The organism is Acinetobacter sp. S4400-12, from assembly GCF_024129495.1.
Taxonomy (GTDB): domain Bacteria; phylum Pseudomonadota; class Gammaproteobacteria; order Pseudomonadales; family Moraxellaceae; genus Acinetobacter; species Acinetobacter lwoffii_C.
Genome location: NZ_JAMXYB010000018.1, coordinates 1 through 51,238 on the forward strand (window position 1 = coordinate 1; position 51,238 = coordinate 51,238).

Sequence of the window (51,238 nt, forward strand, 5' to 3'; positions counted from 1 at the left end):
AGCCTTGTTTTATAACATTTTGTCTTGATAACCAATATGTTACAAATACAAGGCTTTTTTTTATACTCTTTTTTATATCGAACTCAGGTTACCTAGATCACAATATAAATGATAATGAGAATAAATATTATTTTCAAACTCTATAATTTCCAGCTATAATTTTCGTAATTTTGTATAAACCACTTTCATCTGACGCCCATGTTAAAAAAAATGTTTTTCCAAATCCACTGGTTTCTGGGGATTAGCGCTGGTTTGATCCTTTCCATCATGGGAGTCACTGGGGCTATTTATTCTTATGAGCAGCAAATCTTAAAATGGATAAATACTGACAGTTATGTGGTTCAGATACAAAATCAACCAAAACTAAGCCCGGCTGAGCTATATCTACGCTTCCAGCAAAACCAGCCTGAGGCCAAAATTAATAGCGTTACGGTGGCCAGCGATCCGGCTGCATCCAGCACAGTGAATATCGCCAAAGAAGGTGCACGACGCGGCCAGAATATTATGCTGAATCCCTACACGGCCGAAGCCCTGCCTGAGCTTAAAGGCCGTGAGTTCTTCCAGTTTGTTCAGCAGTTACACCGCTATTTAACATTGGGTCCATTCGGCAAGCAAATTACCGGTGCCTGTACCCTGATGCTCATCTTCTTCGTACTGTCCGGCCTGTATTTGCGTTGGCCCAAACGCCACTCAATTAAACAGTGGTTTCTGGTTAAGCCGAAGTTAAAAGGCCGAAATTTTATCTGGGATTTACATGCCGTAGTTGGAACTTGGGTAGTCATTTTCTACCTGCTGCTCGCATGCACCGGCCTGTACTGGTCGTATGACTGGTGGCGTAATGGCATGTTTAAAGTATTAGGAGTCGAGCGTCCTCAACCAACCATGCAGGCCAATGCCAATCAGGGTCGCAGTGGTAAAAATACTGAAAACACTCTGCCTCCAGAAACAACTGTGCAGATACTGGAGCAAAGCTGGATGGGTTTTAATACAGAATTCTCCGATAGATACTCGAGCGTGACGTTTACTCTTCCGAAAAAAGCCAATGGTAAAATAGAGTTGAGTTTCGTGGACCCGATCCCCCAGCATGAACGTGCGCGAAATACGGCAAGTTATCATTATTCTGATGCTAAGTTTTATGATGTCCAGCTCTATAAAGATAAAAAGTTAAATGAAAAAATCATGAGCAGTATGCTGCCCGTCCACCGGGGGAGCTTCTTTGGTCCGGTCTACCAGTTCTTAGTCATGCTGGCAGCTTTAACAATGCCTCTATTCTTCGTGACCGGCTGGATGCTGTATCTGAAACGCCGTAAACAGAAGAAACTGACGTTGGCTGCCCGTCAAAGTGCTAATGCCATTCCTTTAGATTCAAATACCACCCCCTGGCTGATTGCCTATGCTTCACAAACCGGTGTCTCCGAGCAGTTGGCCTGGCGTACCGCAACCGCCTTACAAGAAGCGCGTCAACCGGTTAAAGTTAAAACAGTACAGCAGTTAAGCCTGAGTGATCTGCAACAGGCTGAACAGGTGTTATTTGTTGCCAGCACCTATGGTACCGGCGAAGCACCGGATCTGGCTGCATCTTTTGAGAAAAAAATCCTGTCTGCAAAAACCGATCTCAGTCATCTCAGTTATGCAGTTCTGGCACTCGGCTCCCAGGAATATCCAGACACCTATTGCAGTTTTGGCCATCGTATTGATGCATGGCTGCAGCAGAATGCCGCCACACCATTATTCCCGACCATTGAAGTGGATAATGCCAATCATGAGCATATCCAGCAGTGGAATCAGGCACTGGCACAGGTCACGCAACTGGAATTACAAGCCATGCGCATTGACAAGACTTTTGATTCATGGACTTTGCATCAACGTGAGCTGCTCAATCCGGGCAGTCTGGGTGCGCCAGCCTTTAGTATTGAACTGACTCCTCAGCATGAAGCCATCTGGCAGGCAGGTGATATTGCCGAGATTCAGCCCGGCAATAGCCCTGAGCGGATTCAGGCCTTCCTTAATGAACATCAGATTGCAGCTGGTACACAGGTCCCATCTCTGCAACAAAGCATTGAACAGGCGCTTTGGGATCGTGACCTGACTCAAGCCAAGCCTTTTGACTCTCTGGAGCAGCTACTTGAGCAATTACCTGTTCTGCCTACCCGGGAATATTCGATTGCCAGCATTCCCAGCCAGCAGGTTTTACGCCTAGTGGTTCGTCAACAAAGCGATGCCCTAGGCCGCTTCGGTCTGGGATCAGGCTGGCTGACCGAGCATGCGCCGTTAGATACTTCAATTGCCTTACGTATCCGTAACAATGAATCCTTCCATCTGGTGGATGATAACCGTCCAATTATCTGTATTGGTAATGGTACTGGCATTGCCGGCCTACTCAGCCTGCTGAGCGCACGTAATCGTCAGGACTATACACAAAACTGGCTAATCTTCGGCGAGCGCCAGCGTGAACACGATTTCTTCTTTGCAGAAACGATTCAGGCATGGTTACAGATGGGCACACTGCAACGTCTGGATCTGGCCTTCTCTCGCGACCAGCCGGAAAAAGTCTATGTACATCATAAGCTGCGTGAACAGGCAGAAGAACTAAAAACCTGGATTGCTCAGGGTGCAGTGATTTATGTATGCGGTAGCATTAATGGCATGGCCAGTGATGTTGATCAAGCCTTGATCGAGATTCTCGGAGAAAGTAGTGTCGATCAATTACGCCAGGATGGTCGTTATCGTCGTGATGTGTATTAAAACGATATAAAATCAAAAAACCGGGCAAAGCTGTCCGGTTTTTTATTGCATACAGAGATGACAACTTAATCTGTTCTTAAACAATCAGGAAATAAAAATTTCCAGTCAACTTAAACACAGCCTGAGCTTGATCTTTACGGTGCTACTGCTCATGAACGGGGTCTGGACAGCCCCTCCCACTTTAAACAACTGTCCGGACAGCGCAGCAGCATATGTCCAGCCATATCCGGATAACTTGATGATTATCACGGGCGGACTCAGCTTTCAGGAAAAATATACCGAAGCTCAATGCATGGACCACTATCTGCGTACCACCTATCCACAGCTTCGCAATCAGATCATACCGGAAGACCGCAGCACCAGCACTGCACAGAATCTACTGTATTTACAAATAGTCTTAAAGCAGGATCTCAGACCCGACCGCCATTGTCACCAACGGTTTTCATACGCCACGCGCCCGTGCGATTGCCCGACATGAGGGCTATCAGCATGTCATCAACCTCAGTTCCACCATTCCCCTGTGTATTTGCTATCACTTCTGGTTAGGCGAATAGTTGGTGTTGATGAGTGGCTCTTCAATGGATATGAGGGTCTATTTAAAATAAATTCTAATGTAAACGGATCTGCCGCGGCAACGGCAGATCCAGATTTTTAAACAGTTCGGGTTTTTGTATATAGATCTGATAGAGATAATTTTTAATATCAAGCAGTAACTTTTCTGGCGCCACCAGAATATTTTGCCCTTCCGGAGTTAAATCCAGTGAAAGAATGGTCTTTTCCTGACGCAAAAAAGGAATGACTTTCTCAACAAAATCCTTGAGACTGATTTCCTGGACCTGATAATTGGCCCAGTTGTCTTTTATCAGCAGCCTGGCCAAACCCTTGCTTTGCCAGCTGGCAAAAGCCCGCTGTCCGGTCGGAGTCGCACAAAGTGCCCAGCCGTCTTGATAAAGTGCAAAAATGCCTGCATTGGCGACAATCGCTTCAATATACTGTTTATAGGCATATTTGGGATCGTAAGCAGAATTTTGGGTTTTTGAGGCGGCTTTGCGCTGATATGGATTTCTCATGGCCATGAAATCTTCAAATTATTATAGACTTTGGATTCTATGGAATAATCAGATTTTAGGCAAGAAAGATATGGTGGGCGCTGACGGGATCGAACCGCCGACATTCTGCTTGTAAGGCAGACGCTCTACCAACTGAGCTAAGCGCCCTGAGGAATAAAATAGCAGGGCTATTTTATGACGCAAGACCAACAAGTCTTGGTATGAATATCTTAAACTCAGGAATTTAAGCAGAATGATCTTAGGATGGCGCAGCGGACGGGGCTCGAACCCGCGACCCCCGGCGTGACAGGCCGGTATTCTAACCAACTGAACTACCGCTGCATCGCAAAAGAATCTGGTGGGCGCTGACGGGATCGAACCGCCGACATTCTGCTTGTAAGGCAGACGCTCTACCAACTGAGCTAAGCGCCCTGATAAAGAGTGTCAATCTTTAGTTTTATTAAATCTAAGCTCAGGGACCTAAATCTAATTTCTCTTGAGATGGCGCAGCGGACGGGGCTCGAACCCGCGACCCCCGGCGTGACAGGCCGGTATTCTAACCAACTGAACTACCGCTGCATCGCAAAAGAATCTGGTGGGCGCTGACGGGATCGAACCGCCGACATTCTGCTTGTAAGGCAGACGCTCTACCAACTGAGCTAAGCGCCCTCAAAAGGTCAATCATGTAAATGGCGCAGCGGACGGGGCTCGAACCCGCGACCCCCGGCGTGACAGGCCGGTATTCTAACCAACTGAACTACCGCTGCACTTACACAATGTCACTATTGCGGCAAACGAATATCAAGATCTTAAAGTGGCGCAGCGGACGGGGCTCGAACCCGCGACCCCCGGCGTGACAGGCCGGTATTCTAACCAACTGAACTACCGCTGCACTATAAGGTCTCAACGTGAAAGAAGCTTGGTGGGCGCTGACGGGATCGAACCGCCGACATTCTGCTTGTAAGGCAGACGCTCTACCAACTGAGCTAAGCGCCCTTTCTAAACGTCTTCATCGTTTGATGAGGTGCATTATAGAGAATCCTCACAGACTGTCAAACGCTTTTCTGACTGTTTTCCACTTTTTCAGTGTGAGTGATTAAAAAATAGGTTAATTGTTAAAAAAAACAATACTTTTTGTTTATTTTTTAAGTTTATAGCAAATTTCAAGTGCTTTCTGTGAGCAGCGATCTGCACTTTTTCAGCTCTTAAATGAAAATTTAGGCCAGCACTTACCGAAAACGTCAAGACTGCTGAAAGATTATACAGGGCCTCAAAACTCTTCAGGTGGTAATCCTGTAATTCAAACATTTTCAGTCTTTCTCTAGTTTTAATATTTTATGATCCAGTCCTGTTGCTAACTTTCCTTTCCCTATATTTCCTTCAGACCATCCAGCAGTGAATTTAACACTCAGGACTTATTCACCTGGTGAAAATAAGTGATATTTCATCTGATTTTATTCATTCATCTGTCTTACTTTTAAAGATTCAGGTTCAATCTCCAGCGGCTGTTCCGAAAGATAGACCAGTGCGTCTTCATTCACCAGACGAAACAGCTCTGCTATATCTGCATTGCGCATCCGGATACAGCCATGTGACCTCGGCGTACCCATTGGTTCTGAATCTGGTGTGCCATGAATATAGATATAACGCTGATAGGTATCGCAGCCTTCGCCCTGATTAAAGCCGGCTTCCAGACCACAAAGCCACAAAATACGGCTTAAAATCCAGTCCCGCTCAGGAAACTGGGCTGCCAGCTCAGCATCATAAATCTCACCCGTGGCCTGACGGGCAATAAATACACTGTTTAAAGGCATTTCCTGACCAAATTTTTCTACCACCTTATGCCAGCCACGCGGGGTCTTGCCACTATTTTCAGTTTCACCTATCCCGTTTTTTCCACTTGAAATCAGATAGCTTTTATTGAAGCGCGGCAAATGCAGTTTTTGCTGGGCTAAATCAATCAGAATTTCGGCCTGAGCCAGCTGTAACTTATTCATGACTTATCATTCTCGGTCTTTTTCTTGATTAAAGAAGATACGGAGGTAGCGATCTGCTCATGTTGCTGGCTCTCTGGCTGGGGTTCAGGACGGCGCCATAACCAAATAACCACAATCAGCAAGATGATATCAGTAAAGATTTTGACAGCGACAGGTGCTGGGGTCACCAGCATAATGATTCCACTGATCAGCATCATGATACTGGCCAACCATTTGGCCTTACGAGGCACCGTACCATTGGCTCGCCAGGCGCTAAGTGTAGGCCCATATTTTGGATGGTTAAGTAGCCATTCATCCATCTGTGGCCAACCTTTAGAAGCCGCCCAGGCAGCCAGAATTAAAAAGACTGTTGTTGGCATACCCGGCAAAAATGCACCGATAAAACCTAGGATCACAAACACCACCACTAGGCTTCGCCAAAACAACATTTTCATAAATCAGTCCCAACCCCGGAATTAGGGTAGTATAAAGTGTTTTTATCTGCTCTCCGTTATATTTCTGCACTTTCACAGGTCACGTGATGCCCTTTTCCCGTCTAAATCAAAATTTTGTAGAAACATGGCAATGCTATCAGCACCCTTTGGTACGACAACTGGCCTTCGCTGTCGGCAGCCCCAACATCCTGTCCGGACTCCCAGATGAGCTGACGATTGTGCATGGTTTTGAGCTACACAATAACCAGCACTGGCAGCAGCATCTACAGCACTATCATCCGCGCCTGAAATATCTAGATCAGCATCCACAAGAACTGGAAGATTTTGTCGGGCAACTGAAAAGCACCCGGCTCGGCCTGCGCTTTGAAATGCTGATCTGGTTCTGGTTATTGGATGATGCCTATCATCCTTACCAGCTTTTAGGACATAGTATTCAGAAAATTGACGGCGCCAAAACACTGGGTGAGCTGGATTTTTTAATGTTAAATAGCGATAGCGGTCTGGTTGAGCACTGGGAAATCGCCCTGAAATATTATCTGGCTGAGGCCGATTTCAGCCTGCCACACTGGTATGGCCTGAATCGCAGCGATACTTTAATCCGGAAAATGAAGCATTTTACCCAGAAACAGTTTCAGTTTACCGAGGCGCTTGGGCATCCTATCCAACAACGTTTTTGTGTGATTAAGGGCCAGCTTTATCTACCACTTCATCGTGCTGATCAGCCCCTGCCCGCATGGATAAATACTGGACGGCGTCTGGGTTTATGGGGACAGCAGATTCCCGATCCCAGCTCCGGTTTTTATCGTCTGCAACGACATGAATGGATTTATCCAAATGCTCAGCCGAGCAGTTTAAAGCCATATTGGTGGACAGATGGATTATATAAAAAAGCAGATCAAGAAGATTTTTATATGTACCGCAATCCCTTACTACTTCCTTTATCTACACATAAGTCACTATAAAACATTACATCTATTAACCGAAGCACTATGAAAACCTCATGTTTTTTAGAACATATATTTTCTAATCTAAGTTCCACATCATAATAATTTTATTATTGATTATATGGAGATGATGATGAAAAAAATTCTTGCTACTTCATTGCTAATGGCTTTTGTATTGACTGGTTGTAATACGTTCAAAGGTCTGGGAAAAGACGTTTCCAAAGCTGGAGATACTGTCACTAATACTGCGGAAAAAACGTCTGAAGAAATCCGTCACAATTAAGTTTTTTCAAGTACCAGGAAGCCCTATCTACGATAGGGTTTTTTTATATGGCATATTCACATTCCAGCTTATATTCCCCTATTATAGAAGCCATAAATTTACCCACTTAAGAATACCCTATGGACTCTTCTGCCACTCTAGACTTAAGCCTGCAACTGTTACGCCAGCCTTCTATTACCCCTCTGGATCATGACTGCCAGACGATCATGGCGGAACGTTTAAAGCAGATCGGCTTTCATATTGAAGCCATGCGCTTTGAAGATGTGGATAATATCTGGGCGCGTAAAGGAACAGAAGACCCAGTATTCTGCTTTGCTGGCCATACGGATGTGGTACCTACAGGAAATCTGGAAGCCTGGAACTCGGACCCATTTCAGCCAGAAATCCGTGATGGCAAGCTCTATGGTCGTGGCAGTGCAGATATGAAAACAGCGCTAGCTGCTATGGTGGTGGCCACTGAGCGTTTTGTAGCAAAATATCCAAATCATAAAGGCTCGATTGCCTATCTGATTACTTCAGATGAAGAAGGTCCCTCCATCAATGGTACGGTGAAAGTCATTGAAACGCTGGAGGCACGCAATGAAAAAATCACTTGGTGTCTGGTGGGCGAACCATCAAGCACACATCAACTCGGCGATATTATCAAAAATGGCCGTCGCGGTTCATTAAATGCCCATCTAACGGTTAAAGGCAAACAAGGCCATGTGGCTTATCCACAGCTTGCAGTGAATCCGATCCATACTGCCTCTCAAGCTATTGCAGAATTATGTAATACGGTCTGGGATCATGGCAATGCCTATTTCCCGGCTACTTCTTTCCAGATTTCCAATATCAATGCCGGTACGGGTGCAACCAATGTGGTACCGGGCAGCATGGAACTGCTGTTTAACTTCCGTTATTCCACCGAAGTGACTGCCGAAGAACTTAAGGCACGTACCTTTGAGATTCTGGACCGTCATGGGGTGGAGTATGACATTTCCTGGACATTGTCTGGCTTGCCATTTCTGACCCCGGTGGGCGAACTGGTAAATGCTGCCAAGAATGCCATTTTGAGTGTGAAAGGTCGTGAAGCCGAACTGTCTACCTCTGGTGGGACCTCGGACGGCCGCTTTATTGCCCCTACTGGAGCTCAGGTGCTGGAGCTTGGGGTACTGAACGCCACCATCCACCAGATCAATGAACATGTAGATATTGCCGATCTAGAGCCACTGGCTGAAATTTATGAGCAGATTCTGGTGAACTTACTGAGCCACTAAGCGCTAGATGAAGACATAAAAAAGGAACTCCGTAGAGTTCCTTTTTTATGTCTATATTCTTATAGACCGAGTGTAGCCTGAATATGTGCCATATTCGGGATATGGAATAACTGTTCTGCCATACGGACATACTGGAATACGGCAGGATCATGATCGGACTGCTCCGCATCCACCACTTCAGAAATACGTAAACGGATCGTTTTTGGCATTTCATTGCACATCAGGGCAAAACGCTGGTAGATTTCATCCCCTTCAATCACCAGGGCAACTCCCTGTTGCTGAGAAGGCTCATTCACCGCATAGACCGGCAGTTTGGCTTCATGCCACTCTACGGTTTTGACTTGGGTTGAACTATCCAGCGCTGACAAAACAATATTTTGCGGTAATAGCATCGGCGCTTTGCCGTGACAGTCAATAATATAAGCATCAATAAATCCGGTAGAGACCGTAATTAAATGCTGTAATTCCTGCTGACTAATCTGATCAGCCATCGTGCTGCTTAAGTTACTCTGACTCATCTATGACCCCTGTTGTACTGCAATGATTTCCTGAATATTCTCCAGCAACTCTGCTTCCTGGAACGGTTTACCCATATAGTGAGTAACCCCCAGACTGAACGCCCGTTCGCGATGTTTTTCACCGGTTCGCGATGTGATCATGATAATTGGCAGGTTACGGTGAATATCATGGTGACGAACTAGGTTGGTCACCTCGAAACCATCCATACGCGGCATCTCAATATCAAGCAGCATCAGATCCGGACGGATATTTTCAAGCTGCTCAATCGCATCGACACCATCTTTCGCCGTTACCACATCATAACCCTGACGCTCTAGCAGACGTGAAGTTACCTTACGCACTGTCACCGAATCATCCACAATCATCACCAGACGACGTGTATTTGAGTAGCGTGAACTATCACGATGATCTTGCAACTGTTTCAGACGCTGAGTGGTTTGAATCTGACGGGCAATATTCTGACCATCCAGAATCAGACAGACCTGACCATCACCAAGAATCGTTGCACCAGCCACTACGCCAATATTGGCAAACTGCTGACCCACTGGTTTCACGACAATCTGGGCACGTGAGCCGACCAGCTGATCAACCAGCAAGGCAATGGTCTGACCACTATTGCCTTTGATCAGCAGTACCGGAAGTGAATGACCGATATTGTTCAGACGTGGAATTGGCTGATTAGCAACAAATTCGGACAAAGAACGTAGCTTGTAATTTTCATTATCAATCTTGAAGTGGTCATCTTTACTATTAAAGTAAGTTTCCAGTGTTGACGGCGCAATACGGACAATACGGTCAATCTGGGCCAGTGGAATGGCATATTGCTGATCACCCACTTTCACCATCAGGGCATCGCTGACCGCCACTGTTGTAGGAACGCGAATGCTGAAGGTGGTTCCCTTGCCTAATTCGGATGTCACCGAGACATGACCGCCGAGCAGCTTGATCTGACTTTGTACGGCATCCAGCCCGACCCCACGACCGGAAATCTGGGTGACCGCTGTGGCAGTACTAAAGCCAGGATGGAAAATCAGCTGCAAGATTTCTTCCTGATCCAGCATCTGATCTTCTTTGATAAGACCCAGGCCAAGAGCCTTTTCCCGAATCTTTCCGGCATCAATGCCTTTACCGTCATCACTGAAGGAAACGATAACATCTGTTCCTTGGCGGCTAATATTTAATACAATAGCGCCCACTTCCGGCTTGTGCAGTGCAAGACGCTCAGCGCGATCTTCCAGACCATGGTCAATCGCATTACGCAGCATATGCTCAAATGGAGTCACCAGACGTTCCAGAATATTACGGTCCAATTCGCCTTCATTATTTTGTACGATTAATTCAGCAGGACGGCTCAAGCTGGTCGATGTCTGACGTACAATACGTTGCAAGCGCGGCAGCATGCGGTCAAATGGAACCAGACGGGTACGCATCAGGCTCTCCTGAATCTCGGCCTGAATCCGTGACTGTTGCAATAACAAGCCTTCAGTTTCCCTAATCTTGTCTGCCAGGGTACTTTTGAAATCCACCAAGTCAGATGCCGACTCCGCCAGAGATTTAGACAGCTGGTTCAAAGAAGAATATTGGTCCATTTCCAGTGGGTCAAAGTCTGCATAACGCGAGTTTTCTGAACCGTGTTTGGCAATAATCTGGGATTCCAGCTCACCTTCCATTCGGCGTAACTGATCAGCCAGACGCTTGATCGCAAGCTCCATCTCGTTCAGGGTATTGCCCAGCTGCCCCAAATCCATTTCGATACGGGAACGGTTAATCGCGTTCTCACCCGACAGGTCGATCATCTTCTCCACCAGATCGGCCGAGATACGGATCATCTCATTGCTGGTATCGCCCGTACCTGTATGCGCCCACTCACCCATCATCTGAGGTGGTTCAGTACCATCACCTTCTATAAATTCGAAACTAGGAACCGCAGCCAGATGTTCAGTTTTGGCCAGGTGTTCAGGCAATTGTGCCGTTACATCTACATACTGGATCTTTGCCAGACCGCTTTGAATCTGCTCAACATTGCTATAGTCGCGCTGGAAAATTGCCTGTTTTAGCCAGGCCAGCGTTTTTTGCAACAGGCCATCATACGCATTCGAGTTAAAATGATAGACTGCGAACTGCTCGAAAGTAGTTTCCAGCTCATAGGCAATGCTCGCAACCGTTTCATTGTCAATCATACGTGCGCCACCTTTAATACTGTGGGCGGCACGTTGTAATTGTAGTAACAAGCTACGGTCGCTACGCTGTTCAAACCATTGCTTCAGCAGTTTTTCTGCATTGTCGAGAACCTCTTCAGATTCTTCTAGGAAGCTTTCTTCAACGATAGATTTCAGCTCATCCTCTGCCGAAAGCTCGGCAGTAACTGCCACTACTTCAAGACCAGATTCTATTGCTGCCGGTTTTTCAGATATCAGCTCATCAGTGCTGTCATCAGCAGTTTCAACTATCAACTCATTTGCTAAATCACCCAGCGCATCAGCCTGCGCTGTATTCTTCAGCTCAACACTTGCTGGTACTCCCGTTTCAACAGGTGTCTCAACCGCCTGTCCTGCTGCCAGCGTCTGAATATTTTGCAGAATTGCAATTGCTTCAGGTGCCGGATAGTCAATGCCTTCATCACGCATCGCCTGGATACGGTCAGAAACGTTGTCCTGTACCAGACGAATCATCTGGATTAAGGCGGGAGTGACCTGAATTTGCTGGCGAATAATCCGCTCATAAATACTTTCCAGTTCATGCGCAATTGCACCAATATGTGACGCCATAATCATGTTTGCGCCCCCTTTCAAGGTATGCAAATGGCGCATCAGATTATTTAATGAAGCCGTGTCATTTTGTTTTTTGGTCCAGCTATTCAGGTCTTCATCAATACTGACCAACAATTCATCTGCTTCTTCCAGGAAAATATTCAGCAGGTCTTCATCAAAGTCACGCTGTGCCTCACTACTTTCAATCAGCTGACGGTCTGCGGCAATCCGCTGGCTTAATACAGCAAAATCCACACTCCCCGTAGTAGCAGCTTCAGCTAATGGCTCTGCTTGAGCGAACGTATTTTCTATCGGAGTTTCTGTACACTCATCCTTCAAGATTTCCAGATCCTGCTGTACAAATGCCGACAGTTCGCCCAGGGTCTTATGCACTTGTTCGCTTAAGATCACCCGCTGTCCCGCTGCCAGTGTATCGAACAGATGGATGAATTCCTGATGCGCCTGTGCAAACAGCTCATAAGCATAATTACTGCCGAGCAGTACCGGCTTTTCCAGTAAGGCATCATAGGCCAGTTTCAGATCAGCAGTAAACTCATGGATGCCAAGTGCTGCGCGATTATCGGTATGTGCAAGCAGTTCCGCTGCCTGCTGGCTTAAAGCCTGAATATATTCCGGATAATCCATCTGGGCACGTTTATCAAACTCAAACTCGGCATCCAGCAACAGATCAATATTCAGCTCAACCAGTTTGGAAACCAGACCTTGAGTTTCCGGACGATCTGCTTCACTGGCTGCATAGCCATAATCATCCCAAACCTTGATGAAAGTAGCATAGACCTTGTTCAGGGCTTCCTGCTCACTCTGGCCCAATAAATGCAAATAGTCACTGATAAATTCAGCATACTGGATCAATAAAGCCGTCTCTTTAGAGGTCGAAACGATTTCATCCTGTACCAGGGTTTTAAACAAATGTTCTACTTTGGAGCTGGCATCAAAAATCTGCTCGATTTGCGCCATGGATGAACTGCCACGTAAAGTATGAATGGCACGAATCAGGGCATTATAATCCTGAGTTTTTTCATCTTCATTGCCCAGGAATCTGGCAATTGTTTCAAGATGCTCTTCTGCTTCTTCAATAAAGATTGCGACAGTTTCATCAATATCATTCTGAGCCATCGTGTCCTGATTTTCAGCGGCCTGTTCTGGACTAAGTGAAGTACTATCAAGCTCGCTGCTGGAACTGTCTGCCAATTCAAGACCTGTGATCTGGCCTTCAGCCGTCAAGCTGTCTGCCAACTGCAAGAGTTCTTCTAGAGCTGGCTCAGGTGAAATTTGTTGTTGTAATTGTTGTCCCAACAGGATGACTGGGCGCAAATCAACATCCAGCTCCCGCACCTGCTTAAATTTTGGATATAAAACAAACTGGTAAATATTCAGTACAGCTTTGGCATATTGCTGAATCACCGGTGTTAGCTGAATCGAGCCTGAGAGGACCCGGTTTAAGCTATCCTCAACTGTCCACGCAATTTCCCCGGCTGTTTTTGCCCCTACCATCCGCCCTGAACCTTTCAGGGTATGAAAATGGCGACGAATCGTAGTCAGCGTCTCCTGCTGACCTGGATTGGCAAACCATTCTGGAAATAAAGCATTTAACTCAACGAAGATCTCTTCGATTTCTTCAACAAAGATTTCAAGAATTTCTGCATCTTGATCAAGATAACTATCTTCAGGAAGCGTTGTCGTTTCAACTAAATTTTTTAATATTTCTTTCATAGCTCATGCTTCTTACGTTGTGCCGCCAAGAAGGGCGCTCAAACTTAATTGTCATCGTCACGCGAGACCTAACGTTATGAAGTTAAGTACATCTTGTCGAGGCTTTATCTGTATGTCCCAATGTGCCTCAACCTAGATCAAGGCACATTTCCCCCATATGCTCTAACTTTATTCTGGCAGTTTAAAGTCAGATACAGATTCACGTAATGCATCGGCCATGTTTGCCAACTCAGAAACAGAGCGTGCTGTGTCAAAAGTTGCACTCGTGGTTTGCGACGTAATTTCCTGAACCACGTTCATCGTGGTCGCAATATGACCTGCAGAAGCAGACTGCAGTTTTGCTGCATCAGAAATGCTTGCAATCAGTTTTGCCAAGTTATTCGATACGGTTTGAATCTCGTCCAGTGCTACACCGGCGTCTTTAGACAGGTTCGCACCACGCACAACCTCGGCTGTGGTTTGTTCCATCGAAATTACCGCTTCGTTGGTATCGGTCTGAATCGTTTTCACCAGGCCTTCAATCTGCTTGGTTGCAGAGGCAGAACGTTCCGCAAGACGTTGTACTTCATCTGCGACAACCGCGAAACCACGACCGGCCTCACCTGCCATCGACGCTTGAATTGCAGCGTTCAAGGCGAGAATGTTGGTCTGGTCAGCAATATCGTTAATCAGGGCAACGATGTTACCAATTTCCTGTGAAGATTCACCCAGACGTTTAATACGCTTCGAGGTTTCCTGAATCTGTTCACGAATGGTGTCCATCCCCTCAATTGAGCGGTTTACAACGTCTGCACCATTGGCAGCAATTTGTACCGAACGTTCCGCAACCATGGCAGATTCTTCAGCGTTTGAAGATACCTGGTCAATCGACATTGCCATTTCGTTAATTGCAGCAGAAGCACCGGCAATTTCTTGGGCCTGGTGTTCAGAAGCTTCTGCTAACTGGTTGGTAATGCTTTGTGTGGTTGCCGTATATTGCGCTACTTCATGTGAAGTTTCGGTAATACGTGATACCAGATCACGTAACTGGTCAATCGCAAAGTTAATCGAGTCGGCAATCGCACCGGTAAAGTCTTCAGATACTGTCGCATATGAGCGTAAGTCACCATCTGCAAGGTCAGCAATCTCGTCCAGTAAACGTAGAATCGCATTCTGGTTACGGTCATATTCATCTTGCAGGCGTGTTACACGCTGTTTATCCGATGCTCCACGCAGGGATAGCAGTTTGAATACACAGATCAGGAAGCCAATCAATAACAGAATTAATAAAACCGCTGGAAGAATCGTTGTCAGACCAGCTTTGCTTGACAGCTTATTCAGATTATTCAGCAGCACGTCAGATTCGGTGAAAACCGCAGCAGAAGCTTGACGAACGTTGACAATTTGAGTCGAGTTTTTCAGGATCGTTGCAGACGCAGACTGTAGTACATCATCATATTCAGCCTTGATTCCTTCCAGAGATTCACGCAGGTTCGGATCATTGACACGTTCTACACCCAGTTCAGCAGAACCGTTCAATTGGGCATTCAAATAAGAACCAAAAGTTTCCGTATCGGCACTGAAGTCATCCGCTGATTCACGGGAACCATCGCTACCCGTCAATACCAAACTGATTGAACGCAAGATACGTTCTGCAATAAATACCTGGTTTTTCGCAATAACAACCTGGTTAGAAGGCATGTTCTGACGCGCCATCTGGTCAACCATCAGGTTATATTCTGCCTGAATTCCCGGGATGGCTTCACCAATCGCGATGTTAGTATCATACAGCTGGTTAATGATTTTTTGTTGCGATGCAATCAGGTCAATATTAGATGACATCTTGCTCCACTGTTGATTCACCGTGTCCAGTGCTTCATTGTCCGGGTGAATACTTTTCACTGTTTCCAGGTTTTCAGCAAACGCTTTTTGTGATTCGGTCAGGCTTTTCATCGCTTCAGGTGTTCCCGAAGCAGTGGCTTCTGTCGCCTGACGTGAAATCATTTGCGAAAGTAGGCGTAAATCACCCAGACTTTGAGTCAGCTGGTTGGTACGTGGCACGCTATAGAAAAGATATAGCAAGGTAATGAGTGCCGCGAGTAGACAGCCTATTGCCCCGTAAATAAGCGGCTTAGACTTTTCACTGTCACCAAATACACGTGATAACTGATCTGTTTGTGATTGAATCTTGGCTAAAAAAGCATTGCCACTTTTGCGGCTGGTACTTTCACCTGTATTCTTCTTTTTAAGTTTAAAGCCCATGCAGCTTCTCCCCGATTTACGCCTTTATTACTTTCGTGTGCGACGTTTAATTTATAAATTTTATTGACGCGTTCATAAATTTTGGATTTTGCAACAAACGACTGAATAAGAAGACATGCCATTGCTGGTTATGCTGGTGAAAAAATCCCTGACAGTAGTCTTGCAGGTTTTTATCCAATTCAGTGGTCTTAGAAAAGAAACTTTTCTTGTTAAAGTGTTGAATCCCCAAAACTTGATCAACGACCAAGCCGACATAATGGTCATTATGATGTATACATAATACTTTTTGAGTAGGCAAAAACTGACTGGCATGCCCCGAAACATATTGTGCCAGATCAGAAACAGACAACAGTCTTCCCCGGATATTCGCCAAACCCAACACCCAGGATTGTGTATTAGGAACTGGTGTATATTTTGGAGGATAGATCACTTCAGATACTTCCCCCAGCGGCGCAACAAAATATTGCCCCATCATCTCAAAAGCGATACCTGACCATCGGTTGACTTCATTTTCATTGGAAACGTAGTTTTTATTCCCCCGTTTCGCAATGCGAAGCAATTCGATAAATCCATTTGCTGCCATAGAGCTTATCCTGCATTGAGGTGTTGCTTAATCACATCAATTAATTGTTGTTCATCAACAGGCTTGGTCAAGTAGTCCGCAGCACCCTGCCGTTTACCCCAAACGCGGTCAGTGGCCTGATCCTTGGTACTTACGATCACAATCGGAATATGCTTGGTAGTTTCGCCACGCGCAATCTGACGGGTCGCCTGAAAGCCGTTTACCCCTGGCATTACTACATCCATCAGCACCAGATCAGGCAACTCTGCCTGCGCCATGGTGACACCATCGGCGCCATTGGCTGCTTCAATCACCTCAAAGCCATGTTTGCTAAGAATCTCTCTAAAGCGAAAGGTTTCTGTCGGTGAGTCATCTACAATTAAGATACGTGCCATGCCATTCCCCAAAAAAAATCAAATATTAAGCACTAATGTGGTTACGGATTGCGTTAAGCAATTCATCTTTACTGAAAGGTTTAGTTAAATATTCATCCGAACCGACAACACGACCTTTGGCCTGATCAAATAAACCGTCTTTACTCGAAAGCATAATCACAGGAATATTCTGATAGTTCTGTGAGTTTTTGATCAAGGCACAGGTTTGATAGCCATCCAGACGCGGCATCATGATATCGACAAAAACAATATCCGGATTGGCTTCTGCAATTTTAGACAATGCTTCAAAACCATCAACGGCAGTGACGACTTCATAGCCTTCGCGTTGCAGTAAAGTTTCTGCGGTACGGCGAATTGTTTTTGAGTCATCAATGACCATAACTTTTAAATTCTGGAATTTATCATCCATTTATTACCCCGTCCCCTTTTAGAAATGATATGCCATAAGGCTGATAGCATTATTTTATTACGATTCGCCAACATTTTTAACACAAACTTACTTATATTATCAATGAGCATTTTTTGTACAAGTTGGCAGAGTTTACAAATTACAAGAACTGCTTCACACTTTATTTATACTGGTGATTTTTTTTTGATTAACAGTGGTTTTTTATTGAAGAATTTGGGTCTAATATAACCATATTATTACTTTAAAATAAGTAATTTAGTCAACTTTAAATTTGGGGAGCCAATGATGGGTCAGTTTTCGGAAAAACTTGCTGTCATTGATAAAAATAAAATGACTGGCCAATTCATTCTTGTACTTGCCTTATTTACGCAGGTGAGCCTGAGCTATGCCAATACCCAGCAAAACCCACAAAAAGCCACCTGGTATCGCTATTATGACAGCAAAGGTGTGGCCAATATCAGCACCAATGTCACCCCCAATCATATTCATTATGGTTATGAAGCACTTGATCAGAATATGCAGGTGATTAAGCGCGCGCGCCCTTATAATGCCGAGCTGGATATCAAGCAGGCACCGCAACGTGCCCAGCAGGCAAAGCGTCTGGCCGAGGACCAGAAACTTAAACGTGCCTATAACAGCAGCCATATAGCCTCCCAGAAAAAGACCGAAGCCCTGAACCAGTTGAAAAAGCAGATTAACTTTCAACAGGAACAAATGAAGCAGTTACAAAAAGACCGGATCATGTTTGTACGTCAGGAACGTGAATATTTACGTAAAGGCAAAGCACCGCCTGCGGCTTTAAAAACCAGCCTGCAAAACAACCAGAAAAATCTCACTTTCCAAAAAGAGAATATTCAGTCTTTACAAAGTCGCTATCGAAACCTGGAAGCAGAATACGACAGAATTATTGCTCGTTTACAAGCACTTGAATAAACATATAAAACTTGTCGTTGCTTTTGGCGACCACAAGTATGAAGGACTCTTATGCAATCTGCACAGCCTCATCTTTTGGATATGCCCTCTCCGCGCTCAGTCTTGATGATGAGTGCACTTTGCTTAAATTTACTGCTACTTGGCTGTAGTCAAAATGAGTCAGCCCCACCAGCAACGACTCCCCAAACAATTGAACTGATTCCTCAAGATCTGGTGGCGGTGAAAGCCGGCAATTTAGTCCAGAAAACCGCTTTTACCGGTACAATTCGTGCCGTAAATCAAAGCAGCATTCAGGCCCAGGTCACAGCAACAGCTACCAGCGTCAATGCCCAAGTAGGTCAGACAGTGACCAAGGGGCAGCTTCTGGTCCGGTTAAACAATCAGGATAATGCAGCCCGTCTGGCTCAGGCACGTGCCAATCTGGCTGCGACTCAGGCGCAGGCCAATCAGGCCCGCACTATGATGCAGCGAAAGAAACGCCTGCTGGATCAGGGCTTTATTTCTCAGGTTGAATATGAGCAAAGCCAGGTAGACTACCGGGCCCAACTGGAAAATGTACACGCCCAGCAAGCCAATGTAGATATTGCTGAAAAGGCTGATCATGATGGAATAATCACCAGTCCTATGAACGGTGTAATTACTCAGCGTCAGGTTGAGCCTGGACAAACAGTCGCAGTAGGCCAAACCCTATTTGAAATTGTGGATCCGAATCAGGTGGAAATTCAAGCACGTGTACCGAGTGACATGCAGGCCAGCCTGCGCCCGGGTCATCGAATTGAATACCGGCTTCAAGGCAATCCGGATCAGCTCACCGCAGTCATTAGCCGGGTCTCCCCGATTGCCGATCAGGCCAGTCGCCAGATCGAATTCTTTGCAGCTCCGAATGAAAGCATCTCTTCTTTAAGTATTGGTTCTTTTGTTGATGGCTCTATTTTAAGCTCGCAGCAACTGTCAGGACAAATACTTCCTCTGGATACCATCCAGAATATTCAAAACCAGCCCTTTGTCTGGGTAATTCGTCAAAACAAGATCAAGCGAGTCAATATAGAGATATTGGAGCAACGCTATAACGATAATATCGCCGTGATCAGAGGCTTGAAAACAGGCGATCAGGTCAGTCGTATTGCTTTTACCGAAGCAGATCTGAATAAGGCCGTGACTTTGGGTTCTCCCTAATCTGACAGGATTATTACTATGTGGTTTACCCGAATCAGTGTGAAATACCCAGTCTTCACCATCATGATGATGTTCTGTTTGATGGTACTGGGGCTGGCTTCTTGGCAACGGATGGGCGTAGAGGAGTTCCCGGATGTCGACTTTCCGTTTGTGGTGGTATATACCACTTATCCGGGTGCATCTCCTGAAACGGTTGAATCAGAAATTACCAAAAAACTTGAGGATCAGATCAATACCATTTCTGGTTTAAAACAGGTAATTTCCCAATCTAGTGAAGGCTTGTCGATGATCACGGCCGAATTCAATCTGGATATTCCCTCCACCACAGCCGCTCAGGATGTGCGGGACAAAATTGCGTCGGTAACAGCCGAATTTCGTGATGAAATTCAGGAACCGGTAGTCGAGCGCTATGACCCGACAGCGAATGCCATCATGTCGATTGTCTTCAAGTCAGACAATATGGACTTAAAAGCCCTCAGCTCTTACTTAGATCAGCGGATTGTGCCACAGCTGCGCACCGTTCCCGGCGTAGGCACTGTGAACCTGCTCGGTGATGCACAACGTCAAATCCGGATTCAGGTTGAACCTGAAAAACTGCGTGCTTTCGGGATTGGGGTAGACAGTGTGATAAATACCCTTAAAGCTGAGAATATTGAGGTGCCGGGTGGTACTTTAAAATCTGGCAATTCTGAACTGGTGATTGAGATCAACTCTAAAGTCCTGCATCCCCTGGCCTTTGGAGATTTAATTGTTGCTAACAAAAATGGCGCGCCCATCTTCCTGAAACAGATTGCACAAATTGAAGACAGTCAGGCTGAGCTTGAAACAGGGGCTTTTCTGGATGGCAAGGCTGCCGTCGCCATTGATATTTTGCGTAGCTCGGACGCCAATGTAATTGAGGTCGTGGATCAAACCTATAAGACGCTGGAAAGCATCAAAACTCAATTACCCTCGGGCACCAGTTTGGAAGTCGTGGTAGATGCTTCGAAAAGTATTCGTGGCACGATTAGCGATGTGGCGCGTACCATCATTGAAGGCGCTGTGCTTGCGGTATTGATTGTCCTGCTATTCTTAGGTTCATTCCGTTCGACCATGATTACCGGCCTGACCTTGCCGATTGCCCTGTTAGGTACTCTGACTTTTATCTGGGCCTTTGGCTTTACCATCAATATGATGACCTTATTGGCTCTCTCCCTCAGTATTGGTCTGCTGATTGATGATGCGATTGTGGTACGGGAAAATATTGTCCGACATGCCGATATGGGCAAAGATCATGTTACCGCAGCCCTGGAAGGTACCCAAGAAATCGGCCTTGCTGTTCTGGCTACGACATTGACCATTGTTGCAGTCTTTCTGCCTGTCGCCTTTATGGGCGGGATTATTGGACGTTTTTTCTATCAGTTTGGGGTGACAGTCAGCACCGCCGTTCTCATTTCCATGTTTGTCAGTTTTACGCTCGATCCGATGCTTTCTGCGCATTGGGCAGAAAAGCAAAAAGATCCGAACAAACATCCTGGAGCAGTTAAACGCTTTTTCATGTGGATTTCACATCACCTGGACAATTTAAGCCAGGTCTATGAAAAACTGCTCAAGCTGGCTCTGCGCTTCAGGCTGCTTACGCTCCTGATTGCGTTCGCTTCTCTGGTCGGTGCATTCGGACTGTCCAAACTGATCGGCACTGAATTTGTACCCGTCCCCGACAAAGGTGAAATCCGCATCAAATTTGAAACTCCGGTCGACGCCTCTCTTGAATATTCACAAGCCAAGCTGCAACAAGTAGATGCTATTATTCGTCAGCATCCGGATGTGCGTGCGACCTATGGCGTGATTAACGGTGTCACCGACCGCGGTAAAAACCATGTCAGTCTGCGTGTAAGCGTTACCCCACGCACTGAACGCGAAAAAACACTGACTGATTTAAATAATGAATTCCGTCATCGCCTGCAATCGGTGGCCGGTATTATGGTTACCTCGGTGGCTTCTGCCGATGAAACCGTATCTGGCGGTCAAAAGCCAATTATGATTTCAATTAAAGGGCCTGAACTGAGTGAATTACAGAAAATTTCTGATCGATTTATGCAGGAAATGACTAAAATCGAGGGTATTGTCGATTTAGAGTCCTCCTTAAAAGCCCCTAAACCAACTTTAAACATACAGGTTAATCGTGTTCTGGCCAGTGATCTCGGTTTATCAGTCAACCAGATTGCCAATGTCGTCCGTCCTCTGATTGCTGGTGATGACGTCACTACCTGGCAAGATGAACAAGGTGAAACCTATGATGTCAACTTGCGTCTCACTGAAGACCAACGTACGCTTCCAGGTGATTTACAGAACATGTACATCACTTCAAATAAAACTGATGCTGCGGGGCAACCGATCCTGATTCCGCTATCCAGCGTGGCAAATTTTGAGGAAAAACTTGGCGCTTCACAGATTAACCGGCGTGATCTGGCACGTGAAGTACTGGTTGAAGCCAATACTGCCGGCCGACCTGCGGGCGACATCGGCTCGGATATAGAAAAACTGCAAGCCAGTTTCGAGCTTCCTCCTGGTTATAGCTTCGACACTCAAGGCTCAAATGCCGATATGGCTGAGTCTGCCGGCTATGCCCTAACCGCAATTACCTTATCGATCGTATTTATTTATATTGTGTTGGGTTCGCAGTTCAACAGTTTTATTCATCCCGCCGCCATTATGGCCTCCCTGCCTTTATCACTGGTCGGAGTATTTTTAGCCCTTTTCCTGTTTAACTCGACCATGAACCTGTTCTCGATCATTGGCATTATCATGTTAATGGGCTTGGTCACCAAGAATGCGATTCTGCTGATTGACTTTATTAAAAAGGCAATGGACCGGGGAGAAGAGCGTTATGCTGCCATTATTGCAGCCGGTAAAACCCGTTTACGTCCTATTCTGATGACCACCAGTGCCATGGTCATGGGTATGGTACCGCTTGCACTTGGACTAGGCGAAGGTGGAGAGCAAAGTGCGCCTATGGCACATGCAGTCATTGGCGGAGTCATTACCTCGACCCTGCTTACCTTGGTTGTAGTACCGGTAATTTTCACCTACCTGGATGATTTAAAGAATTTTATGCTGCGCCATCTGCGTAAAATCATGTCATAATTTAAATCACAAGCATGAGGTGATATTCAAAAATGATCACCTCATTTTTTATTGTATAATCTCTGCTTTAACGCTTAATTTTTAGGACAGTTTCCATGCGCGCGAGTCGCTTTTTATTTGCAACGTTAAGAGAAACCCCGAATGATGCTGAAGTTATTTCACATCAGCTGATGCTTCGTGCCGGTATGATTCGTAAGTTGGCTTCAGGTCTATACACTTGGCTGCCGATGGGCGTTCGCGTATTAAATAAAGTGGCTGCGATCGTTCGTGAAGAAATGAATAATGCTGGTTCACTTGAAGTCTTTATGCCTGTAACCCAACCGGCTTCACTTTGGGAAGAGTCAGGCCGTTATGTAGAATATGGTCCTGAACTGTTACGCTTTAAAGATCGTCATGACACTCCTTTTGTGCTGGGTCCAACGCATGAAGAGGTCATCACGGATCTGGCACGTAATGAATTAAAGAGCTACAAACAGCTGCCAGTCAACTTCTATCAGGTACAAACCAAATTCCGTGATGAAATTCGTCCACGTTTTGGCGTCATGCGTTCACGTGAATTCATCATGAAAGATGCTTATTCTTTCCATGCAAATCAGGAATCACTGCAAAAAACCTATGATGCAATGTATGAGGCCTACTGCAAAATCTTTAGCCGTTTAGGTCTGGATTTCCGTCCGGTACAGGCAGATACAGGTTCAATCGGGGGGTCTGGTTCGCACGAATTCCATGTTTTGGCTTCTAGCGGTGAAGATGATATTGCATTCTCAACTGAATCAGACTATGCAGCCAATATTGAAATGGCTGAAGCAATTTTAGTCGGTGAGCGTGCTGCTCCAGCTCAAGCACTGAAAATTGTTGATACTCCCAATCAAAAGACCATTGCTGATGTTTCTGCATTCTTAGCGACTGATCCTGCGCATTCAGTTAAAGCCCTGCTGGTTCAAGGTGTTGCTACTGAAGAAGCCAAAGCTGTACCAGTGGTTGCGCTATTCCTCCGTGGCGATCATGAACTGAATGAAATTAAAGCTGAAAAACATCCTTTAATTGCAGCGCCACTGACTTTTGCCACTGAAGAGCAAATCAAAGCGCTTGGTTTGACTGCCGGTTTTGTAGGCCCACAAGGTCTGGTTGAAAAAGGGATTACCGTCATCGTTGATCGTGCTGCGTCTGTACTGTCTGACTTTGTTGCGGGTGCCAATGAAGCGGACAAACATGCGACTGGTGTCAACTGGGAGCGTGATGCACAGTTTACTGAAGTTTATGACCTGCGTAATGTGGTGGAAGGCGATCCTTCTCCAGATGGTAAAGGCGTACTTCAAATTAAACGTGGTATTGAAGTCGGTCATATCTTCCAGTTAGGTAAAAAATACTCTGAAGCTTTAGGCTGTAAAGTTCTCGGTGAAGATGGCAAGCCGTTCACTGTGACCATGGGTTGTTACGGTATTGGTGTAACCCGTGTGGTTGCTTCTGCCATTGAGCAGAACTTTGATGAAAAAGGCATTATCTGGCCAATGGCCATTGCACCATTTGAAGTTGCGATTGTGCCAATGAATGCACATAAATCACCACGCACTCTGGAAGCAGCCGAAGCACTCTATACTGAGCTTCAAGCTGCGGGCTTTGATGTGCTTCTGGATGATCGTAATGAGCGCCCAGGCGTAAAATTCTCTGATCTTGAGTTAACGGGCATTCCACACCGGATCGTAGTGGGAGAAAAAGGTTTGGATGCAGGCACCTTTGAATACAAAGGTCGTCGTGATGCAGAATCAGTCAACCTGTCTAAAGAAGAATTACTGGCTAAAATTGCCAAATAATTCTTGTCAAAATAAAAATCCCGCTCAAATAGCGGGATTTTTTATAGGCATTCGTTAGCAGAATCTATGCCCGCCAAAGCAGTTTGGTTTAAAGTTTTGTCCTTGCAGACTCAAGTTGGTTAAAGGGAAATCTAAAGTTGTAGAACCCATAGGCACATTACCAACCACTAATGCGGAACCACCTATACACCCTGTTAAAAGGTTGCCACAATTTCGCGGGTTCTCCGTTAAATCTTTATTAATTCCAGCAATGGTTTGTTTCAAGACTTCATCCGTAATTGCAACTTCAGTATTTGGGCTCAAACTTCCAAGTTCGACTTCATCCTCCATTGCCAGCCACCAACCTTTATTTGCTCCGACAGCCGCAAGATACTTTCAGCTTGTAAAGATAATGAGGCAGGATTATTCAAATACAGAGCATGAATTAAGCCCAAACTCTGATTCACAGTAATATCTGTTTTCAAGCCTGTAATATTACCCGATACCTGCTTCTCTAAATTTAAGAGTCCTAATACTTTAGCCGTTAATTGCCCACTAAAATCAATCTTCCCAACTGTACCACTGCCTTTTAACATTACATCTTTCATTCGCGTCCCAGATACAATGGTAGAGTTAATTGTAAAAGGAGCAGAAGTTGAAGATAAGTTTAAATTATAAGAATCAGAGGTATAAGAAACATTATGACAAGGATCTAAAAAACCACCTACACAAGTTGTACCCGAGCTACTGCCCAATAAACGTCCTGAAACTTCCCCATTAATCTTTAACTGGGTATCTGCATAAGTCATAGAACGACTACCTGTTACAGCTACACCGGATGCCGTTTTGGTTTTCATATAACCACTAAAGCTATTAATTCCATTCGGAATACCATTACCTTTTGCATCCTGGTCATTATGTGTACCCAAAGTTAACAGTCCTGCAATTTTCTCTGCACTCACGCGGAAGCCAAGAACCTGTCTGGTTGCTGCCGAATCTGGATTTTTAATCGCAATCTGGACAAAAGGATTGGTAATTTTAGCTGAAGAGGCTGCTCGTTGATCAGCTGTATAATTTGTATTAATGCTGCCATCCGCATTTAAGGGTAAGCCGCTCAAACCAAGATTATCAATATCAATATCACAACTTGCGGCACGAATAGCATTATTTTCACCACCACAGCCTAGCTGTAGTTTTTTAATATTGGCATTCAGTTCCATTTCAGCACTAAGAGCAAGTTTATAAAATCCCATATTGGTTTGATTATAAGATTTACCTTGTGCATCAGTGGCACTAATTCCTTTCTGGTATTCAAGGTTGATTAAAGCTTGGCCCTCTACTTCAGATAATTGCTCATCATTTAATATGGTCATCGCGTAGGTATGAGAGAAACCAGTAAATGTACCCACCAGTAATGCAATTAAAGATTTTTTCATAATTCTATCCTTTATTCTTTTTATCGCGGTGTAATTCCCAGCGTACTTCTTAATGTGCCACCAGTAATTGCGATATCCGCAATTTTTTGCATAGTCGTACCTGAAGGTGACATCGCCATTTCAGCTTTAAAAGGTACACCATGCCCTCTATTGGACAAGGTTGACTTATAATTCAGTTGCACCTGAGTGTCCAAGGCTACAGCATTTTCCTTTAAATAAATTTGCCCGTTTAAACCCACATGACCCTGTAATTTATTTAAATTTAAACTTGATTTCTTAGTTACACCCGCAATCGTATCTTCAGTGCTTAAACTGATATAACTCCCTAAATATTCGGGTGAGGATTCTGTTAATGGAGTAAATTCAAAATTGGCCTTGAGCGATAAAAAATTGGTTTCGGGCGTTGCGTTGATACTTTCTACGCCCGGAATAATCATGAGCTCACCCTTACCATCTAATTTAAAGGCCAATGTATTTAAAACATCCTCTTTCTTAGCAAAAATATCATCTGCTATGACACCATTACATTTAGCTGAAACTGAACTGGCACAATTATATTTTGAACCTGGCAACTGACCGACAGCAATTTCCGCATTTGCTGCAAAAAGTAACTTGTCTGCCCGAACATAGATTCCTTCATCTTCATAACCAATTACGCCCTGCGACTCAATAAAAGTATCAATATTACGCAAACCCGCATAATAGTTGACCGCTTCACCATGTACCCCATTGTGTCCATCAATCAAGATCATAGAGGTAGTACTTGGGCCTTTTGGACCATCGACCCCGTATCCGTCGGTCGAAGCCATAAGATTGTAGGCAATACCTTTTTTATGCTCTGTGCCATAAGTCGCTCCTGTCAGTGCAAGATTGGCATTCAGATTATAAATAGGAATACCAATTCCCCAGGTTCCAGTATCATTATTTGCTGGAGCAGTCTGTGAAATAAAACGTGCACGTGAAGCAATAGTCTGGAAATCCATGCCCCGTATGGCAATCAGGGCAAAATCACCACCCTCAGTCGTATTATTTAAAGTCTGCGCTAAAATTGGGCTTGCCTTCGCCAGAGTATCCTGCATATTTTTATTAATGACAAAATCAAGTGTTTTGGCTTTTTGGATTGTATTTATATAAATATCGCCAAAATTAATAGAAGCATTCGCCTGCTGGGTTAATGCCCTTAATCTTGAAAACTCAATTGCATAACTTCCTGTACCCGTGTGGCCAATTTCAAGTGTTGTAGGCATCTGGCCAGGTTTTAATGCTGCATGACCTTTACTTAAAAAATCTGCCGCCACTCCAAAATGCAGTCCCCCACTCCCCAGTTCACTATAACTTGTGCTTGATGAGGAGCGACTAGGTGTACCAAAGTTTTTAATACCTGCCTGATCAGCATTTAAGAAAATTTTGGCATTGGTAACTGCACCTGAAGCGCCCATACGGATAATATTTTTACGCTCATTCGATGGTGTGCTATAGCGAAAATCTATATTTACACCTGGGTTATTTCCAACTTTATTCAGGTTAACTGTATTTTTATCAACCCCTTCAATACCATTAGACGTTGCTAAAACCACCCCTTCCTTGGCATCCACATACATGTATCCTTCCCCTTCAAAATTGAAGTTGAAATCATTTAATATCAAGCTATTGCTATTTAAACTGTGGCTAATTGAGGTGTTTTTCAACTGAAAATTGATATGGGTTTTGCTATCTTTGTTAAATAGGCCTGATGTAGTTTGCAGAACCAGATTGAAAGGAGATTTCATATCAATTCCTAACTCACCAAGATTCTGCTTGCTTTGTACACAAGGAGCCTCATTACAATTATTTTTTACAATATTCAGATCAGCTTTGAGCTGGAGCGGATCTACACTGGCTTCAAGTCTTAATCCTGCCCCCTTCTCGGTTGCTCCGACATCCATAGCAAAAGTACTAATAATAGGCTTTTGCTTAATTCCTTCAATTTTTACATGATGTAGACCTAAACCCATTTTTGTATTTGAGATGGGATTAGGGTCATACCAGTTCACCTGATTGACTTCCGCTTTTGAAATTTCATGGGTAATAATAATCCCATCTTGACCAGTCACACTGCCTAAGTCCTGATCTTTAATCAATTCCAGAGCATAGCTCTGCTGTGCCATACATATACAGACGGTAAGTAATTTGAACTGCGATTTAGTTTTCATTCTAATATCCTTATTCTTCTACCGAGCTAGCAACGGCTTGCTCCATCGCCCGTACAGTTGACGCTAAATATTTTTATATTTCCATTCATGTGCATATTGCCATGAATATTCAAACCCATGAATCCCTTTTCCTGCCCTTGGTCAAATTGAGGGACATTCCTGCCTGTTGCATAAGTTTCATATTTAGTGGTATTAAAATATCCTTCATCACCCGCTTCAATCGATACACTTTTAAAACCTAAATTTCTGATTTTAAGTGGTTTATCATCATAGAATGTTAAGCGCATAGCGCTTTGTGGATTATTATATTGATTGATAAATGTAGTACCACTTAAGGTGAACTGATCAATCTGTAATGTGCCCTGAATTTGCTTGAAGACCAGCCATTTTTTGGCTATTGAACCATCCGGCTGTTTTTCTGTATGGTTATTTGGAGAAATAGCCAACCGGCATAATTCCAGTAATGGACACTCCAGATTATTCGTCATGCGATAATAGGCTTGCGTCACCTTGGCAATCCCGTTCGCTTCAAAACCATTAACCAATGAAATCTCTTTTTTACTGAGGTCACTGGCATACTGATGATTTAAAGATAAGGTCCAGCTTAAATCTGCCCCCCCTAAAATCTCTGTGCCTTTCCCACTAATAGCGACCATTTCTTCATTATTCAGACTTTCTAATGCCGCATAGGCCCATGAAGGTACAATAAGTACGGCAGCAAATAACATTTTCAGCTTCATGCTCATCTCCTAAAGCCCTGTCGTTTTAAACTTCAGATGTTGAATCAGCACACCATCAATCACCACAGAGCCCAAGTTTACTGGAGCTGTATTGGTAGGTCCCCTAAACACGATACCAGTTGCATTATCATTTTTATTTGCTTCCAGCAGCTTGTTATTAATTGTGACACTTCCCACACTGATACTACTGTGGGTCGCTGTATTGGCCTGATATTTGATATTACTAATCATGGAGGCTTGGCTGCCACAAGAGGCTACATTACATAAAGTAGCGGCTTTAGAAGCTTCACTAGAATAGTCCGTATAAATTTTATTATAAATATCAGGTACGTTTGGAATCCGTGTAACTTCCAAAACGATATTATTGCCTTCTGAGCCAACAATAAAGGGTTGATACATATTACCAAAGACCAGGTTGATATTAGGGCTATAAAGATATAAGCCTTCACTCGCGTGAAAGATGGGGGCATACGAACGATTTAGTGCAGGTGTCGATGCTGTGCCATCATCAATCGCCGCCGTACTAATACGCAGGGCTTTTTTATTTAAGTCTACCAGGTTGATTGCTTCGCCATTCGAACCTTTATTAAAGGTTAATGACGCTGGATTATCATGGGTGTTCTGCCGGATTAAGCTGGCCATACCGAGTGTTTGGTTCTGCTGTGCCACAGGTGAGGCTTGTGTTTGAAAAAGACGGACCTGAGAACCACTTAAACTTAATCCGTTTGCAACCAGTTGAAGTCGAATACGCTGGTCGGTGGGTAAATCCGCAGCAACTGTCGGTGCACCTGTAATCTCATCTACTTGATTATTTGAGCCCCACTTACGTGAAAAAGCATCCAGCCAGTATCCTAGCTTAATATTGTTATCTTCTTCATATACCCCTTCTCGTGCCAGAGGAGCTTCAATTGACAGATAACTGACATCCCCATTATTGGTATTTATAAATTGCTTTACATTAGATTGCGTACCTGCTCGTACCACCCAAGGGTTAGCATCTGAACCCCAGGTAAAACCTGTATTACTAAATCTTTGATTTAAATTATCATTAGTTCGTGAAAGTGCTAGACCATAAATAAAAACATCAGCCTTGGTGCGTTTTTCTGCTAGATTCTCGTTTGAGTTGACATATCTTGAATAATCTTCCCCGACCGGAATAATTCGAATAAAACCGGTATCAAATTGGCTCGGATCCGTAGCACCCGTACCTGTCAAAGGGCGGTTATAACTGGAACCTGTAGATTTATCATTCGGCATTTGAAAAACAAGTTTAAAATCCTCAGGTAAAATCGCAATTCCTTCACCTGTGGTATCTGACATCGTATCATCAGAAAGCTGCTGCATCGCGAAGGCTGGCGGCATTGAAAACATACACAATATGGTGGCTAAGCACGTTTTTTTAATAGTCAAGTGCCTGCTGTTCTTCTTCATCATCACTATCCTTTTCTTATCTGATGCTCCGCATCTTTATCCTTTAGCTTCCTAGCTACCACACTTTATTTTTTGTTAAATGATGCATCACGCATCTTTTTTATATTGATTATCCATTATGCTTATTTTTTGTGTAATTACCAAAGTCAAAAGAGCAGAAATTCCGAGTTTCCGATGAATGAAAGAATAAAAAAAGCGAGGCCAATGCCTCGCTTTTTGATCTATCTTTCTTTTAAAAGTATTTAAGCCTTCGGCAGCGTCACACCGGTCTGACCTTGATATTTACCACCCCGGTCTTTGTAAGATGTTTCACACACTTCATCAGATTCAAAAAACAGCATTTGCGCCACCCCTTCACCAGCATAAATACGGGCAGGCAAATTGGTCGTGTTTGAAAATTCAAGCGTGACATGACCTTCCCACTCTGGTTCAAGCGGAGTAACGTTTACAATAATTCCGCAACGCGCATAGGTCGATTTCCCCAGACAAACGGTGAGTACATTTCTCGGAATACGGAAATATTCTACTGTACGCGCCAAAGCAAATGAGTTCGGTGGAATAATACATACATCCGACTCAATATCGATAAAGCTTTTTTCATCAAAGTTCTTTGGATCGACAATTGCAGAATGAACATTGGTAAACACTTTGAATTCACGTGCACAGCGCACGTCATAGCCATAGCTTGAAACGCCATAAGAGATCATTTTTTGACCATTCTCATCCAGACGAATCTGGTTTTCTGCATACGGTTCAATCATGCCGTGTTTTTCGCTCATTTCGCGAATCCAACGATCAGACTTAATTGCCATTGATATAATCCAAAAATCTTAAATATAAGTAATTACGACGTACTTTAACTGAAATTGGCAGTAATGAAAATAAGTGAAATCCTGACAAGTAAATTTCACAAACATTCGTCACTTTTTCTGGTTTATAAGCTAAGCAGTGCGGAGTAGCTTAAAGGCACAGAAAAGCTCATTAAAATAATCGAAGCGGTCTTTTGCAGGTTCTTCTGATTTAGCCAGCGATTATTTTTACGCGCCAGAATTGTGCCTAAAAATGTCCAGAAAAATGCAATTGGAATCAGTAAGGCCAAGAATACCAGCATATAAGTCACATAATAGAGACTGCTTTTCCAAACCATCACCGGAAAAATAGCCGAAGCAAACAGTAATGCTTTAGGGTTCAGTAAAGTCGCAAAGAACAATTCACGTGCACGAATGGTTAGCTGCTCAAAATTTTCATCCAGCTCTGCCGTACGCCATAATTTCAGGGCCAGAAAAAGAATATAGGCTGCACTAAACAGTTTGAGAATATGAGGAAGTGGAGGAAAATAAACCGAGATCTTTCCGATTAAAATGCCCCAAAAAGTAATTGCAATCAAATAACCAAAGGCTTCTGCAGGAATAAGACGAAAAGCTTTCTTAAACCCGACCTGGATGCCCGACGATGCCAATAAAGTATTGGTTGGGCCTGGTGTTAATAGAATACTTATCACCAAACCAATAAAAAACCATGAAACCATAGCTTGACCTCGCTCTTATGCCTGCAGCATAAAATAATCCAGTCAAATCTGCAAAAAAATAATTGTAAGCGAACATATTAAAAAATTTTATATTTTATTTTTCTATTTACTATTAATTAGTTGGTTATAAGTATAAGAAAATTTACTTTTAGTCAATTTTGTCAATTTATAAAGCTATAAGCACATAGTAAAACTGCTAAAAAGTAGAGGTTTCAATGAGCATATTCGGAATTAGAGTTCCAGAAATACTGATCCACACCCTATGAAAGGAAAATTGTCAAAACTTAAAAAAATCATTATTTCCGGCAATCCTTGATTAAAGATCAACCAATCAAAAACCTCTGGCCTTGTGTATGAACTTTGGACACTCCCATGAAAAGATGTGGTGGTTGGAGCAACTTTTACCTCACTCCTCATGCTTAAATTTCCGCTATACATTTAAGCTGTCTATCTTGCTCAATTTGTTCAACCTATTGATAAAGTAAATTTTTGAAAAAAATGCTATTAATGGTATTCAGACAAAATAATTGCTGTTAAATTGTACAAAGACAACAATTGATAATTCACATTTTTTTAACCTCCAGACGGTCTAGTACATTGTTGTTTTAATTGTATTTTAAAAACTGCAGAATAATATCAGGAGTCATAATATGAATAAATGGATCAAGCTTTCAGTCATGAGTTTAGCGCTATCAGGCGTAGTTGCTTGCTCGAATGATAATGCACAAAATAAATCGAATAGTCAGGCTGCATCCGGCGAAAGTGTGGCTGCAGATAAACTGCAAACCCGATTTGTCAATATTGCCACAGGTGGGGCCTCAGGTCCTTATAATGTCATTGGGACAGGATTGGCTGAAATCTATAACAAGACCTATGGTGTGAATTCCAAAACCCAGACCACAGGCGCTTCTGTTGAGAACCTGAACTTATTAAAACAGAATAAAGTTGAAATGGCTTTTGTGATGAGTGACAGCCTGACTGAAGCGATTAATGGTAAAGGCAGCTTTAATGCCAAGATTGATAATGTACAACAAATTGCCGCTCTTTATCCGAACTATGTGCAAATCGTGACTTCAAAGCGTTCCGGCATCAAAAATATTGAAGACCTGAAAGGTAAACGTATTGCAGTGGGCGCACAGAATTCAGGTGTAGAAGTGAATGCGCGTAGCCTACTGAATGGTTTTGGCATTACTTATAAGGATGTAAAAGTTGATTATCTGGGCTATGCAGAAGCAGCGGATGCATTGAAAGGCGGCAAGCTGGATGCAGCTTTTCTGACCAGTGGTATTCCAAACTCTTCTTTGATGGAATTACAACAGGGCTTTGATCTGCAATTGGTGAGTATCAATCCTGACAAAGTCAAAGCGATTGCCAAAGATCAGGCTTATTTCCTGCCGATGACCATTCCCAAAGGGACCTATGGCAATGCTGAAGATATTCCAACAGCAGCGATCATGAATGCACTGGTGGTTCGTTCAGACTTGTCTACTGATGATGTATATAAGCTGACCAAGACTTTCTTCTCCAGTCTGGATCAACTGGCAAACTCGCACCAAGCAGCAAAAGAAATCACTTTAGAAGGTGCACAAAAAGGTCTGGTGGCTCCACTGCATCCGGGCGCGCAAAAATTCTATGATGAGAATACAGCAAACTAATGAAATGGATACAAGGTGCAGCGATTGCTGCACTTTTTAGTTGGGCTGCTTTTTTTATTAGCTGTGTTTGGCTGGTATTTCCTTATATTTTTGTTGAAGTGAGAGAGCAAAGTTTTCAGTGCAAAATTGACCAGAAATCTTTTCAGCTCAGCTGGATGCATTCGGTAGAAAAAACACAGTGGAAAGAACGCTATCTTCAACATGAAAACGATTTGATTCTGGCAGAAACACAGTTCGTTTCATTCGGTGCAGGCACACCTGACCAAGGCACCATTACGCGGCAGGATGATGGTAGCATTCATATACAGATCAACCGAAAAATGAAAGAACTCAACTGGGTCATTTCGCGCAGGATGCAGGGAAAAATTGAGAGTGCTGATCGGGTCTGGAATATTTATCAGGATTTTCCCGACTACAGTACGGTACAGATCTCTATAAAAAAAGACAGCCTATGGAAAAAAAGAGGTTTGAATGATTGCCTATGAATCCACAAGACATAAAAAATGTGCCCGAAGCACTCAATGAGCAACAGCAACAAGAATTATTAGAAAAATTTGACCGTGAATCTGTTACCCGTAACCCGATCAATAAGTCGGTTCGCTGGTTTATTGCTGCCTTAGCAATATCCTACTCGTTATTTCATCTTTATATTACATTTAATCCTTTACCCGAACTGATTCAACGTGCGGCACATGTGTCGATTGGTTTAGCTCTGATTTTTCTGCTCTATCCAGCACGTCAGGCCAGCAGCCGACAGAAGGTCGCATGGACTGACTGGATTTGGGTAATCGCCTCTTTTGCTTCGTTCTTTTATCTGTTTAAAGAATACCAAGCCATTATGACCACGCGAGGAGGCATTCCCAATACGCTGGATATTGTCTTCTCGATTATAACGGTCGTATTAGTGGTCGAGGCAGCACGGCGGGTAATGGGCTGGATGCTGCCGATCCTGGGACTGATTTTCTTAAGCTATCCATTTGTCAGTCATTTTGACTGGATGCCAGATCGCTTGCTCACCCGCCCCTATACATTCAGTGATATTTTCGGCCAAATGTATCTAAAGACTGAAGGGTTATATTCCTCAGCCATCGGTGCTTCGGTCACCTTCATTTTCCTGTTTATCCTGTTTGGTGCCTTTCTGGCGAAATCAGGCATGGGAAAATTATTTAATGACCTGGCCATGGCACTTGCCGGACATAAGCAAGGTGGCCCTGCCAAAGTTGCGGTGATTTCCAGCGGTTTTATGGGCAGTATTAACGGGACTGCGGTTGCCAATGTCGTAGGAACCGGTTCATTTACCATTCCTTTAATGAAGAAAATTGGCTATCACAAAAACTTTGCCGGTGCGGTTGAAGCCAGTGCTTCTGTGGGTGGGCAGATTTTGCCGCCAGTGATGGGTGCCAGCGCCTTCATCATGGCGGAAACCACGGGTGTCAGCTACGGCACGATTGCCTTAGCTGCGGTATTACCCGCCCTGCTATATTATCTCGGGGTGATGGCACAAGTCCATTTCAGAGCTGGCCGGGATAACCTGAAAGGTGTTCCCAAAGCTGACCTGCCACGGGTCAAAGAAGTCCTAAAAGAACGAGGACATTTATTACTCCCTATCGTTGCCTTAGTGTTCTTCTTATTCCAGTCCATTCCGGTTAGCTATGCGGCTGTGTATACGATTTTATTGACTATCGTGGTTGCAGCATTCAGAAAATCGACCCGTATGGGACCGAAAGAAATTCTGGAAGCCTTAGCTGATGGCGCTAAACAGTCACTTTCCGTGATGGCTGCCTGTGCCGTCGTCGGTATTATTATTGGTGTCGTGAGCTTGACCAGTTTCGGTTCAGTAATGACTTCTTCAATCATGAGTATTGGTGCCGGCAGTCTGTTCCTGACCCTGTTCTTCACCATGATTGCATCGATGATTCTCGGTATGGGCCTGCCATCCATTCCTGCCTATATCATTACCGCAACGATGGCTGCCCCCGCTTTGGCCAACTTTGACATTCCCATCTTAGTCGCCCATATGTTCGTGTTCTATTTTGGTTTGTTTGCCAATATCACTCCACCCGTGGCTTTGGCCGCCTTTGCCGGTGCCGGGATTGCCGGTGGTGATCCAATGCGGACCGGATTCCTGGCCCTACGCCTATCTCTAGCTGGTTTTATTGTGCCATTCCTGTTTGTCTATAACCCGGCGATGCTGATGATTGACACGACAGATATTGCCGTGAATGCCAAAGAATTTGCCTTACCGGCATGGAATGTCATTTTAAGCATTACTGTAACCTCCATTGTTGGTATTCTGGCACTGGGGGCTGCAGTAGAAGGTTATTTTAAAACAGCACTGAACTGGTTCTGGCGGATCTTCCTGGGGGTTGGCGCACTTATGATGATCGTGCCGGAAACTATGACCGATATTATCGGCACCTTCATGGTGATTATTGCGATTGGCTTTAATATCGTTCAGGCAAGAAAAGAAAATACAGTGACTACTAAAATCTCATAAGAAAGAGAGCCGAGGCTCTCTTTTTTTCACTATAAAATCTTAGAAAATACGAGTTTTATCTTTTTCTGCTTGCGGCAAGCGATCTGCAATTTTCTGGGCAATAGCCATGTAACTTTCAGCAGCATCATCTCCAGCAATCACCGAAGGTTTACCGGCATCGGCATTTTCACGAATTTGCACATTTAAAGGTAAGCGTCCCAGTAATGGAATGTCATATTGTTCTGCCAGTTGGTTGCCGCCACCCGTACCAAAGATCTGTTCTTCATGACCGCAGTTTGAACAGATATGGGTCGACATATTCTCGACGACACCCATCACTGGAATCTGCACCCGATTGAATAATTCAATACCTTTGGTGGCATCCATTAAGGCCACATTTTGCGGTGTGGTCACAATCACGGCGCCTGTTACTGGAATACGCTGAGCAAGTGTTAATTGAATATCGCCTGTGCCTGGCGGCATATCAATCATCAAAACATCCAGATCCGGCCATAGGGTCTGGTTAAACAGCTGCATCAAGGCACCCGTGGCTTTTGGCCCACGCCAAGCCACGGGAGTATTATGATCACCTGTTAAATGGCCAATAGATAATACCGGCATGCCATAAGCATCTAAGGGCACAAACTGCTCGGCTTCAATCATTGGCGTTTTACCGGCATTACCCAGCATGGTGGGAATACTTGGACCATAAATATCAGCATCCAGCACCCCCACTTTTAGACCGAGTTTTTGCAAGGCCAATGCCAGGTTGACGGTCGTAGTGGACTTGCCCACACCGCCTTTGCCAGAGGATACTAAAATCACATTCTGAATACGGGGATGTTTCGCTACATCACGCTGTTGGGGTGCAGCTTTTTGAATTGGCGGATTATTGGGATCAGCCTCTTCCGTTGAGGCTGTACCACCTGAAGCATCAACTACAGGTGGTAAGTTGCTTTTGCCTGTTGGCGTCTGGTCCGTCGTAGAGCAGCTTTCCCCGGCGGCATGCGAATGTCCGCAACCCTCTGATTGCGTAGATTTATGGCCGGTTTTCTGCTGAATGACATGCATATTCAGCTCTTTAATACCACATTTTTCTAGCGCATCCGCCAGTTCATCATGAATCTGTTGTAATTGCTCTTTTTCTTCCGGGTAAGTATTTAAAGTAATTTGTAAAATCTCGCCTTGCACATTGACCTGAGTAATACGATCTTTCAAGGCATGACTGGAATTCGGCAAAATGTAGTTTTGGAGTATGTGCTGCACAGCTTCTTCGTTCACTTCCTTGGAAGGCGAAAAAACCGATTTAAGCGAAGAAAGCCACGACATAGGTTACTCCAAAATTAGGCTGAGACATCTGAAGTACTTAGTTTAACGGGGTTTGGGTAGAAGGTTAAGCATTGTCTTGAACCAGAGATATATTTATAGCGCTATTTCCTACTATTTTAGTCGGTTTTTATATTTTTTCTGATTTAATACCGCTAAATAATGGCCTTGTCGCTCTTTCCGTCTTTTATATGCCTAAAAATTTTAGTTATTTTTATTCACTCCTAGTTTAAAAGACCACTTCAATCCCTTTCGGAAGTGGTCGCTTGGCAGATCATTATTTATTATTTTTGAGTGTTGTGAGACGTGTCCTTATCAGCCTGATCCTTCTTGGCTGTATCCTGCATAGATGATTGATTGTGCGTCTCTGCTTCGGTCAAATCCTGCTTTTCATCATCCTTCATGTGGGTATTTTCAGCTTGCCCGTCCGCAGATTGATGATCTTTCTTCATTTGAGTCAGCTTTTCGGTCGCCATTTTTTTGAGTTCATCAAATTTTTCAGTCGCCTGGGTTTTCAGTTCACCCAGCTTAATTGAAGCATCATGAGCAAGTTCAGTGGCTTTGTGCTTCGCTTCTTCAAATTTTTGTCCAGCTTCAGTTTTAAGCTGTTCTAGTCTTTCCTGGGTTTCTGTCTTTTTATCAGACTGACCCGTGCTATCAGACTGGCTATCCTTCGAAGCATGCTGTGATTCTACTGATTCACTATCTGCTGCCTGAGAACTTTGCTTACTCTCGGTGTCAGTATTTGGATCCGCCTTGTGCGGTTGGGCACCTGGCTCTTCCTGATGATGCTGATTGTGCTGTTTATCATTCTCGTTTTGCTTTTGCTCTTGTTCAATTTTCTGATTTAAGGCTTTTGTCTGCTGGGTTTTATCTTGGTGTTGCTTCGATGTACTGGTCTGTTGATGTTGAGTCATGAGTACTCTCCTAAGCTAAATTTTATTTAAATCATCAAACGTTTTTAGCATAAAGTACCTAGGGAGTCGGGGTGAATTAAGCAAACTGCAACAAAGCCTGTACATGTTGTTGCTGTTATTTGCAGGATGTAGCAGCTGTGCAATTCTTCTATTTTTTAGCCTTAGCTGGCTTTAATCTGTCTGCTATTTGAATTTCAGATATTTAGCTGTCCTAATTAGTGGTGTTTCAGACAAAGCATTGCTTTGTAATCCCTCCGGCATCATGTAAAATTGTGGCCCATTGCATAATGAATATGAATGAGAGAGTGAATCCGTGCGTAAAATCCTAGTCACCAATGCCCTTCCCTATGCCAATGGCCCCATTCATATGGGTCACTTACTTGGTTATATCCAAGCAGATATCTGGGTTCGTGCAATGCGTGCGATGGGTCATGACGTGACTTATGTCTGTGCGGATGATGCTCATGGTACCGCGATCATGTTGCGTGCTGAAGCCAATGGTATTTCGCCTGAAGCGCAAATTGCCAATGTACAAACTGAACACATTCGTGACTTTGACGGTTTTGGTGTGCATTTTGATCATTATGATTCTACCCATAGCGATACCAACCGCGCGCGTGCATCAGAGATCTATATCAAAAACCGTGAAGCAGGCAATATTGCCGTTCGCCCTGTTACCCAGTTGTTTGATCCTGAAAAAGGCATGTTCCTGTCAGACCGTTTTATTAAAGGCACCTGTCCAAAATGTAAGGCGGAAGATCAATACGGCGACTCATGTGAGGTTTGCGGTACGACTTATAATGCCACTGAATTACTTGATCCAAAATCAACCTTAAGTGGCGCGACCCCTGTTGAAAAATCTTCAGATCATTATTTCTTTAAACTGCCGAACTTTGCAGAATACCTGCAACAATGGACCCGTGATAAAGGTCGTTTACCGGTCTCTATTGCCAACAAATTAGATGAATGGTTTGAAGCTGGGTTGTCAGACTGGGATATTTCCCGTGATGCGCCTTATTTTGGCTTTGAAATTCCAGATGCACCGAATAAATATTTTTACGTTTGGGTCGATGCGCCGATTGGTTATATGTCGAGCTTTGAAAACTACGTTAAAACCCAACGTCCTGATTTAAGCTTTGACGATTTCTGGAAAAAAGATTCTAAAAATGAAGTCTATCACTTCATTGGTAAAGACATCGTGTATTTCCATGCCCTGTTCTGGCCAGCCATGTTGGAAGGCGCGAATTACCGTACTCCAACCGGTTTATTCGTCAACGGTTTCTTGACTGTGAATGGTCAGAAAATGTCGAAATCTCGCGGTACATTTATTAAAGCGGAAACGTATTTACAGCATTTAAATCCTGAATATCTGCGTTATTACTTTGCCTCTAAACTGTCTGACAAAGTGGAAGATTCTGACTTAAATCTTGAAGACTTTGTTCAGAAAGTAAACTCAGACCTGGTCGGTAAAGTAGTCAACATTGCCAGTCGTTGTGCCAAGTTCATCAATACCAAGTTTGACAATAAATTATCAGCAAGTTGTGCAGAACCTGAACTGGTGCAAAGCTTTATTGATGCTGGTGATTCAATCGCTCAAGCTTACGAAGCACGTGAGTTCTCAACGGCCATTCGTGAAATTATGGCACTTGCAGACAAAGCAAACCAATATATTGATGAGAAAAAACCTTGGGCTTTAGCCAAAGTTGAAGGTGAAGAGCAACAAGTTCATGAAGTCTGCTCGGTAGGCATTAACCTGTTCCGTCAATTGGCTGTTTACCTGGCTCCTGTTCTTCCAGCCCTGGCTACTCAGGTTCAGGACTTCCTGAAACTGGCTGCTTTCGATTTTTCCTCTCGTACCGAAATTCTGGTGGATCACGAAATTGCATTGTTCCAACCGCTGATGCAACGTGTAGACCCAAAAGCGGTTGCAGCGATGGTCGATGCGTCTAAAGATTCTTTGACTGCTACAGCTGAACCTGCAAAAACTGAAAAGAAAAAAGAGAAGAAGACTGAGAAAAAGCCCGAACCTAAAGTCGGTGAAGCTGAAATCATTCATATTGATGATTTTATGAAAGTTGACCTGCGTGTTGCTGAAGTTTTGGAAGCCGCTACGGTTGAAGGTTCTGACAAGCTGCTTCAATTGACTTTAAATGTGGGTGAAGCTGAGCCACGCAATGTGTTCAGTGGTATCCGTGAGTTCTATAAGCCTGACGACCTCAAAGGTAAATTGGTGGTGATGGTAGCGAACTTGGCCCCACGTAAAATGCGTTTCGGTATTTCTAACGGCATGGTGCTGGCTGCGGGTAATGGCGAAGGTGTTTGGGTGATTTCCCCTGAAACGGGAGCTAAACCGGGTGATAAAGTGTCTTAAGATTTAGGTCTAAGATAAGAAAAAAGCCTCTATCTCTAGAGGCTTTTTTATTTCTAAACCGCTCAGCCTTGCAGCACAAATTCCCAGATCACATAGCCAATGCCGAAGCCCAGCAATGAATATAACGTTATGATGAAAAACACAAAGTTGGCATTGTTCTTTCTTTTCCAGAAACTCATAGTGGCACTCAAAACTGTTCGTTATCTCCCCATATTAACGGTCTTTTCATGAAAAGTGAAATATATCTAAACAATCTATTTACAATAATATTTTAATAAAAATGCAGGTTTTGTTTCTCAAAAAATTCGATATACAGGTGCAGACTGCATTTTTAGTACAGAAGAAAATATATACTCGGCCTTGTAAAAAGGTAAATATATTCATATTCTTTTTTAATGATATTCATGCTAATACATAAAATTGACCTCAATTACATAAGAATAGCCATGAAATATTTAACTGTCCCTTTAGCCCTGTCCATATTTGCTTTCAGTTCACTTGTTGGCGTTTCTCCAACCCATGCCCAAGTTCCTTCTTCGACTCTACCGCAACAGAAACAGGTTCCCGGTTATTATCAACACAGCTTTGGAGATTATAAAATTACGGCGCTGCTGGATGGGAGCAATTATTTATCCCAAACCTTATTTAAAAACCTGCCTGCAGCTGAAGTAAATCAGATTCTCAAAAAATATTATATTCACCACAGCCAAGGCATTCAGACTTCGGTGAATGCGTTTTTAGTGAATGATGGAAAAGGATTAACTTTGGTCGATAGTGGCACTGCCAGTTGTAATGGTCCTCATTTGGGTTCGGTATATTCCAATTTACAGGCTTCAGGACAAAAACCAGAGCAAGTCAGTACTATCCTGCTCACCCATTTACACCCTGACCATGTCTGTGGCATCAGTAATCATGGCAGTGCAAATTTCCCCAATGCGACCGTCTATATTTCTCAAACTGAACTGGATTTCTGGATGAATCCAAAAAGTACAGAACGCTTGCCGCAACAAAAGCGTGCAGCTTTTGCAGCTACTGTAGATAAAATCAAAAAAGCCATTGCTCCTTATCAGGCTAAAGATCAGCTTAAAACTTTTAAATCTGGTGACAATATTCATGGATTTCATGTCATCAGTTCGGCAGGACATACGCCGGGACATTTTGGTTTTAGCTTAAAATCACAGGGTCAGGAGCTGATTTTTATTGGAGATATAGTACATTCACACAGTATTCAGTTTGACCGGCCTCACACCGCGGTCGACTTTGATACTGATCAGAAAAAAGCGGTAGAAACCCGCTTAAAATCTTTCGCAAACTATGCCAAGCAAGGACAAACGATTGCAGCTCCGCATTTACCCTTCCCTGGAATTGGGCATATTTATTCAAAAGAGGGAAAAAGCTATCAGTGGATGCCTATACACTTCAAGGATTAACAGCTGTCTTGAGATCGCTTAATGAGGAGCAGGTTGGAGAAGAATTAGGTACCCCCTCAACTTGACTGAAATATGCAAAGAGCTTTTCGCTACAAGCAGCAGGAAGTGTTATCTAACAAATAACAGAGCTTGTGTGGATCGAAAGCAAGGCAGAATAAGAGTTAAAAATAAAAAACTACACTCCCGATCTGTCTTGCTTTTAATAAGTTCTGGCGCTGTTTTGCATATTTTTATAGCGACAGAGATCAGCTTCATTTATATGTTTTTTATGTGCTTTCATGTCCATCATTTATAAACTTTAAGCAATCATACCAATCAGTATTTCATGCTTTTGCAAACAAAGAACCTAAATCTGGATATGCAGCTAAAGTGAATAATAAACTTACTTCATGCCAAAAATTAACTTCAAGCCAAGCACGGTCATGACTGCACCTGCTGCCCGGTCGAATATTGTCTTAAACTTTAAATACACACGGCGTGGCTTTTCCGCAGACAGAGCCACAGCGACCAGAGAGCACCAGCCTGCATCAATAAAGAAGCACAATACTGGCAGAACAACGTAAAAATAAGTGGGAATTTCTTTCGGTAAAAGTGCCGTAAAAATACTGGCCAATACGATCGCAATTTTTGGATTGGACAGTTGGGTAATCAGACCGGTGGTAAAAGCGCGACTTAAAGATATCTGCTTGCTGATAGCGGTGTCTGTTTCAAGAGGTTCTTTGGCATGTTTAATAATTTTAAATGCCAACCACAGCAGATACAAACCGCCACAGATTTTTAAGGCCAGATAAGCCGAAGGAACGGCCAGTAAAAAGGCCTGCAAACCTAGCACAGCGAGCAAGCCAAAAACCGCCGCACCTAAACCGGTGCCTAGTGCAGTAAATAAGCCATGTTTACGTGAAATTGCAATGGAATTTTTTGCCACATAGATAGAGGTTGGCCCAGGACTCATTGCACCTAACATAAGGGCAAAAGCAATCGAGCCTAAAATCCAGAATGATTCCACGAGATGACCTACCTAAAAATCGGGTTCTTATTTTAAACAAAAATCTGATTATTTGCTTTAAAAAATTTTGTATTTATCCTGAATTTCAACCAGATGAAGGTGTTAAGGTTTTAACTGATTCTGGACAATAAGATGCTCATCTCGCAGCTGATAATCCTGATTATGCACTGGCACGCCTCCAATAATCATGGTACGGGTATCCGTTCTGGGTTTGTTGAGCGGATCCTCACAGCCGGTCAAACTCAGTCCGACAATACTCAAGGCAACATAGAATAATATTTTCATTATTGTTATCCTCAATGAGGTTGTCTTTATCAGACTAGCACTATGGTTTAAATTTTCAGCAACTAAATTGTGACAATGTGCGTCCGTTTTTTATTGATAAGCCACCGATTAGCCTGCAGCTTATCTTCAATTTGCTCATTTTCAGCTTATTCTGATTTCTTATCTTTCAATTTTTTTGATGCTTATGTTTGACGCTCTTGCCCATACTATTCCAGATCAGCACTTTTTAATTCGGAATATTTCAGTGACGGTGCGCCGTCTGGATCTGGTGCATCCTCATATATCAGGCAATAAATTTTTTAAGCTGAAATATAACTTTCTTGAAGCGCAACGAGCCGGTTATCACCAACTATTGACCTTTGGTGGTGCTTATTCCAATCATATTGCAGCTACGGCTTTTGCCGCACATCAGTTTGATTTTAAAAGTGTCGGTATTATTCGTGGTGCAGAATTAAAAGATAAAGAACTAAATCCGACTTTGGCACTGGCACAAGAGCTCGGTATGCAGCTGCACTTTGTCAGCCGTGAGGAATATCAGCGCCGGCATCAACCTGACTATTTGCAAGAGCTGACGCAACAATTTCCTGAACACTATCTGATTCCTGAAGGCGGCACCAATACCTTGGCCATTCAAGGCTGTCGGGAAATTTTAAGACCAGACGATGAACAGTTTAATGTCATCTGCTGTGCAGTGGGTACAGGAGGTACCTTAACAGGTCTGATTGAAGCCAGTCATCCTCACCAGCAGTTATTAGGATTTTCTGCCTTGAAAGGTGATTTTCTAAAAGATGAGGTTGCCAAATTCACAGTAAAAAAGAACTGGTCCATTCTCGATGATTATTGCTGCGGGGGGTATGCTAAAACCACGCCTGCCCTTATCCAGTTTATTCAAGATTTTGAAGCTAAATATGATATTCCTCTGGAACAGGTCTATACCGGAAAAATGCTGATGGGTCTCTTTGAGCTCATTACGCAAGGATATTTCCCGGCTGGATCAAAACTGCTGGTCATTCATACAGGCGGTTTACAAGCTAAGAACCTTAAAATCTGCTCCTAGATTCATAGCACTCATCTCCTCATCTTTTAAAAGTATTTTCGATCAATAGCGATTCAGCTTCCACGATTCAGCTTTTAGCTCAGTATGAATAGAGAAAGCTGAAATAAAATTGTCTATAATGCTTTCCTTTTCTTCTCCCTTGAGTGTGTCATGTCTTCCAAGCAATACGATGTTTTAGTCATAGGTGCCGGTGCCTCAGGTTTAATGACGGCGTATATGGCTGCACAACGTGGTCGCAAAGTGCTGGTCGTCGAAAAGGCCAACAAGGTCGGTAAGAAAATTTTAATGTCGGGTGGCGGAAAATGTAATTTCACCAACCTGTATGTCGAAACAAGTAATTATATTTCGCATAATCCGCATTTTGTGATTTCAGCTCTAAGCCGTTATAGCAACTGGGATTTTATTGGTTTGGTCTGTGAATATGGCATCGAATATGAAGAACGCAAACATGGACAGCTGTTTACCTTAAATGGAGCCAAAGAAATCCTGTCAATGCTGCTGGCAGAGTGTGATAAGACCGGTCTGGTTGAGATTAAGACCAGTTGTGAAGTAAAAGCAGTGAATACGGTCGCAGAGCAAGGTTTTCAGGTGGCTACCTCTCTGGGCTATTTTGAAGTAGAGTCTGTGGTAGTGGCGTCTGGCGGCCTGTCGATTCCGACCTTAGGAGGTTCAGGAATCGGCTACGAGATTGCCAAACAGTTTGGCCATCATGTCTATCCAACTCGTGCCGGTCTGGTGCCTTTTACCTTCTCGGATCATTTTAAAGAAGTTACCACCCGTCTGAGTGGCAACGCCATTGAAGCAACCTTATCCAATGATTTAAACAGCTTTACCGAAGCGCTGTTATTTACCCATCGCGGTTTAAGTGGTCCCAGCTCCCTGCAATTGTCCAACTACTGGGATGTGGGCCAAAGCTTTAAGGTCGACTTTTTACCGAGTATGGATTTGATTAATTTCTTCAAGCGTAAAAAACAGGGACAACCTAAAGTTTTACTCCGCACTTTATTAAGTGAACATCTGCCGAAAAGTGTCGTGATTGAACTACAAAATCTGGTCTGGGCTGAGGTCGCCGATATCCCTATTGGTAATCTCAGTGATGACAAGCTGGAGCAGATTACCAAGCGTATACAGGGCTTTGAATTAAAGCCGTCAGGAACCGAGGGTTACCGTACTGCAGAAGTCACTTTAGGCGGTGTGGATACCACCGAAATATCTTCCAAAACCATGGAAAGCAAGAAGCAAAAAGGTCTGTATTTTGTAGGTGAAGTTCTGGATGTCACCGGCCATTTGGGTGGCTTCAACTTCCAATGGGCCTGGGCTTCTGCGCATGCTGCCTCAGAATATATTTAATCTATTCAAATCCAGACATAAAAAAGAGCTGAATCATTCAGCTCTTTTTATCTTTCATCTGCAATTTATTCAAGATAGTCTGTTTGAAACAATAGAACGTCTAGAGAAGAAAGACGTTCAATCGTCAGATCCATTTTCTCTACAGCTTCTGCAATATGCTGTGGTTGCTGTACGGTGTCTGTGAATGTCGTCCATAAATTATTTAGCATTGAAATCACCCTCATTATTTTCATTCCTTTGAACTTAATTTAAATACTTTATATGACAGGAATATTAAACTTAAGTATCTATATTTTAAATAATATTTCATATATCACTCTTATGAAAAATACCAAATCCAGTATTAATTTCAATCATTATTTTGCATTTCCTCATCCTTACCTTCTGGTGAGTGGACTTGATTTTCATTTTGCCTACTTTTAGCACGTCGTGATTTTACAAAAATAAACCGGCGTGCCCCTGCTAAAAAGCCTACAGTAATTCCAGCAATAACCACGGGCGCTAAAAACTTATTCGGTGCTTTTGCCATAATTATTTCCCTTTTTTCACTAGCAAAATCGGCCACTTAAGCGTGGCCGATTCTGTTGGTCCTGAACAGGTTATTTCAGGTCATCTTTTTTCTGAGTGGAATGATCAATATCTATACCAGGTTCGTCCTCACCTGTTGAGCCAAATGGATTATTGGCTGGCGGATGAGCCGGATCAACTTTGACTGAATCCGGGACGGCCTGATCGGCATCCGGAGTGACCGAATCAATAGATGCATCATCATCTTGTAGTGGTGCAGTAGTGAGCGTTGCTGGTGTCGTATTCGACAGATCGTTAGGATCTGAATCTGAACCAGTAGCTCCTGGGGTGGTGAAGGCAGAACCTGTAGTACCTGCCCTATCGGCGACACTTGTACCTGTAGTAGCAGTCTTGGCGCCTAATCCAGAAAACATGCTATTTTCAGCTTTATCCTTGACTGGATTCGGTTCTTTGGCTTCACGTTTTGCCTTGTCAATCAGATCAGTCAAGACACGCTCTGCAGGCTGGCGACCGCCCAGACCAAAAGCCAAGGCAAAGGCCACAGCTACCGCACCCAGCGTCAGACCAAATGCCAAGTTCACAATCGAATCTGCAATGCCCATTGCACGCAGACCCATGGCAATAACCAGTCCCATGATCAGGACACGTACCAGATTAGCTAACCAGCGTGAACTGTTATATTCACCACGTTGTACAATATTTGCCACGATATTGGCCAGCCAGAAACCGATGACCAGAATCACCGCACCCAGCAGAATATTCGCACCAAAATAGATAAACATGGCAATCAGACCACTGATCTGTTCAAAGCCAAGACGGTTGGCGGCTTCAGAAACCGCAAACAGCATGGTAAACAGAATGATCAGGTAACCCACCACATTGGAAAGTTTGGTGCTACCAAAGAAACGTTGTACATCAAGCTTGGCTGGAATTTCATCGACACCTGTGCCTGCAACAACTTCTGTGACCAGACGTGCTACCAGTTTAGAAACCACATAAGCCAAGATCAGAATCAGGGCTGCCGCAATAATATTTGGAATGGCATGCATGATTTCATACAGCATGGCAGTTGCCGGCTCAGAAATCGCTTCAATTCCAAGCGCTTCAAAGGCAATGATCAGCGATGTGATAATCACCACTGCAAAGACAAATGAACCCAGCACCTGAGCGACATTCGAGTTCTTGAAGATCCCGACTTTTTCAGCCTGATGCTGTACATTCAGACTGTTCAGCAAACCCTCCACAATACCGCGGACAATTTTTGCGAGAATATAACCGACAAATACAATGACTGCAGCAATGAAAATATTCGGAAGATAACTGACAACGTCTGTCACCATGTTCTGAACTGGCAATAACAGGCCATCTAGCCCGAGGATCGACAATACAATTGGCAAGAATAGTAATAAAATTAACCAGTAAACAATTTCACTGATATTCTGGCTAATTGGACTGACGCCAACTTCTGCACTGAGCTTTTCATCCAGTTGGGTACGGTTCAGCACTTTCTGCAAACCCATTTTCACCAGATTTGCCACTATCCAACCAATGAAGCCGACTGCAATAGCGGCCAGCAATTGTGGAATAAATAGCAAGAACTGCTGAATCATGCTACTGAAGGGGTCACTGATCCCTGTCAGGTTCAGCACATTAAATGCACCTATCACAGCAATGATCAGAATCAGCCAAAAGACGACCCGGGCAATAATGCTTTCCATATTGGAGCGATGTCCGGTTGCGGTACTCAGATGCCTATTTGTCCCGAGCTTCTGCAAAAGCTTCTTAATTCCAGCAGAAACCAGTAGTGCAATGATCCAGCCAACAATTAATATGGCAACTGCACTGATTATGGGATGAAACTGATCCCAATAGTACATGGCATCATAGCCCCCGCGTGGACCTCTCATATAATCATTCATGTGTTTTATGCCCTCTTTGTTATCACGCTATTTATCTGAATTTGAAAGCCTTAGAGTTTTAAATACTTGGCTTCTTCCTTATACAGCCTGGACTTTATCTATTCAGACGCTCTGGATATGCAGAGCTTAGAAAACACCACAATCCATTAAAAAAGCCCCAGTGATTAACCAGAGCTTTTTTGATCTGTACCTTATTGATTAGCCTGTGCAGTATCAGTTGCCGTTGCCGTCGCTTCTGTATCAGTCGCTGTCGCCTCGGTACTTTCACCGCCTGTGTTCGGGCCAGTACTCGTAGGAGCTGTCGTCGCTGGTACAGGCGTATTAGGCCGTTCCGCAGGGGAATCTGGCTCCATATCCGCAAACATATAGAATAATACGGCGAGCAAAAAGATACCGACTAAAATCAAAATATAGACGGGGATACGTTTTTTCTGTGTAACTTCGTCTTGATGATTTGAAGGTGGTTTGTTATTAAAATCATTGCCCATGACCATCCTCACTATTTCTTATTCATAAGTAGATTTTTATCATAACAAGCAGTTAGCGACACTTCTGTGACAAAACATGGTGAGATAGTGACGGGATGTAAGTTCTATGTATCAAACGAATGAGTCTGATTTTTGAGCACAGGAATCCGGTTTTAAAGGGGGTTAAACGTTTTTGAAAAATTTGAATGATTTTTTTTGTGCGATCACCTAGATAGGCTGGGCAAGCGCTCTTGCAACCCTCCCTTATGCTACTTCTACTGATAGCTGTAAGCCCAGATTCTTCATAGATAAGGGAGACTAAAAATCCTTCCCTTCTCCCCTTTGCTCCCGTCCAGGTCATGCTCAGATCGCTAGTAATGAATAGACCTGCGACTTTGCTTAAAATAAGCTATAATCATTGACCTTATTTTTCATGCATTCGAGCTTTATGGCGTATCGTCAACAGAGTGTATCGCTTGATCTTGACACTGATATTACACATCAGTGTGCTTTGCACTATACTCGTGATCAGCATCTGATTGGAATTATTGAGTTTAGCAAGCCGGGCTATTTGCTACGCTGGCAGGACCTGGAATATTTCCGTCGCCGTACCGAGGAAATGTCGGTCATGCCCTTTCCTGATTGCATCAATGCCATGGTGATTGATGTGCGAAATGTGGTGGCGTGGCTGGACAATGAAGTTCCCATTATTCCGTGGCGTTTACTGGAAGAAGACTGCCCGGTGCGTTTGGTCGTACCTGCTGAGCGGATTGAACATTATGCAGGCTTCTTTGAACCGACCTGGCTAACGACCGATGTCGATAGCGCGATTCAGGAAATCCGCGATTTTATGGATATGTTTGTCCACTAAGTGTTGAAGAGTAGAAAACCTCCCAATTGGAGGTTTTTTTATGCCAGAAAGCCTGTTTCTTTTTCCAAAGGAGGAAGCAAAGTACTCACCAGTAATTCTCTACTGCAATATTTCCTTCACCACGACGGTTCATGCTCAGACCTCGAGCTTTAAGCGCCTCTTTAGTGTCTTCTACCATTTGCGGGTTTCCACAGAGCATAATATGGCTACTGGCCGGATTAAATTCGAGTCCCGCCGCTTTCTCAAGCTGACCATTTTCAATCAGTACGGGTAAACGATCATGCAAAGCGGCATTTGGATCGCGGGTAATAATCGGAATAAATTTAAAGCCGCGATGACCTTCACCAAAAGTTTCAGCAATTTCCTGGATACGCGTCACATAAGCCAATTCAGCTTCGGTACGCACGCTATATACCAGATAAATATTTTCGTATTTAATCCAGGTTTCAAAGTCCTGTAACATTGAAAGAAATGGCGCAAGTCCAGTTCCTGTCCCCAACAGCCATAAGTCTTTAGGCAGTGGCAACTGATAACGTGCAAGCGTCAAAAAACCATAGGGGATTTTTTCCAGATACAGCTCATCTCCCACTTTTAAATGCTGCAAATGCGAGGTAAATGCCCCCTCCGGCACCACAATCGAGAAAAATTCCAGCGTCTCATCAAAAGGTGATGACACGACTGAATAGGCTCGAACAACCAGATGATCTCCGACCTTTAAGCCAATACGCGCAAACTGCCCGGCAGTAAATTTAAAATGCGCAGGGCGTGTCATAGTGAAACTAAACAGCGTATTGGTCCAACGGTGTACAGATAAAACCTTTTCCAGGCTAAATTTTTCAATAGACATGATTCAAACGTGGCATCAAAGACTATGCTCATGGTAGCATGACCCTATAATTTATTAATATTTTTTAAATGTTAAGGCTCTATTCATGCGCATGACTTTACGCCAGCTGGCTGTTTTTGTAGCAGTTGCTCAAGAAGGCACCGTCACCAAAGCCAGTGATGCAGTCAAACTCACCCAAAGTGCGGCGAGTATGGCTTTAGCAGATTTAGAAGATGGCCTTGGGGCACCTTTGTTTGATCGGCTTGGAAAACGTTTACAACTGAATGATTTGGGCCGTTTTTTACTCCCGCAAGCCCTAGAAATTCTGGGCCGTTGTGAGACATTTGAACAAGCAGCTCAAGGCGAGTTACAGAGTATCGATCTACGTCTCGGTGCGACACTCACCATTTCAGATTATTTAATGCCTGATCTGATGGCGGGTTTCTTAAAAATTCAGCCCCAGGCGCACTTACAGCTGCAAGTGGGAAATACCAGACAGATGATCGAAGCCGTCAATCAGTTCCAGCTGGATCTGGCCTTAATTGAAGGCTCTTGTCATCTGCCGCAGCTGCAATGCATCCCTTGGCGTAATGATGAACTGGCCGTCTGCTGTGCACCCGATCACCCTTTGGCACAGCTTGACCGTGCCTTAACGGCAAAAGATTTCAAGTCTGTAGAGTGGATCTTGCGTGAAGAGGGTTCAGGGACGCGTGAGGTCTTTGACAATGCGATTTTAAAAGATGTTCCCGATGCCAAAATCCGTTTGACGCTGGGTCATAATGAAGCAATTTTAAAAATTGTCGCAGGTGGGATTGGCATGTCCTGTATTTCCAAACTGGCGGTTGAGCCTTTGCTCGAAAAAGGTCATCTGGTAATTCTGGACACCCCATTCTGGTCACTGACCCGTCCCCTGTTTATGCTGGTGCACCGTCAGAAATATCAAGGCCCGGGTCTTAAGGCCTTTATGAAATTCTGTGAAGCTTAGAATTCTGTCTTGTCCTGAAATAGATTGACAGTATTCCACTTCAAACCGAGTTATGCAATTAGCTCGGTTTTAGTTTGCTCATACGTCTGATTCGGG

41 protein-coding genes, 8 tRNA genes and 1 pseudogene are annotated in these 51,238 nt (G+C 43.8%); 18 read left to right on the plus strand and 32 right to left on the minus strand.

The window, feature by feature from the left end:
* Positions 1-198 precede the first annotated feature (198 nt).
* Both NI461_RS08655 and NI461_RS14295 read left to right on the plus strand, forming a co-directional pair.
* Positions 199-2,745, plus strand: coding sequence for a sulfite reductase flavoprotein subunit alpha (locus tag NI461_RS08655; RefSeq protein WP_151204730.1), 2,547 nt, complete (start codon positions 199-201; stop codon positions 2,743-2,745).
* Between the two features lie 151 nt (positions 2,746-2,896).
* Positions 2,897-3,223 (plus strand): ElyC/SanA/YdcF family protein, encoded by a 327-nt coding sequence (locus NI461_RS14295; protein WP_151204729.1) that lies wholly within the window; start codon positions 2,897-2,899, stop codon positions 3,221-3,223.
* 130 nt (positions 3,224-3,353) lie between these two features.
* Here the strand turns inward: NI461_RS14295 and NI461_RS08660 are convergent, their stop codons facing one another.
* From NI461_RS08660 to NI461_RS08710, 11 genes are all read right to left on the minus strand, one after another.
* The gene (locus NI461_RS08660; protein WP_151204728.1) at positions 3,354-3,815 is read right to left on the minus strand and encodes a DUF2750 domain-containing protein; all 462 of its coding nucleotides are present in this window, start codon (positions 3,813-3,815) and stop codon (positions 3,354-3,356) included.
* A 71-nt stretch (positions 3,816-3,886) separates the two neighbouring features.
* Positions 3,887-3,962 (minus strand) — tRNA-Val (locus tag NI461_RS08665).
* A gap of 97 nt (positions 3,963-4,059) precedes the next feature.
* Positions 4,060-4,136 (minus strand) — tRNA-Asp (locus NI461_RS08670).
* Positions 4,137-4,150: 14 nt separating this feature from the next.
* Positions 4,151-4,226 (minus strand) — tRNA-Val (locus NI461_RS08675).
* Positions 4,227-4,296: 70 nt separating this feature from the next.
* A tRNA-Asp gene (locus NI461_RS08680) sits at positions 4,297-4,373 on the minus strand.
* Between the two features lie 14 nt (positions 4,374-4,387).
* Positions 4,388-4,463, minus strand: a tRNA-Val gene (locus NI461_RS08685).
* A gap of 21 nt (positions 4,464-4,484) precedes the next feature.
* Positions 4,485-4,561, minus strand: a tRNA-Asp gene (locus tag NI461_RS08690).
* A gap of 48 nt (positions 4,562-4,609) precedes the next feature.
* Positions 4,610-4,686, minus strand: a tRNA-Asp gene (locus NI461_RS08695).
* A 28-nt stretch (positions 4,687-4,714) separates the two neighbouring features.
* A tRNA-Val gene (locus NI461_RS08700) sits at positions 4,715-4,790 on the minus strand.
* A 458-nt stretch (positions 4,791-5,248) separates the two neighbouring features.
* Positions 5,249-5,791: a cell wall-recycling L,D-carboxypeptidase ElsL gene (elsL, locus tag NI461_RS08705; protein ID WP_253157055.1), complete on the minus strand. Its 543-nt coding sequence runs from the start codon at positions 5,789-5,791 to the stop codon at positions 5,249-5,251.
* The gene (locus NI461_RS08710; RefSeq protein ID WP_253157057.1) at positions 5,788-6,225 is read right to left on the minus strand and encodes a YbaN family protein; all 438 of its coding nucleotides are present in this window, start codon (positions 6,223-6,225) and stop codon (positions 5,788-5,790) included. The genes elsL and NI461_RS08710 overlap by 4 nt, the downstream gene beginning before the upstream one ends.
* 86 nt (positions 6,226-6,311) lie before the next feature.
* On the opposite strand from NI461_RS08710, the gene NI461_RS08715 reads away from it, so the two are divergent.
* From NI461_RS08715 to dapE, 3 genes are all read left to right on the plus strand, one after another.
* Complete coding sequence (locus tag NI461_RS08715; protein ID WP_253157059.1) at positions 6,312-7,187, plus strand: DUF1853 family protein; 876 nt, start codon at positions 6,312-6,314, stop codon at positions 7,185-7,187.
* A gap of 115 nt (positions 7,188-7,302) precedes the next feature.
* Positions 7,303-7,452, plus strand: a complete 150-nt coding sequence (locus NI461_RS08720) for an entericidin A/B family lipoprotein (RefSeq protein WP_151204724.1) — start codon at positions 7,303-7,305, stop codon at positions 7,450-7,452.
* Positions 7,453-7,571: 119 nt separating this feature from the next.
* Positions 7,572-8,708, plus strand: a complete 1,137-nt coding sequence (gene dapE / locus NI461_RS08725; protein ID WP_253157061.1) for a succinyl-diaminopimelate desuccinylase — start codon at positions 7,572-7,574, stop codon at positions 8,706-8,708.
* 59 nt (positions 8,709-8,767) lie between these two features.
* On the opposite strand, the gene NI461_RS08730 is transcribed toward dapE, so the two are convergent.
* From NI461_RS08730 to pilG, 6 genes are all read right to left on the minus strand, one after another.
* Positions 8,768-9,226 (minus strand): hypothetical protein, encoded by a 459-nt coding sequence (locus NI461_RS08730; protein ID WP_151204722.1) that lies wholly within the window; start codon positions 9,224-9,226, stop codon positions 8,768-8,770.
* Positions 9,227-13,711, minus strand: coding sequence for an Hpt domain-containing protein (locus tag NI461_RS08735; RefSeq protein ID WP_253157063.1), 4,485 nt, complete (start codon positions 13,709-13,711; stop codon positions 9,227-9,229).
* A gap of 168 nt (positions 13,712-13,879) precedes the next feature.
* The gene (locus NI461_RS08740) at positions 13,880-15,952 is read right to left on the minus strand and encodes a methyl-accepting chemotaxis protein (RefSeq protein ID WP_151204720.1); all 2,073 of its coding nucleotides are present in this window, start codon (positions 15,950-15,952) and stop codon (positions 13,880-13,882) included.
* A 46-nt stretch (positions 15,953-15,998) separates the two neighbouring features.
* Complete coding sequence (locus NI461_RS08745; RefSeq protein ID WP_151204719.1) at positions 15,999-16,535, minus strand: chemotaxis protein CheW; 537 nt, start codon at positions 16,533-16,535, stop codon at positions 15,999-16,001.
* Between the two features lie 5 nt (positions 16,536-16,540).
* Positions 16,541-16,909, minus strand: a complete 369-nt coding sequence (locus tag NI461_RS08750) for a response regulator (protein ID WP_151204718.1) — start codon at positions 16,907-16,909, stop codon at positions 16,541-16,543.
* 25 nt (positions 16,910-16,934) lie between these two features.
* On the minus strand, positions 16,935-17,318 hold the full coding sequence (pilG, locus tag NI461_RS08755; RefSeq protein ID WP_004784987.1) for a twitching motility response regulator PilG: 384 nt from the start codon (positions 17,316-17,318) through the stop codon (positions 16,935-16,937).
* Positions 17,319-17,603: 285 nt separating this feature from the next.
* On the opposite strand from pilG, the gene NI461_RS08760 reads away from it, so the two are divergent.
* The 4 genes from NI461_RS08760 (at position 17,604) to NI461_RS08775 (ending at position 24,367) form a co-directional block, all read left to right on the plus strand.
* Entirely contained in the window at positions 17,604-18,251 is a 648-nt protein-coding gene (locus tag NI461_RS08760; RefSeq protein ID WP_253157065.1) for a hypothetical protein, read from the plus strand.
* A gap of 51 nt (positions 18,252-18,302) precedes the next feature.
* Positions 18,303-19,427 (plus strand): efflux RND transporter periplasmic adaptor subunit, encoded by a 1,125-nt coding sequence (locus tag NI461_RS08765; protein ID WP_253157067.1) that lies wholly within the window; start codon positions 18,303-18,305, stop codon positions 19,425-19,427.
* 18 nt (positions 19,428-19,445) lie between these two features.
* Positions 19,446-22,553, plus strand: a complete 3,108-nt coding sequence (locus NI461_RS08770; RefSeq protein ID WP_253157069.1) for an efflux RND transporter permease subunit — start codon at positions 19,446-19,448, stop codon at positions 22,551-22,553.
* Positions 22,554-22,648: 95 nt separating this feature from the next.
* On the plus strand, positions 22,649-24,367 hold the full coding sequence (locus NI461_RS08775; protein ID WP_151204893.1) for a proline--tRNA ligase: 1,719 nt from the start codon (positions 22,649-22,651) through the stop codon (positions 24,365-24,367).
* 54 nt (positions 24,368-24,421) lie between these two features.
* Here NI461_RS08775 and NI461_RS08780 read toward each other — a convergent pair.
* The 6 genes and pseudogenes from NI461_RS08780 to NI461_RS08805 all read right to left on the minus strand — a co-directional run bounded on the left by NI461_RS08780 (position 24,422) and on the right by NI461_RS08805 (position 31,673).
* A pseudogene (locus tag NI461_RS08780) lies at positions 24,422-25,782 on the minus strand (hypothetical protein).
* Between the two features lie 20 nt (positions 25,783-25,802).
* Positions 25,803-27,974, minus strand: a complete 2,172-nt coding sequence (locus tag NI461_RS08785; RefSeq protein WP_151204895.1) for a DUF6160 family protein — start codon at positions 27,972-27,974, stop codon at positions 25,803-25,805.
* Between the two features lie 26 nt (positions 27,975-28,000).
* A complete protein-coding gene (locus NI461_RS08790) occupies positions 28,001-28,714 on the minus strand; it encodes a hypothetical protein (RefSeq protein WP_151204896.1) in 714 nt (237 codons plus the stop codon).
* 9 nt (positions 28,715-28,723) lie between these two features.
* The gene (locus NI461_RS08795) at positions 28,724-30,085 is read right to left on the minus strand and encodes a hypothetical protein (RefSeq protein ID WP_253157071.1); all 1,362 of its coding nucleotides are present in this window, start codon (positions 30,083-30,085) and stop codon (positions 28,724-28,726) included.
* Between the two features lie 302 nt (positions 30,086-30,387).
* Positions 30,388-30,957 (minus strand): dCTP deaminase, encoded by a 570-nt coding sequence (gene dcd, locus NI461_RS08800; RefSeq protein ID WP_253157073.1) that lies wholly within the window; start codon positions 30,955-30,957, stop codon positions 30,388-30,390.
* A 122-nt stretch (positions 30,958-31,079) separates the two neighbouring features.
* A complete protein-coding gene (locus tag NI461_RS08805) occupies positions 31,080-31,673 on the minus strand; it encodes a LysE family translocator (protein WP_151204898.1) in 594 nt (197 codons plus the stop codon).
* Between the two features lie 650 nt (positions 31,674-32,323).
* On the opposite strand from NI461_RS08805, the gene NI461_RS08810 reads away from it, so the two are divergent.
* The 3 genes from NI461_RS08810 to NI461_RS08820 are packed head-to-tail and all read left to right on the plus strand — an operon-like array spanning position 32,324 to position 35,825.
* A complete protein-coding gene (locus NI461_RS08810; RefSeq protein WP_253157074.1) occupies positions 32,324-33,328 on the plus strand; it encodes a TAXI family TRAP transporter solute-binding subunit in 1,005 nt (334 codons plus the stop codon).
* Positions 33,328-33,813: a DUF1850 domain-containing protein gene (locus NI461_RS08815; RefSeq protein WP_151204900.1), complete on the plus strand. Its 486-nt coding sequence runs from the start codon at positions 33,328-33,330 to the stop codon at positions 33,811-33,813. Before NI461_RS08810 ends, NI461_RS08815 begins: the two co-directional genes overlap by 1 nt.
* Entirely contained in the window at positions 33,810-35,825 is a 2,016-nt protein-coding gene (locus NI461_RS08820; RefSeq protein WP_253157076.1) for a TRAP transporter permease, read from the plus strand. The genes NI461_RS08815 and NI461_RS08820 overlap by 4 nt, the downstream gene beginning before the upstream one ends.
* Before the next feature lie 39 nt (positions 35,826-35,864).
* Here NI461_RS08820 and apbC read toward each other — a convergent pair whose 3' ends face one another.
* Entirely contained in the window at positions 35,865-37,133 is a 1,269-nt protein-coding gene (gene apbC, locus NI461_RS08825; RefSeq protein WP_253157078.1) for an iron-sulfur cluster carrier protein ApbC, read from the minus strand.
* A gap of 281 nt (positions 37,134-37,414) precedes the next feature.
* On the minus strand, positions 37,415-38,047 hold the full coding sequence (locus tag NI461_RS08830; RefSeq protein ID WP_253157080.1) for a hypothetical protein: 633 nt from the start codon (positions 38,045-38,047) through the stop codon (positions 37,415-37,417).
* Between the two features lie 313 nt (positions 38,048-38,360).
* Between NI461_RS08830 and metG the strand changes: the two genes are divergently transcribed.
* Positions 38,361-40,418: a methionine--tRNA ligase gene (gene metG, locus NI461_RS08835; protein WP_253157084.1), complete on the plus strand. Its 2,058-nt coding sequence runs from the start codon at positions 38,361-38,363 to the stop codon at positions 40,416-40,418.
* A gap of 446 nt (positions 40,419-40,864) precedes the next feature.
* Positions 40,865-41,848, plus strand: coding sequence for an MBL fold metallo-hydrolase (locus NI461_RS08840; protein ID WP_253157085.1), 984 nt, complete (start codon positions 40,865-40,867; stop codon positions 41,846-41,848).
* Between the two features lie 382 nt (positions 41,849-42,230).
* Here NI461_RS08840 and NI461_RS08845 read toward each other — a convergent pair whose 3' ends face one another.
* Both NI461_RS08845 and NI461_RS08850 read right to left on the minus strand, forming a co-directional pair.
* Positions 42,231-42,854: a LysE family translocator gene (locus NI461_RS08845; protein ID WP_253157087.1), complete on the minus strand. Its 624-nt coding sequence runs from the start codon at positions 42,852-42,854 to the stop codon at positions 42,231-42,233.
* Between the two features lie 102 nt (positions 42,855-42,956).
* On the minus strand, positions 42,957-43,139 hold the full coding sequence (locus NI461_RS08850; RefSeq protein WP_253157089.1) for an NF038215 family lipoprotein: 183 nt from the start codon (positions 43,137-43,139) through the stop codon (positions 42,957-42,959).
* A 184-nt stretch (positions 43,140-43,323) separates the two neighbouring features.
* Here NI461_RS08850 and NI461_RS08855 point away from each other — a divergent pair, with 184 nt between their 5' ends.
* A complete protein-coding gene (locus NI461_RS08855) occupies positions 43,324-44,196 on the plus strand; it encodes a 1-aminocyclopropane-1-carboxylate deaminase/D-cysteine desulfhydrase (RefSeq protein ID WP_253157091.1) in 873 nt (290 codons plus the stop codon).
* A 150-nt stretch (positions 44,197-44,346) separates the two neighbouring features.
* On the plus strand, positions 44,347-45,546 hold the full coding sequence (locus NI461_RS08860; RefSeq protein WP_253157093.1) for an NAD(P)/FAD-dependent oxidoreductase: 1,200 nt from the start codon (positions 44,347-44,349) through the stop codon (positions 45,544-45,546).
* Positions 45,547-45,611: 65 nt separating this feature from the next.
* Here NI461_RS08860 and NI461_RS08865 read toward each other — a convergent pair whose 3' ends face one another.
* The 4 genes from NI461_RS08865 to NI461_RS08880 all read right to left on the minus strand — a co-directional run bounded on the left by NI461_RS08865 (position 45,612) and on the right by NI461_RS08880 (position 48,481).
* Positions 45,612-45,755, minus strand: a complete 144-nt coding sequence (locus NI461_RS08865) for a hypothetical protein (RefSeq protein WP_153228188.1) — start codon at positions 45,753-45,755, stop codon at positions 45,612-45,614.
* A gap of 140 nt (positions 45,756-45,895) precedes the next feature.
* Positions 45,896-46,075, minus strand: coding sequence for a hypothetical protein (locus NI461_RS08870; RefSeq protein WP_151207510.1), 180 nt, complete (start codon positions 46,073-46,075; stop codon positions 45,896-45,898).
* 70 nt (positions 46,076-46,145) lie between these two features.
* Positions 46,146-47,993: a mechanosensitive ion channel gene (locus tag NI461_RS08875; protein WP_151203452.1), complete on the minus strand. Its 1,848-nt coding sequence runs from the start codon at positions 47,991-47,993 to the stop codon at positions 46,146-46,148.
* Between the two features lie 191 nt (positions 47,994-48,184).
* Positions 48,185-48,481 (minus strand): hypothetical protein, encoded by a 297-nt coding sequence (locus tag NI461_RS08880; protein ID WP_151207556.1) that lies wholly within the window; start codon positions 48,479-48,481, stop codon positions 48,185-48,187.
* 427 nt (positions 48,482-48,908) lie between these two features.
* Between NI461_RS08880 and NI461_RS08885 the strand changes: the two genes are divergently transcribed.
* Positions 48,909-49,331, plus strand: coding sequence for a hypothetical protein (locus NI461_RS08885; protein WP_151203461.1), 423 nt, complete (start codon positions 48,909-48,911; stop codon positions 49,329-49,331).
* A gap of 85 nt (positions 49,332-49,416) precedes the next feature.
* On the opposite strand, the gene NI461_RS08890 is transcribed toward NI461_RS08885, so the two are convergent.
* Positions 49,417-50,178: a ferredoxin--NADP reductase gene (locus tag NI461_RS08890; RefSeq protein WP_253157096.1), complete on the minus strand. Its 762-nt coding sequence runs from the start codon at positions 50,176-50,178 to the stop codon at positions 49,417-49,419.
* Between the two features lie 85 nt (positions 50,179-50,263).
* On the opposite strand from NI461_RS08890, the gene gigC reads away from it, so the two are divergent.
* Entirely contained in the window at positions 50,264-51,142 is an 879-nt protein-coding gene (gigC, locus tag NI461_RS08895) for a LysR family transcriptional regulator GigC (RefSeq protein ID WP_151207514.1), read from the plus strand.
* Positions 51,143-51,238: the final 96 nt, after the last annotated feature.

Bases quoted from the DNA above. Each gene is read 5' to 3' on its own strand.
- NI461_RS08655 (WP_151204730.1), top strand. From the start codon at position 199: ATGTTAAAAAAAATGTTTTTCCAAATCCACTGGTTTCTGGGGATTAGC.
- NI461_RS14295 (WP_151204729.1), top strand. From the start codon at position 2,897: ATGAACGGGGTCTGGACAGCCCCTCCCACTTTAAACAACTGTCCGGAC.
- NI461_RS08660 (WP_151204728.1), bottom strand. From the start codon at position 3,815: ATGAGAAATCCATATCAGCGCAAAGCCGCCTCAAAAACCCAAAATTCT.
- elsL (WP_253157055.1), bottom strand. From the start codon at position 5,791: ATGAATAAGTTACAGCTGGCTCAGGCCGAAATTCTGATTGATTTAGCC.
- NI461_RS08710 (WP_253157057.1), bottom strand. From the start codon at position 6,225: ATGAAAATGTTGTTTTGGCGAAGCCTAGTGGTGGTGTTTGTGATCCTA.
- NI461_RS08715 (WP_253157059.1), top strand. From the start codon at position 6,312: ATGCCCTTTTCCCGTCTAAATCAAAATTTTGTAGAAACATGGCAATGC.
- NI461_RS08720 (WP_151204724.1), top strand. From the start codon at position 7,303: ATGAAAAAAATTCTTGCTACTTCATTGCTAATGGCTTTTGTATTGACT.
- dapE (WP_253157061.1), top strand. From the start codon at position 7,572: ATGGACTCTTCTGCCACTCTAGACTTAAGCCTGCAACTGTTACGCCAG.
- NI461_RS08730 (WP_151204722.1), bottom strand. From the start codon at position 9,226: ATGAGTCAGAGTAACTTAAGCAGCACGATGGCTGATCAGATTAGTCAG.
- NI461_RS08735 (WP_253157063.1), bottom strand. From the start codon at position 13,711: ATGAAAGAAATATTAAAAAATTTAGTTGAAACGACAACGCTTCCTGAA.
- NI461_RS08740 (WP_151204720.1), bottom strand. From the start codon at position 15,952: ATGGGCTTTAAACTTAAAAAGAAGAATACAGGTGAAAGTACCAGCCGC.
- NI461_RS08745 (WP_151204719.1), bottom strand. From the start codon at position 16,535: ATGGCAGCAAATGGATTTATCGAATTGCTTCGCATTGCGAAACGGGGG.
- NI461_RS08750 (WP_151204718.1), bottom strand. From the start codon at position 16,909: ATGGCACGTATCTTAATTGTAGATGACTCACCGACAGAAACCTTTCGC.
- pilG (WP_004784987.1), bottom strand. From the start codon at position 17,318: ATGGATGATAAATTCCAGAATTTAAAAGTTATGGTCATTGATGACTCA.
- NI461_RS08760 (WP_253157065.1), top strand. From the start codon at position 17,604: ATGGGTCAGTTTTCGGAAAAACTTGCTGTCATTGATAAAAATAAAATG.
- NI461_RS08765 (WP_253157067.1), top strand. From the start codon at position 18,303: ATGCAATCTGCACAGCCTCATCTTTTGGATATGCCCTCTCCGCGCTCA.
- NI461_RS08770 (WP_253157069.1), top strand. From the start codon at position 19,446: ATGTGGTTTACCCGAATCAGTGTGAAATACCCAGTCTTCACCATCATG.
- NI461_RS08775 (WP_151204893.1), top strand. From the start codon at position 22,649: ATGCGCGCGAGTCGCTTTTTATTTGCAACGTTAAGAGAAACCCCGAAT.
- NI461_RS08785 (WP_151204895.1), bottom strand. From the start codon at position 27,974: ATGAAAACTAAATCGCAGTTCAAATTACTTACCGTCTGTATATGTATG.
- NI461_RS08790 (WP_151204896.1), bottom strand. From the start codon at position 28,714: ATGAAGCTGAAAATGTTATTTGCTGCCGTACTTATTGTACCTTCATGG.
- NI461_RS08795 (WP_253157071.1), bottom strand. From the start codon at position 30,085: ATGTTTTCAATGCCGCCAGCCTTCGCGATGCAGCAGCTTTCTGATGAT.
- dcd (WP_253157073.1), bottom strand. From the start codon at position 30,957: ATGGCAATTAAGTCTGATCGTTGGATTCGCGAAATGAGCGAAAAACAC.
- NI461_RS08805 (WP_151204898.1), bottom strand. From the start codon at position 31,673: ATGGTTTCATGGTTTTTTATTGGTTTGGTGATAAGTATTCTATTAACA.
- NI461_RS08810 (WP_253157074.1), top strand. From the start codon at position 32,324: ATGAATAAATGGATCAAGCTTTCAGTCATGAGTTTAGCGCTATCAGGC.
- NI461_RS08815 (WP_151204900.1), top strand. From the start codon at position 33,328: ATGAAATGGATACAAGGTGCAGCGATTGCTGCACTTTTTAGTTGGGCT.
- NI461_RS08820 (WP_253157076.1), top strand. From the start codon at position 33,810: ATGAATCCACAAGACATAAAAAATGTGCCCGAAGCACTCAATGAGCAA.
- apbC (WP_253157078.1), bottom strand. From the start codon at position 37,133: ATGTCGTGGCTTTCTTCGCTTAAATCGGTTTTTTCGCCTTCCAAGGAA.
- NI461_RS08830 (WP_253157080.1), bottom strand. From the start codon at position 38,047: ATGACTCAACATCAACAGACCAGTACATCGAAGCAACACCAAGATAAA.
- NI461_RS08840 (WP_253157085.1), top strand. From the start codon at position 40,865: ATGAAATATTTAACTGTCCCTTTAGCCCTGTCCATATTTGCTTTCAGT.
- NI461_RS08850 (WP_253157089.1), bottom strand. From the start codon at position 43,139: ATGAAAATATTATTCTATGTTGCCTTGAGTATTGTCGGACTGAGTTTG.
- NI461_RS08855 (WP_253157091.1), top strand. From the start codon at position 43,324: ATGTTTGACGCTCTTGCCCATACTATTCCAGATCAGCACTTTTTAATT.
- NI461_RS08860 (WP_253157093.1), top strand. From the start codon at position 44,347: ATGTCTTCCAAGCAATACGATGTTTTAGTCATAGGTGCCGGTGCCTCA.
- NI461_RS08865 (WP_153228188.1), bottom strand. From the start codon at position 45,755: ATGCTAAATAATTTATGGACGACATTCACAGACACCGTACAGCAACCA.
- NI461_RS08870 (WP_151207510.1), bottom strand. From the start codon at position 46,075: ATGGCAAAAGCACCGAATAAGTTTTTAGCGCCCGTGGTTATTGCTGGA.
- NI461_RS08875 (WP_151203452.1), bottom strand. From the start codon at position 47,993: ATGAATGATTATATGAGAGGTCCACGCGGGGGCTATGATGCCATGTAC.
- NI461_RS08880 (WP_151207556.1), bottom strand. From the start codon at position 48,481: ATGGGCAATGATTTTAATAACAAACCACCTTCAAATCATCAAGACGAA.
- NI461_RS08885 (WP_151203461.1), top strand. From the start codon at position 48,909: ATGGCGTATCGTCAACAGAGTGTATCGCTTGATCTTGACACTGATATT.
- NI461_RS08890 (WP_253157096.1), bottom strand. From the start codon at position 50,178: ATGTCTATTGAAAAATTTAGCCTGGAAAAGGTTTTATCTGTACACCGT.
- gigC (WP_151207514.1), top strand. From the start codon at position 50,264: ATGCGCATGACTTTACGCCAGCTGGCTGTTTTTGTAGCAGTTGCTCAA.